The sequence below is a fragment of the Nitratidesulfovibrio sp. 1201_IL3209 genome (assembly GCF_036763125.1).
Lineage (GTDB): Bacteria > Desulfobacterota > Desulfovibrionia > Desulfovibrionales > Desulfovibrionaceae > Cupidesulfovibrio.
In genome coordinates this window covers 1-51,211 of sequence record NZ_JBAIYT010000029.1, presented here as the reverse complement: position 1 = coordinate 51,211, position 51,211 = coordinate 1, and the positions used below count along the sequence as shown (strand labels likewise).

Below are 51,211 nucleotides of genomic sequence, written 5' to 3'. Positions count from 1 at the left end.
CGAACAAAGGCTCTTTTCCGATGGCTCCACCGTTACAACAATCTCCGCCCCCATTCTGCCCTTGGGGGCAGAACTCCGGCAGAACGACTAGCGCAACGGGGAACAACCTGTTGACACTCTACACCTAGGAGAACCCATGGACCCCCGCCAACCGGCAGACCGCATTCCCGCCATCCTCGTGGTGGATGACGACCCGGTGGCCCGCGCCGCCATGTGCGGCTACCTGCGCGATACGGGCTATGCCGTGCGCGAGGCGGACGGCGGGGCCGATGCGCTGGCCCTGTTCGACGAGCGCGGGGCCGACGCGGTGCTGCTGGACTGGCGCATGCCCGGCAAGAGCGGGGCCGAAGTGCTGCCCCGCATCGCCGCGCAGGACCCCACGGTGCCGGTCATCGTGGTGTCCGGCATCAGCGAGGTGCGCGAACTGGCGCGGGCCCTGCGTCTGGGGGCGTGGGACTTCGTGATCAAGCCCATCGAGGACATGGCCGTGCTCGACCGGGCGCTGGTGCGCTGCCTGCTGCGCGCGGAACTGCTGCGCGAGCAGGGCCGACGCCGCGAAACCCTGGAAGACCTGGTGCGCCGCCGCACCGAGGACCTGGAGGAGGCCAACCGCCGCCTGCGCCGCGAGATCGCGGAGCGCGGCGAGTACCAGCGGGCCCTGGCCGAAAGCGAGGAACGCTTCCGCCAGCTGATGGAGAACACCAACGAGGTGTTCTGGGTGCGCGACCTGGCCGGCGACCGGCTGCTGTACCTTTCGCCTGCCTACGAAACGGTCTGGGGACGCCCGGTGGAAGAGGCCATGCGGGTGCGCGCCACCTCCCTGGACACGGTGCACCCCGAGGACCGCGACGGCCTGCGCGCCGCCATGGCCGACATCGCCGCGTCGGCCACCCCCGTGGACGCGGAGTTCCGTATCGTCCGGCCCGACGGCCAGGTGCGCTGGGTGCATGCCCGGGCCTTTCCGGTGCGCGACGGCGACGGCCGCGTGTACCGCGTGGCCGGGGTGGCCGAGGACGTCACCGCCCGCCGCCGGGCGGAGGAGAGCATCCGGGCCTCGCTGCGCGAAAAGGAAATCCTGCTGCGCGAGGTGCACCACCGGGTCAAGAACAACCTGCAACTCATCGTCAGCCTGCTGAACCTCCAGGCTGCCTACGCCGACGGGGCCGCCGACCGCGAGCGGTTCATCGAAAGCCGCAACCGCGTGGCCTCCATGGCCCTTGCGCACGAGGAACTCTACCGCGCCAACGACCTGGCCAGCGTCAACTTCGCCGACTACGTGGAACGGCTGGCGCGCAGGCTGGTGCTGGCGTCCGTGGATGCCGAGGTGGAACTGGCGCTGGACCTGCCGCCGCTGTTCCTGCCGGTGTCGGCGGCCATCCCCTGCGGGCTGATCCTCAACGAATTGGTCACCAACGCCATCAAGCACGCCTTTCCCGGCCGCGACGCGGGGCGCGTCGCCATCGGCGCCCGGCGGCACGGGCGGCTGGTGGAGGTGCGCGTCACCGACGACGGCGTGGGACTGCCGGAAGGCTTCGACCCCGCCGGGGGGGCCACGCTGGGCATGCAACTGGTGGGCAGCCTGGTGGCCCAACTGGGCGGACGGCTGGAGGTGGCCTCCGGCCTTGCGGGCGCCAGCTTCATCGTGCTGTTCGAGGAGAACGAGGCCGAGCCCGATGCGCCGAGCGTGGGCCACGGGTTGCCGGAGATCACGAGGTTGGCCGGGGAGTTCATTGCGCCGGACGAAGGATAGGGGGGCGACGGGGCGTTGTTCCGGCGCACGCGCGCCGGAGCCTGTGGCGGGTGCTCGCACGGGCGTTCGGACGTGGAAATGTCGCACCTCGCGTGCGGCGCGTCAGCTTAACGTCAATCCATGTACTTTTTTTCTCATTCGCCCGGTTTTGCCTTGACTTCGGGGGCTGGCGGGCGGAACATGTCCTTGCACCGACCGGACGCTCAATGAGCGCCATACGGCCGATGCATGCCGAAATCTCCGCTCTGCGCACCACCGCGCGGGAGGCCAGGCCATGCGTTCACGCCGTGTCCCGTCCGTCTTTTTCCTTCCCGCCCTCTACGCCCCCCGGACGCAGTCGCCTTCTCCCCTGTCCGCTTGTTGCGCGCCCGCCATGCGGGGCCAGCGTCGGCCGGGTCGCTTCGTTTCCCCGCCGAGCCTCGCTTGGCCGCCCCGCGCCCGCGTGTTTCGCGCGGCGCTCCGCTGGGCGGCCTCGTCCATTTTCCTCTTTCTTCCGTGCCCGCGCGCGGTGGCGGAGCCGTCTTGCGTTCAATCGACCGTTGACCAGAAGACATGCCGCCCAGGCGGCGCCCAGCAACGCGCCGTCACGTCCCCTTTCCGGGAGGGTGCGGCGCAAACCCGGTGGACGACGGAAGCCGCCTGCCGATCCTGTCGGGCCAGGCCCGAGGAGGCACCATGAGTTTCGCGGATATCGGTTCCATTGTCGTTGGCGTCATCGTGCTCGGAGTGATCGGATACTTCATGTATACGAAGATCGTGAAGCACTAGCGCAACACCGTCCGCATCGACCCGGCCCACCGGCCAGCCATGCTTGACCGACCGGCGCGATCCGCCCCGCCGATGCCCCTTACGGCGCCCTTCACGCAGTTGAAGGGCGCCGTCTTCATTTGCGTAAAGAGGACGGCATGTTGAAGTTGAACGTGATAATCAGGCACAAAATTGGAAAAAGATTGTCACGATCCGGTTACGGGTGCTAGCGTTGAGAACCCTCCTCCCCCGTCATACCGGGCGGAACTGGCGGAACTGGCAGAATTGGGGTGGACAAGGGGTGTTGACAGTGATTTTCGATATCAAATAAGGTGGCACTCCCGCACGGCACCGGGCTGGCGGGGGTGATTGCCTGACATGGCCGGACGCGTGACGGCGCACTCAGCACAAGGAGTCGGGAATGAACGAGAATCTCAAGTACGGGCTGTATTTCGTGGGCGGCGTGGCGCTGGGCGCCCTAGGCGCGGTGATGCTGGGCCGGGGCAAGTTCGACATCCGCCCGGCCATGGCCGACCTGCTGAGCCATGGCTTCGATCTGAAGGAAAAGGCCTCCGCCTACGCGGAAACCGTGCGCGAGCACGTGGAGGACATCGTGGCCGAAGCCGAACACGTGCACAAGCAGCGCAAGGACACCGCCGAAACGGCCACCCCCGAAGCGGCGGCCGAAGCCGCCAAGGCCTGATCGGGCCGAGCCCGGATCAAACCCGCACCAAACTCGTAACGGACGAGGCGCATGGACTATCGCATAGCACACGAACTGCCGGGGCGCATGCGCCTGCGTTGCGCCCCCGGTTCGTTTTCCCAGGACCGGGCGCACGACCTGGTGGCCCGCATCGTGGCCGTCGAAGGCGTGGCCGAGGCGCACGCCACCGCCAGTACCGGCAGCGTGCTGGTACGTTACGCCCGCCCCGCCGCGCGGGGCGAGGTGCTGGCCGTGGTGGACGGTTTCGTCGCCGGTGGCGCGCCGCGCCGTTTGCCGGCCAGGAAGGCCGAAGCGGCCAGACGTACGGACGGCGCGCGCGCGTCTGCGGGCAAGAAGGCTGCCGACAAGGCCTCGGGCAAGCCCGTGGCCGAGTCCCGGCGTCCCTCCGCCCGGCAGCACGCGCGTGGCGCGGCCCCGCATGATGGCGCGGCCCCGGGCGGCGCCGCCGGTGCGGCCCGCCAGGCGCGCGGCCCCATGGGCGCGCACCTGCCGCCGGGGGTTCCCGCCGCCGGGCTGCACGGCATGGGCGCCGTGGCAATGGACGGGGCCGCCGGTGCGGCTGGCGTCGCCGGGCTGGGCGGGCTGGCTATGGCCGGCGCCACGCCCGGCGCGAGCGGGCTGATCCGCTACCTGATCCTGCGTCCCTTCCTGCCGCGCATCGTGCGGATGATCTCCGCCTTCTTTCGTGCGTTGCCCTTCCTGCTCAAGGGGGGCCGCTCGCTGGCCTCCGGCCGTCTCAACGTGGACGTGCTGGACGCCGCGGCCCTGGGCATCTCGCTGGTGCGGGGCGACTTCCGCTCCGTGGGGCTGATCACCGCGCTGTTCGCCGTGGGCGAATTCCTGGAGGAATGGACCCGCAAGAAGTCGCGCGAAAGCCTGGCCGAAAGCCTGGCCGTGGACGTGGACACCGTGTGGGTGAAGCGCGGCGAGGCAGAGGTGCAGGTGCCCCTTTCCGCCTTGCTGGACGACGACCTGGTGGTCGTGCGCGCCGGTTCGTCCATCCCCGTGGACGGCGTGGTGGCCGAGGGCGAGGCCATGGTCAACCAGACCTCCATGACCGGCGAACCGCTGGCCGTGGCCCGGCGCGCCGGGGCCTCGGTCTACGCGGGCACCGTGGTGGAGGAAGGGCGGCTGGACATCCGGCCCACCGGCGTGGGGTCCGAGACGCGCATCAACCAGATCGTGGGCTTCATCGAGCGGTCGGAGGCGTTGAAGGCCAACGTGCAGGGCAAGGCGGAACGCCTGGCCGACGCCATCGTGCCGTACAGCTTCCTGCTGGCGGCGGGGGTGTGGGCCGTCACCCGCGACGTGGCCCGCGCCGCGTCGGTGCTGCTGGTGGACTACTCGTGCGCCATCCGCCTGGCCACGCCCCTGGCCATCCTTACCGGCATGCGCGAAGGCGCGCGCCACGGCGTGCTCATCAAGGGCGGCCGGTTCATCGAAGGGTTGGCCGGGGCCGACACCGTGGTCTTCGACAAGACCGGCACCCTCACCGAGGCGCGGCCCCGCGTGGCCGAGGTCATCCCGCTGAACGGGCACGGGCGCGACGACGTGCTGCGCCTGGCCGCGTGCCTGGAAGAGCATTTTCCCCACCCCGTGGCCCGCGCCGTGGTGCGCAAGGCCGAACAGGAATCGCTGGACCACCAGGAGGAACACGCAGAGGTGGAATACGTGGTGGCCCACGGCATCGCCTCGCGCCTGCGCGGCAAGCGCGTGCTGGTGGGCAGCCGCCACTTCGTCCATGAGGACGAGGGCGTGCCCCTGGACGAGTTCCTGCCGGTGGTCAACGAATGGGCCGCCAAGGGGTACTCCATCCTGCACCTGGCCATGGGCGGCAGACTGGCGGGCATCCTGTGCATCGAGGACCCGCTGCGCCCCGAGGCCGCCGACGTGGTCAAGGGCCTGCGCGGGCAGGGCGTGAAGCGCATCATCATGCTGACCGGCGACGGGCCGGTGACGGCCGCCGCAGTGGCCGACGCCGTGGGCGTGGACGAATGGCGCGCCCAGGTGCTGCCCGCCGACAAGGCCGACATCGTGCGGCAGTTGCAGGCCGATGGCGGCAAGGTGGTCATGGTGGGCGACGGCATCAACGATTCGCCCGCCCTGTCCGCCGCCGACGTGGGCGTATCCCTGCGCGACGGGGCGGACCTGGCCCGCGAGGTGGCCGACGTGGTGCTTTCCGGCAACGACCTTGCCGAACTGCTGACCGCGCGGCGGCTGGCCAAGGCCACCCTGCGGCGCATCCACGTGAACTTCGGGTCCATCATGGGGCTGAACTCGGCCTTCATGGCTTTGGGCTTGGTGGGCCGGGCGCAGCCGGGCCTGCTGGCCCTGCTGCACAACCTGACCACCGTGGGCGTGGCCCTGAACGCCATGCGGCCCATGCTGGGCAACGGTGACGTGGAAGGACGGCGCGGCGCGGACCGCAAGCCGGGCGTGATGGCCCTGCCCGCTGCGGCGGGTGCGGCGGGTGTGGCGAAGGCCGCCCCGGCGGTGGCCTCCGAGACCACGGGCGGAACTGCCGGTATGACGGGGGGCATGGCTGCGGGCGTGAGCGCCGGAGTGGCCGGAGCCGGCGCCGTGGTCAAGGCCGCGCTGAAGGCCACCGTCAACGCCGTCGGCAAGGCCACGGGCAAGGCGCGGGGCAAGACTTCCGGCAAGGCTGCGGGCGCGATGCCCGTGGAGGCACCGGCCAACCCCGCCAAGCCCGCCAGGACCGCACGGGCCAAGGCCGATTCCTCGCGTGTTCCGGCCAACCCCGCCAAGCCTGCCAAGTCCGCCAAGGCCACGCCCGCAAAGGGTACGGACAAGGGCGAGGCCAAGAGCGGGGGCAAAGGCGCGGGCAAGGCCACCAAAGGCCCCCGCAAGGCCAAGGATTCCGGCACGGCATAACGGACGTATCCGCAGCACGGCCGCGCCCGGCGCGGCAAGGAGGAGTGGATCATGATCAGCAGCTTCATCGACGGCAGGGTGCGCATCCGGTGTGATGCGCTGCGCAATCCGGAGGCGGCCGCCGCCATCGAAGGCACCCTGCGCGAAACGCCGGGCGTGCTTTCCGCCACGGCCAACCCGCGCACCGGCGGCCTGCTGGTGGAATACGACCCGGAGGCCGTGACCCGGGAGCAGTTGCTGGAAGCGGCCAAGATACTGGATGCCTTTGCCGCGCAGGAACAGGCGGCCCCGAAGAAGGCGTGCTGCTGCCGCCGCCTGACCAAGGCCGAGGCCATGCGCATCTCCAAGCGGGGCATGGCCGCGTCGCTGGCGGCGCTGGTCCTGTTCGGGCTGGCCGGGCGCGAGCGGGCGCACATCGTGGCGGGCGGGCTGTTCCTGGCCTTCAACGCCTACCATCTGTACGCGTACCGCAAGCGCATCATGGCCTAGCCTGATTTGTTCCCGTGCGTGGAGCGGCAGGCCCGCGACGGCCTGGGTGCGACTATGCGACGCAAGGGGTGCTCCGGTGGGGCGCCCCTTTTTGCGTGGGCGAGGGAAAGGCGGTGGGGGCCGACGTTACCGTTCCGACCGGTTCGTGTTGTCGGGCCGGTTTGTTGTTGCCCGCAGGATCAGGTCCAGCAGGGCGGGGCCGGAGGGGATGCGCAGGCCCGTGGCCGCGCAGGCGGCCTCGTCGAACCGGGCGGCCGGATGGGGGGAGACGCCCGGCCCGTGCAACAGGAAGGGCACGGGGTCGGGATGGTGGCGGCCGTCGCCGCAGTGGGTGACGTGATCGCAGGTGACGCAGAGCAGGGCGTCGGGCCGGGCCGCGCGCAGGGGGGCGACCAGTTCCGCGTCGATGCGGGCCAGCAGGGCCGATTTGGCGTGGGCGTCGCGGGCGTGGGCGCACATGTCCGGGCCTTCCACGTGCACGAAGACCACGGCGTGGTCCGCCAGCAGGGCGAGGGTGGCGGCGGCCTTGGCGGCAAGGTCGGTGTCCGCGCCGCCGGTGGCTCCGGGAACGACAGGCGCGGCGAGCCCGGCGGCCATGGCCAGTCCGCGCGCCAGCGGCACGGCGGCGACCATGGCGGCCCTCAAGGGAGCATGGGGCGCGGCTTCGGGGATGGCGGTGGCACCATGGGCGAAAAACGGCGGCAGATGGGGCCGGGGACCGCAGCCCCAGGGCCACAGGGCAAGACCGTGCGGGGTGTCCGGTCCCGTCAGTCGGGAAAGGTGTGCGTTGGCCGCCGTGATGCGCGCGTGCAGGGCCGGGTGGTGGCGGGCCAGATCGCGCAGCCCGTCGGCGGGGGCTTGGCCGGTGACGTCCTGCGGTCCAACGGGAGTGAAGGGCGCGAGCGTGGTGGAGGAGGCGGCGGAGTGCCCGTCACCCCGTTCCACCACCGTGAAGCGGAAGCCGCCGCCGTGGGCCGTGGCGTGGGCCGGGGCCGGGAAGGCGGCGCGCACGATGCGGGCCACCACCTGTTCCGTGGCGGGGTCCATAGTGGCGGCGGGGTCGGCGATGCGGCCGTGTGCATCCAGCGCCACCACGTTGCAGCGCCATGCGGTGTCGCCGGGGCCAAGGGGCAGCCCGGCGGCCAGGGCTTCCAGGGGGCCGCGCGCGGCGGGGTGGCGCAGCGGGTCGTAGCCGAGCAGGGCGGGGATGCCCGCGTCGGAACCTGCTTCCGCGCCGGGGGGGATGACCTGGCAGAGCCCGGCGGCTCCGGTGGCGGCAAGGCGGTCGAGGGTGGGCGTGCGGGCGGCGGCCAGCGGGGTGGGCTGTCCGTCGGCCTGCGGCAGGTCGGCCATGCCGTCGAGGATGCAGACGATGCGGGGCGTGTGCATGGCTGGGGAAGGGCGGCCGTGAGGCCAAGATGTCCGTCGCCGGTGGTTGCCCGCCGATTGAAAAGTTCTGGAGGGGATGGGGTGCGGGGAAGGGGAACCTCTTCCAAGAGGTTCCCCTTCCCCGCGAATTCCTTCCCTCTTTTTACTGCAACACCCGGTAACAGACGGGCGGCGCCAGCAACAACCCGGCTGCCTGCACCTGGGCGATGGCGCCCTGGATGGCGCTGGCCCTGGCTGCGTGGGTCATGAACACCAGGGGCACGCCGCGCTGATCCTGTCCCTTCTGGATGGCCTGGGCGATGCTGATGGAGTGGTCGGCCATGGCCCCGGCCAGGTCGCGCAGCACGCCGGGGTTGTCCGGCACCATGGCGCGCACGTAGTAGCTGCTTTCGGCGTCGGCCGGGGGCAGGATGTCGGCGCGGGGGGGCACCTGGCGCAGAAAGCCGGTGTTGTGCGGGGCCGCGCCGCGCGCCACGGTCATCAGGTCGGCCAGCACGGCGCTGGCGGTGGGCAGGCTGCCCGCGCCAAGGCCGTGCAGGAACACGGGGCCCACGGCGTTGCCTTCCAGGCGGATGGCGTTGTACGCGCCGCCCACCCGGGCGATGAGGAAGGTGTGCTTGACCAGGGTGGGGAACACCCCGGCTTCCAGCCTGCCGTCGACCTCGCGCACCTGGGCCAGCAGCTTGATGCGGAAGCCCAGTTCGCGCGCGAACTCGATGTCCATGCGGTCGATGCCCGCAATGCCCTGCACGGGCAGTTCGGCGTAGGGGTAGTCCAGCCCGTAGGCCAGGCGGATGAGCAGCACCAGCTTGTGGGCGGTGTCGTGCCCTTCGATGTCCAGCGTGGGGTCGGCCTCGGCGTAGCCCAGTTCCTGGGCCTGCGCGAGGGCGGTGGCGAAGTCCAGGCCGTTGCTGGTCATCTCGGACAGGATGTAGTTGGCCGTGCCGTTCAGGATGCCGACCAGCGAGCCGATGCGGTTGCCCGCCAGGCTTTCCTTCAGCGTCTGGACGATGGGGATGCCCCCGGCCACGCTGGCCTCGTGGTGCAGGCCCACGTTCTTCCGCTCGGCCAGGCGGTACAGGTCGTAGCCGTCCTCGGCCAGCAGGGCCTTGTTGGCGGTGACCACGTGCTTGCCCGCCTCCAGCGCCCGCTGGATGATGGCGTGGGGCGCGGCGATGCCGCCCATCAGTTCCACCAGCACGTCGATTTCCGGGTCGTCCGTCAGGGCGGCCGGGTCGGCGGTCAGGGTCGCGCCCTGCGGCACGGGCCAGGCGCGCGGCTTGGCCAGGTCGCGCACCAGGATGGTCTTGATGACCATCTCGCGGCCGGTGCGCTCGGTGATCCACTGGCGGTTCTCGTCCAGCACGCGGGCAAGGCCGCTGCCCACGGTGCCGAACCCGGCCATGCCGATGGTCAGGGGACTCTGGGGACTCCGGGGCATGGGGCGCTTGCCGCCCGGCTTGTCGCTTTCGCTATCCACACGACCTCCCGGAGAGCACCTTCTTGATGCCCTTCATGGCCTGCTTGGTACGGTGTTCGTTCTCGATGAGGGCGAAACGCACGTGGTCGTCGCCGTGCGCGCCGAAGCCGAGCCCCGGCGAAACGGCCACGTGGCCTTCCTTGAGCAGCAGCTTGGAGAATTCCACGGACCCCATGGACCGGAATTCCTCGGGAATCTGGGCCCATACGAACATGGTGCCCTTGGGCGGCGGCACGTCCCAGCCCGCGCGGCCAAGACCCTCGATGAGCACGTCGCGGCGCTTGCGGTAGGTGTCCACGATGTCGGTCACGCATTCCTGCGGTCCGTTCAGGGCCACGGTGGCCGCGATCTGGATGGGCTGGAAGATGCCGTAGTCCAGGTAGCTCTTGATGCGGGTGAGCGCGTAGACCAGGTCGCGGTTGCCCACGCAGAAGCCCACGCGCCACCCGGCCATGGAGTAGCTCTTGGACATGGAGAAGAATTCCACGCCCACGTCCTTGGCGCCTTCGGCCTGCATGAAGCTGGGGGGCATGTGCCCGTCGAAGGCAAGGTCCGCGTAGGCGAAGTCGTGGATGACGTAGATCTTGTGTTCCTTGGCGAAGTCCACGACCTTCTGGAAGAATTCCGGCGCGGCGATCTCGCAGGTAGGGTTGTGCGGGTAGCTGATGAACAGCAGCTTGGGCTGGGGCCAGGTCTGGCGGGTGGCCACCAGCAGGTCTTCGAAGAAGTCGCGCCCGCGCCCGATGGGAATGCGCCGCACGTCGGCCCCGGCGATGATGGGGGCATAGGTGTGGATGGGGTAGGTGGGGTCGGGCGCGAAGACCACGTCGCCGGGCGAGAGCATGGCCAGCGAGAGGTGCGAAAGCCCTTCCTTGGCGCCCATGGTGGCCACGGCCTCGGTGTCCGGGTCCAGGTACACGCCGAAGCGGCGCATGTACCAGTCGCAGATGGCCTTGCGCAGGTTGGGAATGCCGCGCGACACCGAGTAGCGGTGGTTCACGCCCTTGGACGACGCCTCCACCAGCTTGTCCACGATGTGCTGGGGCGTGGGCATGTCGGGGTTGCCCATGCCGAGGTCGACGATGTCCACGTTCTGGCGGCGCAGTTGCATCTTCAGTTCGTTCACCGTCGCGAAGACGTAGGGAGGCAGACGGTGCATGCGCGGAAACTGGTTCATGGCGAGGTTCTCCGTGGTTGAAACAAAAAGAGGCGGCAGCGCCGCCTCGAACCAACGGCGCAAGCCTGCGTCACCGGGCGGCGGTTGCCGCGGTGGCGGCCGCGGCGGTAGCGGCGGCGGTGGTAGCGATGGTAGCGGTCCGGTCGAGGTGGGACATGCCGATGACTCTTGTGGTGGAGAATGGCCGTGTGTAGATTGCGCGTGCGCCGCGTGCCGGTGCGCCGGGCGTCTGGTGGACGCCGCGCGCGGGGCGGAAGGCCCGGACAAGGAACCCGGACAAGGGGTCCGGACAGGCGGCGAGGCCACCGTGGGTTGCGGTGTCCGAGGTTTGTACTGCAAAAGAGAAATACCGGTCAATACGCCTAGCTGCGATGAAGATGGCCTGGCTGCGATGAACATGAATTGCTCGGCCGAACGGTGCCGGGGGGATGCATGAACGACGGGAAGCAGCGGGCACGGCGGGTGTACCTGGTGGGGCCGCGCGCCAGCGGCAAGACCACGGTGGGCAAGGCCCTGGCCGCCCGTGCCGGATGGAATTTCGAGGATACCGACGCCATGGTCGTCGCCACGGCGGGCATGACCGTGGAACAAATCGTGGAGCGCGAGGGCTGGGAAGGCTTCCGGCGGCGCGAAACGGAAGCCCTGCGCGCCACCCTTGGCCGGGACGGTCTGGTGGTGGCCACCGGCGGCGGCATGGTGCTGGCGGACGAAAACCGGCGCATGCTGCGCGAAGGGGGGCTTGTGGCCTACCTGAGCGGCAGCGTGGAACTGCTGGCGGGACGCCTTGCGCGCGACCCGCTGGCCGCGCAGCGCCCCTCGCTGACCGGGCGGCCCATCGTCGACGAGGTGGCCGGGGTGCTGGCCGCGCGCGAACCCCTGTACCGGGAATGCGCCCACGCGGTGCTGGACGCCGGGGACGGCGTGCAGGCGCTGGTGGACCGGCTGGTCCTGTTGCTGGAGGCGTAGCCCCCGGCGGCCCGGTCAACTCCGGCCCGTCCTCCGCGCCCTCTTGCCATGCCCGCCCCCACGGGGGCATAGTGGCGCACCCGCGCGCCGTGGCAGCGCGCGGCGGCCGTGCCCTTCGCCCGTGCTTCGCCCATGCTTCACCCATGCTTCGCCCTGTTCAGCCGTTGCCGCGTTCATCCGTGAGGTCGCCATGCAGATCCGCAAGATACTCGTTCCCGTGGACGGTTCCGAATACTCGCAGCGCGCGGCGGAATACGCCGCCGACTTCGCCAAACTGGTGGGGGCGGAGGTGGTGCTGCTCATCTGCCGCATGTCCATCCCGCCCATCCTCGGCCAGGCGGCCTACGACCAGGCCCGCAATTCACTGGTGGCCCAGGCCGAGGAAGTGCTGGAACCCTGCCGCCGCCTGCTGCGCGAGCGCGGCGTGCCCTTTGCCGACCGGGTGCTGGAAGGCAAGGTGGAGGTGGCCATCGTGGACGCCGCCGACTACGAGCGCTGCGACCTGATCATCATGGGCTCGCGCGGGCACTCGGAACTGGAGGGCTTGCTGCTGGGCAGCGTCACCCATCGGGTGCTTCAGATGGCGTCGTGCCCTGTGATGGTCATCAGATAGTCCGGAAACAGCCCCCAAGGCGAAACCCGCGCGCCCCGGCGGACAGGAGCTTTCATGAGCGGCAACACCTTCGGTCGCATCTTCCGGCTGACCACCTACGGCGAATCGCACGGCCCCGGCCTTGGCGGCGTGGTGGACGGCTGCCCCGCCGGGGTGCCGCTGGACGAAGCGGTCATCCAGCGCGAACTGGACCTGCGCCGCCCCGGCAGCGCCGCCGCCGGGCTCGCGGGCACGGCCCGCAAGGAACCGGACACCGTGCGCCTGCTCTCCGGCGTGTTCGAAGGGGTCACCACCGGCACCCCCATCGGTTTCCACATCGCCAACGAAGACCAGCGCTCGCGCGACTACGGCGACCTGGCCAGGCTGTACCGCCCCGGCCACGCGGACATCACCTACGACGTCAAGTACGGCCTGCGCGACCACCGCGGCGGCGGACGGGCATCGGGACGGGAGACCGTCTCGCGCGTGGCGGGCGGCGCCGTGGCCCAGGCCCTGCTGGCCATGCACGACATTTCGCTGCGCGCGTACACGGTGGAGATGGGCGGGGTGCCCGCCGACGTGGTGGACCCGGCCGGAGCGCAGGAGCGGATGTTCTTTTCGCCCGACCCGGACGTGGTGCCCGCCTGGGAATCGCTGGTCCACGACGTGCGCGCCGAGGGCGACACCCTGGGCGGCATCGTGCAGGTGGAGGCCACCGGCGTGCCCGCCGGACTCGGCGAGCCGGTGTTCGACAAACTGGACGCCTTGCTGGCCCACGCCCTGATGTCCGTGGGCGCGGTGAAGGCCGTGGAGGTGGGCGCGGGGCTGGAGGCGGCGCGCCTGCGCGGCAGCGAGAACAACGACCCCATCATCCCCGGCGGTTTCCACACCAACCATGCCGGGGGCATCCTGGGCGGCATCTCCAACGGGCAGCCCGTCGTGGTGCGCGCGGCGGTGAAGCCCATCCCCTCCATCGCGCAGGAGCAGATCACCATCGACACCAACGGCAGGCCCGCGCCGCTGCGCGTGGGCGGCCGCCACGACATCTGCGCCATCCCGCGCGTGGTGCCGGTGCTCAAGGCCATGGCGGCGCTGGTGCTGGCGGATGTGTTGCTCCTTCAGCGCCGCATGGGTTAAGCGAAGCCCCCAGATTGGTTCTTTTGCCTTCCGGCGTCGTCAAACGCGTTTTTTGCTCCGGTCGAGTACGAGAAGAGTACACTCCCTTCGCAAAAAACGCGTTTTCCTCGCCGGAAAGGCAAAACTCCTCAATCTGGGAACTTCGCAAAAGTCATCCGCTGTTGCGTACAGTAAAAAAAGAACACGGCGGACGTTCCGGAAGGAGCGTCCGCCGTGGGCGTTTTGCATCTCACTGCCTGGGGTCGCCCGGCTGCATCTCGGCGCCGGACAGCCCCGGCGCGGACACGGGCCTGGGCTCGGTGTCGCGGTAGGTTTCGGCGATGGTCTTGAATTCCTCTTCGGCCAGCAGGAAGGCGTCCACCACGGCGGGGTCGAAGTGGGTGCCCCGGCCTTGCAGGATCATCTCGCGCACCTTGGCGTGCGGGAAGGCGGGCTTGTACTGCCGGGCGCAGATCAGGGCGTCGTACACGTCGGCCAGGGCCATCAGGCGGCCGGACAGGGGAATGGTCTCGCCCGCAAGGCCCTCCATGTAGCCGCTGCCGTCCCATTTTTCGTGGTGGCTCCACGCGATTTCCGCCGCCAGGTGCAGGAAGGCGTCGTCCTCCATGCCCTGCGCCGCGTTGGCGATGATGTTCCGGCCGTGGCGCACGTGCTGGCGGATCACCACATATTCCTCGTCGGTGAGTTTGCCGGGCTTGAACAGCACGCTGTCGGGCACGGCCACTTTGCCCACGTCGTGCAGCGGCGCGGAGTGGAACAGCAGTTCGATGTAGTCCTCGGTCAGTTGGGGGTAGGTCTCCCTGCCGCCCCCCCGTCCGATGTCGCGCAGGGCCTCGGCCAGCGCCCGCACGTAGTGCTGGGTGCGCTTGATGTGCGCGCCGCTGATCTCGTCGCGGCTTTCGGCCACGGCGGTCATGGATTCCAGGGTCATCTGCCGGGCGTGGTTCAGCTGGAGCAGCCGCACATAGGCCATGCGCTGTTCCCGCGCGTACAGCGCCAGCGAAAGCAGCGCCCCCTGCGCCAGCGCGGCCATCACCGGCGCGGCCATGGGCATGGCGATGCCCCGCCACAGGAACAGCGCGGACCCCACGGCGGGCATGACCATGGCCACGGCCAGCGTGGCGCCGCCCGCCTGCAACGGCCCGGCCCGCAGGAACAGCAGCCCCGCCAGCACGGTGACCAGCGCCGCCGGAATGAACCGGTACGCCGCGGCGTGCTCGGGGGAGCGCAGGTGGTTGCCGTCGAACAGGTTGTCCAGGGCCACGGCGTGCACCTCGGTGCCGGGGTAGTTGGCCGACACCGGGGTGTGGTGCAGGTCGTTGAGCCGCGCGGCGCTGGACCCCACGATGACCATGCGCCCCTCGAACAGGGCCGGGTCGTGCGCGCCGCGCAGCACGTCGGCCGCCGACACGAACCGGTGCGCCCGCGCGCCCCCGTCGAAGCGCAGGCGCATGCGCGCCCCCCGGTCCACGGGTATGCGCGCGTCGCCCGCCACCAGCACCGGCCCCAGCGCATCCGTTTCCACGCGCAGTTGCCGCAGGTTGCGGGCCTGCATGAACAGGGCAAGCGCCAGGCTGGGGTAGTACTGCCCCTGAAAGCGGTGCAGCAGGGGCACGCGGCGGATGCTGCCGTCCTCGTCCTTTTCCACGTTGATGAACCCGGACGAGGCAAGCCCCGCCTGAATAGGCCCGGCGTTGCACAGGATGCCCGTGGCCTCGGCCGGGTCGATGGCCGTGGTCTCGCCGGTCACGTGCACCGGGCGGGGCAGGTTTTCCGGGTCGGGGATGACGAGGTCGAACAGGTGCATCACCGCGCCCACGGCCTCGGCTCCGGCCAGCACGCCGCCGAAGTAGGAGTCGTTGTCCTCCATGCCGCGCGGCACGCCGGTGATGGCGATGTCCAGCCCGAAGTCGCGCCGGAAGGCGCTGCGGATGGTGGCGATGGAGGTGCGGTCCGGCTCGGAGAACAGGATGTCCACGCCCACCCCCAGGGGGCGGGCGGCGGCCACGCGCCGCACGATGCCCCCGGTGAGGTAGCGCGGCCACGGCCACTGGCCCGCCGCGGACAGGCTTTCCTCGTCGATGTCCACGATGACCACCCGGTCCGGTGCGGGGCCCTGGGCCATATGGCTGGCCAGGCCATCGAGGATGCGGTTGTCCGCAAGCCGCACCAGGCCGGGCTCCGCCAGGCAGAACAGCGCGGTCAGCAGCAGCCCCGCCACGGTGACGGCGGCCACCAGCCGCCCGCGCGGGATGGCGGCCGGGCCGGACACGGGTTTGGCGGATGGGGACATGGGCGCTCCTTGTGCGTGCGCCGGAACGGGGCGGGGCGCGTCCGTGGACCAGCCCCTAGCGGACCAGGATTTCCACGCGCCGGTTCTTGGCCTCGGCCACGCCGGGGGCCGTGGGCACCAGCGGGTCGTTGGCGCCGTGGCCGGAAAGCGTCATGACGTCGCCGGACACGCCGCGCGCTTCGAGCATGCGGCGGATGGCGTCGGCCCGCGCCATGGACAGTTTCTGGTTGGCGGCGGGATCGCCCGCGCTGTCGCTGTGGCCGATGACCGAAACGTTGCGCACGGCGCGCCGCTTGATGTCGGCGGCGGCCTCGTCCAGCGCCGGCAGCGAGGCGGGGTCCGGCGCGGTGGAGCCGGTGGGGAAATACAGCAGGAAGCTCTTGGGCGGTTCCGGCATGACGGACACGGTGCGCCCGAACAGGCGGTCCACTTCTTGATGGGACATCACCCTGGGCGCGGCGGGCTTGTCGGCCACCTGGGTGGATTCGTTGGCGGCGGCCAGGGGCTGTTCGGCCCCGCCCGCCTGCACCACCACCCGGCCCACGCTGCCGTCGTCGTCGGGCACCAGCACCACGGTGGTCTTGGGCGCGCAGGCCCCCAGCATCAGACACAGCAGAAGGATGGAAAACAACGTGCGCATGGCGTCCCCCTATTCGGCGCGGATGAGGAAGCGGGTGCCGCGAACGCCCACGGCGGCCTGCGGCGTGCGGAAGCGGACGGCCTCGGGGGCCAGCTTGGCCAGCCTGCCGGAGGAATAGGCCGCCTCGCCGCGCTGCATGTACACGTCGAAGTCGTAGTCCTTTTCCAACGGCACGAAGCGGTAGGACTGCACCGTCAGCTCCGAGTCCGGCCCCACGGCGATGCGCGAGCCGTCCTGGAAGCTGACCCCGGCCTTGCCGTCCGGGCCGGTGCGCAGGATGTCGCCCACCTGCAACGGGTCGCCCGGAGCGGGCCGGACGAGGCTGCCCGCGCGCTCCACGGTGACGGCGCCGGATACGGAGCGGAAGTTGGCGGCGGGTGTTTCCGCCCATGTGACGGATGCCCGGAGGACAAGGCCCGGAACGAGGTTCAGGACAAGGACCAGGGCCAGCAGTGCCAGCGGCGAGCGAACGAGCAGGCGTGTGATGCGCATGGTATCCCCCCGATGTGGCGGTGAACCGCCCGCCATATGCGGCCGGTACGGGGAACGCCGTATCCGGCCAGTGTTGCGGAAGGCGGGCGCCGTCGCCGCAGACCCGTTCCGCATGCCGGTGCGCGTCGAACGCGGGCATTCCGTCCGGGGCCATGGCGGGCTTGTCCCGCTATAACTATTTTGACATTGATTTTTTTTGCATACAATTAGATTCCGGAGCAGGACGGAGCGGGGCGGGACCGATGACAGGGGAAACGGCAGCCGGGAGCGCCGCATGCCCCCGTCCTGCGCCCGTCCTGCGTCTGTCGGGCCAATGCCGGGCCAATGTCCCGACTGCCGCGCCGTCCTTGACGGGTGCGGCCCGAGCGGCTAGGGGCAGTTGCAGAACTTCCGGCATCCGGCGCCAGCCGCCGGTATCGGCCGCCCTTGCCGTACCGTATCGGCCAGGCCGTATCGGCCGTACCTTGCAGGACAGGCCGCATCGGCCACGCGCCGCCCACGCCCCGCGCATTCCGGCCCGCCCCCATCGCCCCCAACCGGACACCTCATGCAGCACGACCCGCGCAACCCGCGCTCCTCCAGAACTTCCCGCTCCGCCCCATCGTCCGGCCAGTCGTCCGGCCAGTCGTCCGGCCCTTCATCCGGCCCTTCATCCGGCACTGCGCCCTCCGCCCAGGCAGCGCCCATGCTGGCCGCCCTGCAAGAGGCGCAGGACGCCCCGGTGCAACTTTCCGGCGTGCTCGACCGCGTCATCTTCCACAACGAGGAAAACGGCTACACCGTGCTGCGCCTGCGCCCGCTGCCCAAGGGCGACATGCTCAGCGTGGTCGGCCACATGGTCTCGCCGCAGCCGGGAGCCTCGCTGAAGCTCGTGGGTCGCTGGGTGAACAACCCGCGCTTCGGGCGGCAGTTCTCCATGGAAAGCTACGAAAACCTGCTGCCCGCCTCCGTGGAGGGCATCCGCCACTATCTCGGGTCCGGCCTGATCAAGGGCGTGGGCGAATCCATGGCCGCGCGCATCGTGGACGCCTTCGGCGAGGACACCTTCCGCGTGCTGGACGAGGAGCCGGAACGGCTGCTGCGGGTCAGCGGCGTGGGCCGCAAGACCCTGGAGCGCATCAAGGCGGGCTGGTCCGACCATCAGGGCATCCGCGACCTGATCATGTTTTTGCAGCCGCACGGGGTCAGCACCGCCTACGCCGTGCGCATCTACCGCCACTACGGGCAGCAGGCCCTGGCCGTGGTTCGCGAGAATCCCTACCGCCTGGCCATGGACATCCACGGCATCGGCTTTCTTACCGCCGACACCGTGGCGGAAAAGCTGGGCTTCTCGCGCGACAGCGAACTGCGGGCGGAGGCGGGCGCCCTGTACACCCTGCAACGCCTGAACGACGACGGCCACGTCTACGTGCCGCACGACGCGCTCATCGCCCAGACCTCGGACCAACTGGACATCCGCGCCGACCTCGTGGAGGACGCCCTGCGCACCCTGGAAATCGAGGAGCGCATCGTCATCGAGGACATGGACGGCGAGCTCGGGGTGTTCCTTTCCCGTTACCATCATTACGAAACCAAGATCGCCTACTACCTGCAACGGGTGCTGCGTTCGCCCAAGGCCGTGCATTTCGAAGACCCGGAGGCCATCATCGCCGAAGTGCTGGGCAAGCTGTCCATCACCCTCGCCCCGGAACAGCTCGAAGCCGTGCGCACCGCCACCCGCTCCAAGGTCATGGTGCTCACCGGCGGTCCCGGCACCGGCAAGACCACCATCATCAACGCCATCATTCAGGTCTTCGCCGAGACGCGCGCCAAGATATTGCTGGCCGCGCCCACCGGCCGCGCCGCCAAGCGCATGTCCGAGACCAGCGGGCGCGAGGCCAGGACCATCCACCGCCTGCTGGAGTACAGCCCCAAGGAGGACGGCTTCGCCCGCAACGAGGACAACCCCCTGGCCTGCGGCCTGCTGGTGGTGGACGAGGCGTCCATGATGGACACCATGCTCATGTACCACCTGCTGAAGGCCGTGCCGCTGGGGGCCACGCTGCTCTTCGTGGGCGACGTGCACCAGTTGCCCTCGGTGGGGCCGGGCAACGTGCTGCGCGACGTCATCGCCTCGGGCGTGGTGCCGGTGGTGGAACTGGTGGAGGTGTTCCGCCAGGCCGCCGAAAGCGAGATCATCTGCAACGCCCACCGCATCAACCACGGCGAGGTGCCGCCGCTGGAATCCTCGCGCGACCGGCTGTCCGACTTCTACTTCATCCGCCAGGACGACCCCGAGAAGGTCGTGGAGATGATCGTGGAACTGGTGCGCGACCACATCCCGCGCCGCTTCGGCCTGCATCCTGTCAACGACATCCAGGTGCTTACCCCCATGCACAAGGGTGCGGCCGGGGCGGGCAACCTGAACGTGCGGTTGCAGCAGGCCCTGAACGGCCAGACCCTGTGCGTGCAGCGCGGCGAGCGGCAGTACCGCCTTGACGACAAGGTGATGCAGATCCGCAACAACTACGACAAGGACGTCTTCAACGGCGACATCGGCCGCATCTGCCTGGTGGACCCCAAGGAACGCCAGCTCACCGTGCGCTTCGACGAGCGCAACGTGCCCTACGCGTGGGAAGAACTGGACGAGATCGTCCCCGCCTACGCCATTTCGGTGCACAAGTCGCAGGGCTCCGAATACCCCGCCGTGGTCATCCCCGTGCTCACCCAGCACTACATGCTGTTGCAACGCAACCTCATCTACACCGGCGTCACGCGCGGCAAGCGCCTGGTGGTGCTGGTGGGCGAGCCGCGCGCCTTGGCTATGGCCGTCAAGAACAACCGCATGCACAAGCGCCATACCCGGCTGGCCCGGAGGCTGGCGCTGGGGTTGGGCGCGGGGTAGGCAGGGCGGAGAAGGAGAGAAATCTCTGAAGTTGCCTGTCCGCAACAGGGAGAGAAAGAAGATGCCTCAGGAAATCGTTGCCGTCGTGAATGTCCGCCGTCTGACGCCCCGCGCCGTGCGTTCCTTCGCCGCCGCGCTGGCGGTGCTGGTGCTGGCCGCCCTGATGCTGGCCGGGTGCGCCGGGCGCGGACCGCGCGAGACCGCGCCGCCGCGTTTCACCGAACTGGAACGCCATCCGCAGGATCTTTCCGTATACGCCGCCCGCGCGGGCGGTGACAGCCCGCTGCTGGACGCCGCCACCCAGGCCGCGCAGGACGAGCGCTGGAACACCCGTTTCTTCGCCCCGTGGTTGCAGACCCGCACCGGCGTCACCATCGCAGAGGTGGCCCGCACCGCGCCCTACCTGACCAAGGACGGCCGCCCGCGCGGCCACGCCGAAAACCTGCTGCCGTGGGACGCCAGCCGCTTCGCCACGCTGACCGCCAACTGCGACGCCGCGTCCTTCCCGGCCCTGGCAGAGCGCGGCATCATCGTGCGCAACACCGCCCTGCGCGAACTGCCCACCCTGCGCCCCTCGTTCACCAATCCCGACAAGGCCGGGCAGGGCTACCCCTTCGACGATCTGCAACGCTCCGCCGTGTGGACCGGCACGCCGGTGTTCATCTCGCACGTGTCGCTGGACCGGGCGTGGCTGTACTGCGAAACCGGCTTCGCCTCCGGCTGGGTGCCCGCCGAACACGTGGCCCTGGCCGACGCCACCTTCCGCGCCCTGTACCAGAACGGCCGCTACGCCGCCGTGCTGCGCGACGACGTGGCCCTGATGTCGGCGGCCGTGCAGTCGGGGACTGGCGGAACGGGGGCCTTCATCGCCACCGCGCACATCGGCGCGGTGTTCCCCGTGGCCGTGGAATCGCCGGGCGGGCTCACCGTGCTGGTGCCCCTGCGCGACGCCGACGGCCGCGCCGTGCTCGGCCAGTCCGTCCTGCCCGCCGGATACGCGGCCATGAAGCCGCTGACCATCAGCGCCGCGCGCATGGCCGAGGTCGGCAACCGCATGATGGGCCAGCCCTACGGCTGGGGCGGCATGTACGAGAACCGCGACTGCTCGGCCACCCTGCGCGACCTGTTCGCCCCCTTCGGCATCTGGCTGCCGCGCAATTCCGCGTCGCAAGCCAGGGCCGGGCGGTTCGTGGACTTCGGCAACGCCTCGCCCGACGGCAAGGAAGCCATCATCCGCGCCCAGGGCGTGCCCTTCCTGACCCTGCTGTGGCTCAAGGGGCACATCACCCTGTACCTTGGCGAATACGACGGCCATCCGGTGATGTTCCACAACATCTGGGGGTTGCGCGTGTTCAACAACGTCGGCGAGAACGGCGAACGCGGGCAGGAAGGCCGGTTCATCCTCGGGCGTGCGGTGGTGACCTCGCTGCGGCCCGGCACCGAACTGCCCAACCTGACCACCCCGGACGGGCTGGTGGCCCGCATGCTGGGCATGTCCATCCTGCCCGGCGGGGCTGGCCTGTCCGGCGTCCCGGCAGTGGGGCAGTAGCGTGGGCAGGGGGAAGGGCGCGGGTGCACACTCGGCGCGGGGAGCGGCCATGAGCGGCCATGCCTTTTTCGCGCTGACGCTGGGCTGCAAGATCAACCAGTACGAGACCGAGGCCGTACGCGAGGCATGGCTGGCACGTGGCTGGCGCGAGGCCGCCGACCCGGCCGGGGCCGACGTGCTGCTCATCAACTCGTGCGCGGTCACCGCGCGCGCCGTGGCCGACGTGCGCCAGGCCGTGGCCCGCCTGCACCGGGCCGCGCCGCACGGGCGCATCGTGGTCACCGGCTGCGCGGCGCAGGTGCTGCGCGAGGATATGGCGGCGCTGCCCGGCGTGGCCGACGTGGTGGGCCAGCAGGCCAAGGTTTCGCTGCTGCGCTACGACCCGGAAAAGGGCGCGGCGGGCGCTGGCGGGGACGAGGTGGACGGAAGCGAGGACGCTTCCGCACCCGACGCCGTCTTTCCGGCCTTCCGCATCGACGGCTTCACCCGGTCGCGTCCGGTGCTCAAGGTGCAGGACGGCTGTTCGCACCGCTGCACCTACTGCATCGTGCCGCTGGCGCGCGGCGCGGCCCGCAGCCGCGACCCGCGCGAGGCCTTGGCAGAGGCGCGCCGCCTGCTGGACGCGGGGTTCCGCGAACTCATCGTCTCCGGCGTGAACCTGCGCCAGTACGGGCGCGATTTGCCCGGCGGCGGGCCGGACTTCTGGGATCTGCTGGCCTTTCTGGAGCGGGAACTGGCCCCGCAATGGGCGGGCCGGGCCCGGCTGCGCATCAGTTCGCTGGAGCCGGGCCAGCTTGGCGGGCACGCGCTGGACGTGCTGGCCGAAAGCCGTCTGGTGGCCCCGCAGCTGCATCTTTCGTTGCAGAGCGGCAGCCCCGGCGTGCTGCGCCGCATGGGGCGGGCCCATTACCGGCCGGAACCGCTGCTGGATTTCGCGCGCGAACTGGCCGAAGTGTGGCCGCTGTTCGGCCTTGGGGCGGACATCCTGACCGGCTTCCCCGGCGAGACGGACGGGGAGTTCCGCGAAACGCTGGACTTCGTGGACGCGTTGCCGCTGACCTACGCCCATGTCTTTCCGTATTCGCGGCGGCCGGGCACCCCGGCGGCGGCGATGCAGGGGCAGTTGTCGCAGGAGGTGAAGAAGCGCCGGGCGGCGAAACTGCGCGGCGCGGTGGCGGCGAAGAAGTCCGCCTTCCTGCACCGCCTGCTGAACGAGCCGCAACTGCTGGTGGCCCCGGAGGGAGCGCGCGGGTTGAAGGGCGTGTGCGAGTATTACGCCGAGTGCAGGTTTGCCGGTGGACGGAGTCCTGCTGCGGGGCAGGGCGGGGACGGCGTCGGTTCCGGGGAACTGGTGGCCGTGCGTCCGTTGGCCGTGGAGCGTGACGGCCTGCTGGTGGAAACGGTGTAACTGCCAGGCTTGCTTGCGATTTTGAACGAATACGGCTGCCCGTCGTGCTTGTGCATGGTGGGCAGCCATTGTTGTTGAGGGGGACGTTGGGTGATGAACCCGGTGGATTCGTAGGGAATTTCGTGAGTGAGATCATCCGGGCAATTTTTCTGCCAGCGCACCCCGTCCACAATGAAAACGTTGAAAGGGGAGGGGTGCGGGGAGGGGAAAAATTTCAATGTTTCCCCTCCCCGTATTCTCTTCCGCCTTTCTCTTCCTTCCTTCTTTCCCCTACTTCCCCCGCAACTGCCGCAAGGCGTCGTAGGCGGCGCGGGCGTTGTAGCTGCTGCGCACGAGGGGGGCGGAGAACACGTGGGGGATGCCGAGGGCGTGGCCGTGGGCGGCGTAGCTTTCGAACACCTCGGGGTGGACGTAGCGCTGCACGGGCGGGTGGTTGCGGCTGGGGCGCATGTACTGGCCGATGGTGGCGATGTGGCAGCCCGTGGCGGCCAGGTCGGCCAGGGTGGCGCGCACCTCGTCGTCGGTTTCGCCAAGGCCCACCATCAGACCGCTTTTGGCGATGGCCCCGGCGGCGCGCACGCGGCCCAGCAGTTCCAGGCTCTGGGCGTAGTCGGCCTGCGGGCGGATGCGCGGGTAGTGCGCGGGCGGGGTTTCCACGTTGTGGTTGATGATGTCCGGCGCGGCGTCCAGCACGGCGTCCAGCGCGGCCCGGCTGCCCCGGAAGTCGGGGATGAGCACCTCGATGGTGGCGGGCTGGCCGTCCCGGGCGGCGGGCAGGGTTTCGCGCAGGGCGCGCACCGTGGCCGCGAAGTGGGCGGAGCCGCCGTCGGGCAGGTCGTCGCGGGTGACGGAGGTGACCACCACGTGCGAAAGGCCCAGGCGCGCGGCGGCCTCGGCCACGCGGTGGGGTTCGTCCGGGTCGGGCAGGGCGGCCTGGCCGGGGGTGATGTTGCAGAAGGCGCAGTTGCGCGTGCACACGTTGCCCAGGATGAGGAACGTGGCCGTGCCCGAAGAGAAGCATTCGAACATGTTCGGGCACTTGGCGCTCTGACACACGGTGTTCAGGCGCAGGTCGTCCACCAGCGAACGGGTGGCCCCGTAGGTGTGGCTACAAGGCAGCTTGACCCGCAGCCACGGCGGAATCCGCAAAGATGGCGCGGAATTGCCGGGCACAGACATCCTTAACCTCCTGCATGGCGGGGGAATCGCCGTCCAGTTCGCGGTGCAGCGACGTGGCCTGTGCGTCGGGCAGGCCGCACAGGGTGATCATGTCGAACAGCGACAGGTCGCGCCCCACGTTCAGGGCGAACCCGTGGTACGAGGTCCAGCGGCGCACGGCCATGCCGATGGAGCATATCTTGCGGTTTCCGATCCACACGCCGGGGCGGCCCTCCCATCGGGCGGCGGACAGCCCGAAGTGCCCCAGCGTGGAGATGACCACTTCTTCCAGGTCGTGGAACATCCGGCGCAGGCCGCCGGGCCGCCGGGCCACCCGGAACACCGGGTAGGCCACCAGTTGGCCGGGGAAATGGCAGGTGATGTTGCCCCCGCGCGACGACTGCACGAGGTCGATGGACTGCGCCGCCAGCCATTCGCGGCCCACGTGCAGGTTTTCGCCCCCGCCGTTGCGGCCAAGGGTGATCACCGGGTGGTGCTCCAGCAGGTACAGCGTTTCTTCCGCTCCCGCCGCCACTTCCTCCAACCGTGCCCGTTGCAGGGCGTCGGCCTCCGCGTAGCGGACGAGGCCCAGGTCGATGATGTTCATGCGCGTGAGGTTCCGGTTGGAATGGGCCGGGGGCGGGTGCGCCCCCGGCCCGGAAGTTTTCGTCGGGCCGGACTAGTCGTCGCGCCGGGGCTTGCGCCGCCGGGAGTGGTGCTGGCCCGCGTTGTCCGGGCGGTCGTCCCGCCGGTCATCTCGACGCTCATCCCGCCGATCGGGACGACGGTCCGTGCGCTGGTCGGCCTGCGGACCGGGGCGGCGGTCGCCGCGCTGGTCGCCGTTGCGTTTCCCACGTCCGGTTCGTTCGGACTGGTTGCCCGGACGGGCCTGCTGCGGGCGCTGCTGCCCCCCGTCACGACGGTCTGCGGGACGACGTTCCTCGGTGCGTCGGTCTTCGGCGCGGCGATCGTCGGCACGGCGCGGGGCGCGGCCGTCGCCGCCGGGCTTGCCTTCCCGGTCGAAGTGACGGCGCGGCTTGCCCTTGAGGCCTTCGTCGGGGCGCTGCCGGCCCCCGAAATCGCGCGGCGCGTCAGGCCGGGCGTCGGGGTGGCGTTGGCCGCCCCGTTCACCCCGTTCGCCCCGCTCCACCCTGTCCATCCGGTCGGGGCGGCGCTCGTGGCCGCGTTCCTGATTGCCGTCCTGCCGCGGGCCGCGCGGCTGCCGGTCATGATCGGCCCGGCCGTCCCGCCGTCCTGCCTGGTCGGCGTCGTGCCGCTGGCGGCGGGCATTGCCGAAGGGGCGCTGCGGGCGGCCCTGTGCGCGCTGCTGGCCGTCGCGTTCGCCCTGTGTCCGTCCCCGGCCTTGGCCATGTTGTCCCCGCCGTGCGGACGGCGCGGCCTCGGCCGCCTCGTCCCATGCATTCAGGGCGCGCCGGGCCGTGGCGTTGGGGCCGTGCCCCTCTTGCCCGGCAGCATCCTGCCCGCCGCGCCGTGGACGGCGGTTGGCCCATTGGCCGTGCTGGTTGTCCTGCTGGCCTTCCTTGCGGGAGGCGCGCTGCCCGTCAGGGTGATGTTCTCTCCGTGCAGCGCGCTGCCCGTCGGGCTGACGTTCTTTCCGGGCAGCCTGCTGTCCGTCGGGATGACCGGCGCCCCGTCCGGCCTTGCGCATGCCGGTGCTTCCCCCGCGCCCGGTGCGCCCGGCCCGCCTGTCACCCGGTTCCGCGCGGTTGCCGAAATCATCGGGCAGGCCGCCCTGGCGGCGGGAGCCGTAGCCCATTCCACCGGATTCACTCATGAAGCCGCCATCGAAATGCGCACCGGCTCCACCGTCGTGGGTGCGGCCGCGCCGCGCGGCGAAGCGGGGTACCCCGCGCCGTTGCGCGGCCCTGCCCCCGTGCGGCTGGTTTGGCTGGTTGGCGAACATCTGGCCGTAGGTCTGCCCGTGGTCCGGCCCGTCGGCACGGTTGCCGTCGGGTTCGGACGGGTCGTGCCCGTCATGCCCGTCATGCTTGCCGAAATCGCCGTCGTCTCCCGCCCCGGCCCCGGCTGCACCGGGCGTATCCCACTGCGGGGCTCCTTCCATCAGGAAGGCGGGCTGCATGTCGTCCTCGTCGCCCAAACCACCGGGCATTTGCGCCGCACGGCCCGCAACCTTGCCCCGCGCGGGCTTGCCTCTGGAGTCCTTGCCCGCCGCGCCCGCGTTCCCGGGTTCCCGGCCAGGCGGGGTCCATTCCAGTTCCAGCGCGCCGGACTTCCGGTCGCGGCGCTCCACCTCGGGCCAGGTAATCTCGATGGCCGTGCCGGAATGCACCTGGCGCGCGTCGTGCAGCAGGGCCAGCCCCCGCTCGGAGCAGGCGTAGCGCGCGGGTTCGCGGCGGCCTGGCAGCGGGAAGGCGTCGGAAATGATGCGGATGGTGTCGCGCGGCGGCGCCACCTTGTCCGCCTCGCCCAGCAGCACGAAGGACAGGCTGGCCGTGCCCTTTTCCAGCTTGGCCCGACGGCTCAAGTCTTCCAGCCACGCGGGCGCGCCCTGGATGGGGAAGGTGAAGTGGCACCAGCCGCCCGCGCCGCCCTGTTCCAGCAGGGGGCACTGGTCGTGGTGGGGGCAGGGGGCCAGCGGGGCCAGCCCCACCTCCATGGCCGCGCGGCGGAACTGGGTGACGTAGCGCGCCCCCAGCCGCGTGCCCGGCTCGATGACCAGTATGCGGCCGCCGTGGGCCAGCGCGGACCCGGCCATCTCGGCCAGTTCTTCCATGCGGTAGTCCAGCGGTTCGTCGCGGCGGGGCTTCAGTTCGTTCAGCACGTTGCCCGCCAGGATCAGCGCCGCGTCGCCGCGCGCCTCCTTCAGGGCCGCCTCCATGGGGGCGCGCAGGGTGCGCAGCGCCCAGGGCGATTCCTCGCCCGCGATGACCTGCAACAGATCGCGGCCCACCTCCAGCGGGTGGGGGGCGATGTCCGCGCACAGGAAGGTCAGCGGCAGGCCGCGCAGGTCGGGCCGGGCCAGCCACAGGGCCAGCGGCAGGGTCAGCGGGCCGCTGCCCAGGTCGAGGATCAGCGGGCGCTCCAGCAGGGCGTCGCGGTCCACCAGTTCCAGCGAGGGCAACAGGCGGCCAAGGCGCACCAGGTTCCACGGCATGAAGTAGCGCAGGTAGGCGGAAAGCAGGCGCGGGGCCGCCCAGTACGGCTCGGAGAGCGCGCCGCGCTCGCTGGTGAGCATTTGCGACAGGTCGCGGATGGCCATGGGCAGGTCGCGTCGGTGCGCGGTGCGCAGCGGGGCCACGGTGTCCAGCGCCGTGGGCAGGGATTCCAGGCGCTGCCGGTATTCCGGCGACAGGGCGGCGAAAAGATGGTGCATGCGAAGTCCGTTGGTTGGGTGCCGGCGTTGCCGGCGATGCATGGGCTGCCGCGCGTGCGGGGCGCGCGCGGGGTGCGGCCCTCGCCGGATCCGGGCGTGCCGGGGCGGGGCCGGTGTCGTGGCGCCCTGGATGATGGCCGGGCGCGGGTGCGGGCGGCTGTCGGCAACGTGCCGCCCGGTGCCGCCCGGATCGGGAAGTCGCGGAATCGGGGGAGCGGCGGGCGCGTGGCCGGCCGGGCTCCCGGTATTCAGGTGTCGCTCGTGGTCTCGCATGCCCGGAACATGTTCCGGGACATGCAGGGGGTACGCCGCCCGTGTGCCCGGCTCCCGCTCCCCCTGTCCGGAGACGCGGCATGGCCGGGGCGCGGGGAGAACGGTGCCGGTACGGGGCGCTCAGGCCCGCCGTGCGGGCATCGTTGCCGGGCCGTCAGCGAAAGCGCATGTGGCGCAGGAACGCGGCGGCGAAGTCGCTGGCGGCAGCCAGGTCCACCACGCGGCAACCCGCGCGCCAGGCGGCGATGCGCCCGCGCAGTTCCGGCCGGAGCAGCAGCAGTTCGGCCCCGCGCAGCGAGGCGTTGCCCACGGCCCGTGTGCGTCCGGCCACTCCGGCGGGCAGGAATCCCAGTGTTTCGAGGTCATCGGGGCGGGCGTGTTCGCCCAGCGCCCCGGCAAGGTACACGGCGTCCAGCGCCGTTCCGGGCATGCCGGCTTCCGCCAGCAGCCGTTCGTAGGCCAGGGAGAAGGCGGCCTTCACCTTCAGCACCTCTTCTACGTCGCCCGCCGAAAGATGCAAGCCCCCCGGCAGGGGCAGGCGCCGTTCGCCGCGCACCTCGACCAGCGAGGTGGCAAGGCGGCGCGCCAGCGGGGAATGCGGTTCCATCACGAAGCGGCCGTCTTCGTCAAGCAGCCCGGCGCGCAACAGCACCCGGAGCAGCGAAAGATACCCCGTGCCGCACAGGTGGGTGGGGGCGGCGGGCGTGGCGTCGTCCTCGGGCAGCACGGTGGGGGCGAGCCCGGCGGGGCCGAGGGTGAAGGCCGCAATGGCCCCCGGCTGGGCCACCCCGCCGCAGGACAGGCCGATGCCTTCCAGCGCCGGGCCAAGGGCCACGCTGGTCACCAGGGCGCTGTCCGGCCCGGTGGCCAGCACGAATTCGCCGTTGGTGCCCAGGTCCGCCAGCAGGAAGGGGAAGCGGGGAGGGGCGGATTCCGCTGGCGGGACCGGCGGGAGGACGCCCGGCGCGGACAATATCCCGCCATCCGGCTCAGACAATATCCCGCCACCCGGCGCGGCCGCGAGCCCGCCGTAGAGCAAGGCGGCCATGCCCGCCGCCACGTCGCCGCCCACGAAAGGCGCGGGCTGCGGGGGAATCCACACCTCGGGCACGGCGGCCATGTCGGCCAAGTCGGCCAAGTCGGCCGGTTCCGGCAGGGCTTCCGCCGTGCCGCCCGCGTAGTCCAGCCGGTAGGGGGCGGCGGCCAGGCCGGACACGTCGCGGCCCAGCAGGATGGCGGTCATGGCCGTGTTGCCCGCCACGCACAGCCCGCGCACCGGGCCGGGCAGCCCGGCGGCGATGCGGCCCACGGCGGCCAGGGTCAGGCGGCGCAGGGCGGCCAGCCCGGCGGGGGACGAGGCCACGGCCAGGCGGGACATGACCTCGCTGCCCGCGCCCATCTGGGGGTTCAGTTCCGCGCCGTGGGCCACGCGGCGGCCGTCCGGAGCCAGGGCCGACCAGTGCAGGGTGGTGGTGCCAAGGTCGATGGCCAGCAGCAGGGGGGTGCCGGTTGCGAGGCAGGGGGCTGCCCCGGCTGTCTGAGACATTCCGGGCGGGGGGGCGTCCGCCACCCGCGTGCGGCGTGGGGCCGCTCCGGCGGGCAGGGTGAAGGCCATGCCGCCATCGGGAGGGACGCCCGTATCCCTTGGGTGCGGCGGGGCGTGGCGGCACAACAGCCGCCAGCCGTCGGTCAGTTCCGGCCCGGAAAAATGGGCTTCGTCGGCGGGGAGGGGCGCCGGGGTCCCACGGGTGAAACGCGCCGCGCAACGCCCGCAGCGGCCCAGGCCGGAACACAGCGCGGGCGGGTCCACCTGGCCGCTCATCCACACCAGTTGGGCCAGGGTGGCGGCCGGGACCGCCGCGTCGCCATCCCGGCCGTCTCGAACAGCGGAGCCGCCCATGTCCTGGGAGCCGCCCGGACCCGCAGGCAGGGGCAGGCGCAGGGTGCGCCCGTCCGGCAGGGTCACCTCGGCCACGGCCCGCGGCGCGTCCGTTCCGGCGGGCGTCCCGGCCATGCGCGCGGCCGGGCGTGGGGGTGATTTCGGCGGGGATTGGGGGGACATGCGGCTCCCTGGCCTGGTTCCGGGAATGGCTTCTTGCCTGCAACTGCCTCAAGACGCTGCATATGGCAAGGGGCCACGGCCTTCCGGCCCCGGCGGGCCGGGTACCCCCGGTTTGGCATTCCGCGGGCGCGGAACGTGGCGCGTTGGCGGTTATCATTGCATATTCGATAACAGTCCTGTATGGTTAGATGGATATCTCGGATTTCTGCGAAAGGGGTTTCGGGCATGGAACTCGTGCTTGGCGCGGTGGTCGGTTTTCTGCTGCTGGTGATGGTGCTGGTTTCGACCCAGCGCTCCAAGGCCGCGCACGAGGAACGCCTGCGCCAACTGCACGCCCGGCGCCGCGCGCTGGCCGTGGACTTGCGCAAGTTGCAGGAAAACATGCAGCAGTTGAAGATCGTGGAGCACGAACTGCGCCGCAAGCTGGCCGAGGCCGACGAGCGCGCCAGCCGCGAGGTGGAGGTGCGCAGGCAGCGCGAGGCGCGCCAGCAGGCAATCCGGTTCGGCAGCATTCTCGACGTGCTGCTGCACGAGCGGCTTCTGTCCGCCGAACAGTTGGCCAAGGCCCGCAGCTACAAGGACCAGACCCGCTCGCACTACCCGCTGTCCGAAATCGTGACCATGTTGGACTACGTCAAGGCCGACGTGGTGCAACGCATGCGCCAGCGCTACCCCAAGCTGTCCGACGAATAGCCGGGGCGGCGGCCCGCCGGGTCGCCCGTGGCCCAGCGCCCCGGCCATTGGGGACGTCCGCTCCGCGCGCGCCCGTTCCGTCTCCCCGCGCGCTTGGCGCTCATCTTGCATGAAAAACGGTGACGGCAGGATTCTCCCTCTTCCGGCCAGATGTTCCCCAAACCGGCCAGATTCCCGCTGACCCGGCCAGGCCCATGCGGCCGCTTGACCCGGCCCGCCGTCGCTGCCACTATCCGGCCATTACGCACCCACGCGCGAGGAGCCCGCACCACATGAACAAGATTCTGGCGCAGGACGAGGTCGATGCACTGCTTCGCGGCCTTTCCGGCGGCGAGATAGAGAGCGAGACCGACATCCCCGAGGACGACTCGGGCATCGTTCCGTTCGACCTCGCCAACCAGGACCGCATCATTCGCGGCCGCATGCCGGTTCTTGAAATCGTCAACGACCGGTTCGCGCGGCTGTGCACCAACGCGCTGTCCAACACGGTGCGCAAGCGGGTGGAGCTGAACCCCATCTCCATCGACATGACCAAGTTCGGCGATTTCATGCGCTCGCTGCCGGTGCCCACCAGCATCAACATCTTCAAGATGGAGCCGCTGCGCGGCAACGCCATCATCGTGGTGGACTCGCGCCTGGTCTTCGCCCTGGTGGAGAACTTCTTCGGCGGCGCGGGCAGCCAGCCCAAGATCGAGGGCCGCGAATTCACGCGCATCGAGCAGGCCATCGTGGACCGGGTGATCAAGATCGCCCTGGACAACATGGAAGAATCGTGGCGGCCGGTGCACGACGTGAGCCTGGAACTGGTGCGCTCCGAGATCAACCCGCAGTTCGCGGCCATCGTGCCGCCCAGCGACGTGGTGGTGGTGATCACCTTCGAGGTGGAACTGGAAACGGCCATCGGCTCCATGGTCATCTGCCTGCCGTACGCCACCATCGAACCCATCCGTTCCAAGCTGCACGCCAGCTTCCAGACCGAACGCCTGGAAGTGGACCACGCCTGGGTCTCGCGCCTGAAGGAACGGCTGCTGGAAACCCCGGTGAACCTCAAGATACGCTTCGGCGAAACCAAGATCACCGGCAACCAGTTGCTGCGGTTGCAGGTGGGCGACGTGCTGCTGCTGGACACGGACACCGACGACCTGCTGGAGTGCACCGTGGAAGGTGTGACCAAGTTCTGGGGCATTTCCGGCACGGTGAAGGCCAACAAGGCCTTCCAGATCATCAACGAAGAGGAGCCGCGCTATACCTGACGCGCGGCGGCCCGCCACGCGCGGGACATGCAGGAAGAACGGCGGCGCGCCCGAAAGGGTGCGCCGTCTTGCGTCGCGGGAGAAGGCAGGAGCGGCGGATGCGGCCAAATCTGGCTGGACGCGGCCGGGTGCGGGAAGATGCGAGAGGACGCGCGTGGACGCGGGCGCCACGCCGTTTCCCGCGCATGCGCTCAATAGCGCACGCGGGTCAGGGTCAGTCCCTGCGCCGGGGCCGTGGCGGGGGCCGCCTTGCGGTCGCGGGCGGCCAGCACGGCGGGCACGTCGTCCGGGTGCAGCCTGCCGCGCCCCACGGCCACCAGCAGGCCCATCATGTTGCGCACCATCTGCTTGAGAAAGCCGTCAGCCTCGAAGTCCCAGGCGATGACGCGCGCCGCCTCCGGGGGGGCGGTGGCGTCGGGGTCCATGGCCGGCAGCGTCAATGGGAACGGGGGGAACGGGGGGAGCGGGGGCAGCGAGGGAGGGCCGGGCAGGGGATCGCCTTCGTACCGGCGGGCCACCGTGGTCACGGTGCGCACGGTGGTGGCGATGTCGGTGCCGGTGTTCTGGAAGCTGGCGAAATCATGCGTGCCGTGCAGGTGCGCGGCGGCGGCGTCCATAGCGCTCAGGGCGTCCGGGTCCAGCGGCCCCGTGGCCCAGACGAAGGGGGCCAGCCGGGGCGGCACCCAGCGCCGGGTGGGCCACAGGCGGTAGGTATAGGTCTTGCCGCGCGCGCTGAACCGGGCATGGAAGTCGTCGGGCACGCGGGTGACGGCGACCACGGCGATGTCGTCGGGCAGTCCGGCGTTGAAGGCGCGCTGCCAGTCCAGGTCCGCCTTGTGGTCGGGCACGTCCATGTGGGCTACCTGGGCTTCGGCGTGCACGCCCGAATCGGTGCGGCCCGCGCCGTGCACGCGCACTGGCGCGCCCACGACGCGCTCGGCGATGCGTTCCAGTTCGCCCTGCACGGTGCGCGGCCGGGACCGGCCGACACAGGCCTGGATCTGCCACCCCGCAAGGTGGGTGCCCACGTAGGACACGGTCAGCGCGAGACGGGCCATGCGCTATTCGAGGGGCAGTTGCATGCGGGTGAGCGCCTCGGACAGCTTGGCGGCCTTTTCCGCCTGCACGTAGGTCAGGATTTCGCCCGCCTGCCTGCCGCGCATGCCCGCCAGAATCCTGACGGCGATCTTCTCGTCCAGGGTTTCCAGCACGGCCGCCGCCTGCTTGGCCTTCATGTTGGTGTACACGTCCACCAGATGGCGCAGCTTCTCGTCCTTCATGCCCTGCGCGTCCTTGAGCATGGTCTGGATGCGCGCCTCAAGGTCCTGCATCTGGGCCAGCTTGGCGTCGATCTGCTGCTCCAGGCTCTTCAGTTCCTGCTCGCGGCGGTTCAGGTCTTCCTGGCGGCGGTTCAGGTCGTCGCGGGAAAGCTGGTTGGCGGCGGCGCCCGTGCCTGCGGAGGCGGGGATGGCCGGGGTGGCGGGCGGCACGGCGGCCGGAGCGGGCTGGGCTTCGGCGGCCCAGGCCGTGCCGTCGCGGGTCATGCGGTTGCGCACGTCGTTGACGGCGGGCGTGGCTGGGAAGAGGGACGGCGCGGGAGCGGCGGCGACAGCGGAGACGGCGGCGACGGTAGCGACGGGGGCCGCCGGATCGGCGGGTGCCTGCCTGGCCGCCGCCGGAGACGCCAGGCCCGTGATCCGGGCGATGTCCGCCGCCAGCGGCAGGTCCAGCGAGCCGCCGGACTGGCCACCGGCCTGGCTGGTGGTCTGGCCGGCGGCCTGACCGAGGGACGGAACCTGCGCGCCGGGCGCCGTGGCCACCACGGCGGGTGCGGCGCCCGTGGCGAACGGCCACGGCTGTTCCAGGGCAAAGCCCGCCAGCAGCGCCACCTTGAGGGCGGCGGCGGCGATGAGCCAGCGGCAGAGCCTAGAAAGACGGAGGCTCGAAGCGAAGCGTTGCGGTTTCGTCATAGGTACGCTGTTCGCGGAGGAGTTCGTCGTGCGCATGGCGGGCCGCCTGTTTTTCCTTGAGCTTTTCCAGCAGGTTGCGTTCCTGAGATTTCTTTACCAACTCGGCGCGGGCCTGTTCCGCCATCTGGGCCAGCATGCGCAGGCGCAGTTCGGCGTGGGTCAGGTCTTCGCGCAGGCCGCGCAGGAAGTTGCGTTGCAGCCAGAGTTCGTCGCGCGAGAGGCGCGCGTCTTCGTACAGTTTCCGCTCCGCTTCGGCAATGGCCGCGCGCACCGCGTCCACCTGGCGCTGCTGCGCCTCGTGGGCGGCCTTGGCGCGGGCGAAGGCCAGCTTGGCCTGTTCCTCCAACTGTTCCCGGTAGTCGAGAACCTGTTGCAGGCGGAAACGGAACGGGGGCATGGAGGGTCCCTTGGCGGTTGTTGCCGGTGCGGCGGCGTCGGAATGTCGCCGCGCCGCGACCGGTGCCTCCGGAATAGCAAATACCGGGCCGCATGCGCCGGGTGGCTGGCGCGGCGGCGTCGGCTAGGCCAGTATGGTGCCCAGCAAGGCCGAGAGTTCGCCCAGGATGATGCACGCCCCCAGGAAATCGCCGTTCAGGCCGCCCTCGCGCCGGGCCAGCGAGGCCAGCCAGGCCACGGTGCAGGCGCAGGGCAGGGCGGCGGCCAGCACGGCGGGCGGCCCGGCCAGGGCCACGCCGGTGGCGGCGGCCACTCCGGCGCAGAACAGCACGGCCGTGTGGGTGGCCCCGGCCGAGGTCAGGCGGCCCAGGGTGGAACGGGTTCCGGCGGGCACGCAGGCCGCCAGCACCACGCAGGAGGCGCGGCCCAGCACGGGAGCCCATACCAGCGCCCCGGCCCGGTCCATGGCGATGACCTCGTGGGCCAGCACCACCTGCCCCAGCACCCCGAAGACGATGCCCAGCACCCCGAAGGCCCCGATGCGGCTGTCCTTCAGGATGTCCCAGAACCGGTCGCCGGTGGCGGAACTGCCCCAGGCGTCCATGAGGTCGGCCCAGCCGTCCCAGTGCAGCCCGCGCGTGGCCCACAGCAGCAGGGCCGCGTAGCCCAGGGCCTGCACCCATGGGTGCCCGCCGAGCAGCCCCAGCAGGAACGGCCCGGCGCAGACCAGCCCGGCCAGCAGCCCCACCAGCGGGTAGTGGGCCACCCCGGCGGCCATTTCCGCGTCGGTGGCGGCACGGGCCGGGGCAAGGCGGGTCAGGAAGCCCGTGGACAGGGCAAAGGCGCGCCACTGGGCGGCCAGCAGGGGGGCCAGCCTCACCGGCAGTCCTCCAGCAGCACTTCCATGCCCGGTTGCAGCCAATGCCGCTCGGCGGCGGAGGCCTTGTCCGCCGCCAGTTCCATGTAGCCCTGGCTGCCCGCCACCAGGCCGGTGCGGCCGGAAGGGATGTCCGCATAGGTTGCGGCGCGGGCGATGTCGATCAGGGTGCCGTCGGGCAGGTGCAGGCGGCAGGCGGCCAGCCAGTCCCATTCGCGCAGGGAGAGGTTCAGCACCACGTTGCCGAAGCGGTCCACGTGCAGCACGGCGGCGTGCACGCCGTCCGCCTCGCGCCGGGGCATGGCCCACGGCGGGCGAGCGAGGTCGGTGGGCAGCACGGGGTCGCCGAAGGCGGCCGGGGATTCGCCCCCCGCCAGGCGCGCGGCCAGCGGGGCCAGCACGTCGCGGCCGTGAAAGGTGGCGCTTTGCGGTTCCGGCAGGCGGGCCGGGTCCAGTCTGCGCAGCACGGCGTCGATCCGGGCTTCCGCGGCCAGGTGCAGCAGGCCGTTGTCCGGGGCCAGCATCACCTGTCCGCCCGTCTCCATGGAAACGAGGCCGCGCGGCGTGCCCACGCCGGGGTCCACCACGCAGATGAAGATGGCTCCGGGCGGAAAGTGCGGATGGCTGGCGGCCAGGAAGAAGGCGGCGGTCTCCACCCGGTGGGGCGGCACGCCGTGCGAGATGTCGATGACCGGCACGGCCGGGGCCAGCCGGTGCAGTACGCCCTTGAGCTGGCCCACGTACGGGTCGTCCAGCCCGAAGTCGGTCAGCAGGGCGAAGCAGCGGGCATGGGCGCGGGGTCTGGCCGACGCGGCGGAGGACGGGACCGTTGCGGCAGGCGGGCAGGACGGGCCAGATGAGGCGGACGGGCGATGTGGGGTGTCCATGGGCGCTCCGTGGTTGTGGAGGGAGGCGGGACGGTCCGCGCGCGGTGTGGGGCATGGCGCGGTATCGGACGCCGCGCCAGGGCACGCCCGGCGGGCGGCATGGTTGTACCCTAGCGCGGGCGCGGCGCGACCACAAGCGGGGCGGGGCTGGCCGGGGTCTCCGCTTGGGTGCGTTTTTCCGCCTTGCCGTGGCGGTCCTTCAAACCACGGAACCCGCTGTGGGGCTGCGATGGCTCACAACCACGGAACCCGCCTTGCGGCGGGTTCCATGGCGCAGCGGTGAACGGCTGCGGAGCGTGAGCGGGGTACGAGCGGATCAGCGGTTGGCGCGGTCGAAGGTGATGTTGAACGACAGCGCGTAGAGGTGGTGGAAGAAGTCCACGTATTCCACGAACACGTCGTCCGGCACCGTGATGCGCGCGGGCGCGAAGTTGAGGATGCCCTTGATGCCCGCGTCCACCAGGTGGTTGGCGGCGCGCTGGGCGCGTTCCGGCGGCGTGGTGATGATGCCGATCTCCACGTCGAGGTCGGCCACCTTTTCCTTCAGCCGCTTGGTGCACACCACTTCAAGGCCGGAGACTTCCTCGCCGATCTTGAAGGGGTCGCAGTCGAAGGCGCCCACGATGTGGAAGCCCCGCAGCTTGAATTCCTTGTGGTTCAGCAGCGCGCGGCCAAGGTTGCCCACCCCGACGAGCACGGTGCGCCATTCGCGGTTCACCCCGAGAACGCTGGTGATGGATTCGATGAGGCTCTTGACGTAATACCCCACGCCACGCACGCCGAATTCGCCGAAGTAGGCGAGGTCCTTGCGGATTTGCGAGGCGTTGACGTTGCACGCCTTGGCCAGCGGTTCGGAGGATATGACGTCGGTCCCTTCGCGCAGCAGGTTTTCCAGCACCTGCACGTAGACGGCAAGGCGCTGGATGGTGGCGCGGGGAATGTGTTCGCTCTTGGGGGTCTGCATGGCTTGATTCGTCTCTCGTTTGGCGGATGTCGTACGGCGAGCCGCCATAATGCTGAAAAAGGAGGCCGTTTGCAACGGCCTCCTTCCGTACTGTCGAAACGAGGCTCGCGAACTAGCCCACGAAGGGGTTGGCGACGAGCAGGATCAGGTTGACGACGAGGGCGTAGATGGCGAGAGATTCGATGAAGGCCAGGCCCAGGATCAGGGTAACCATGATCTTGCCGCCCGCTTCGGGGTTGCGCGCGGTGCCTTCGCAGGCAGCCTTGAGGCCCATGCCCTGGCCGAGGCCGCAACCGGCGGCGGCGATGGCCATGCCGAGGGCGGCGGCGAGGCAGGTCAGGCCCAGCGCGCCGGCGTCCATCTTGCCATCGGCGGCGAAGGCAAGGGCGGCAAAGGACATCAGGGCCACGGTGTTCAGGGCGATCATCAGAAACTTGCGCATGACAAACTCCTCTTAGCGTATGGTTGTTTTGGTCGGTTGACCATTCCCTTCGAGATTAATGGGCGTGTTCGAACGCGCCCTTCAGGTAGATCATCGTCAGCATGAAGAAGATGAACGCCTGGAGAACCTTGGCGATCATGAACAGGAAGTAGACCGGGATGGTGCCCACGAGGGGGGCCATCAGGAAGAAGAGGACGAGAACGATTTCCTCGCCGCGGATGTTCCCGAACAGACGCAGCGTCAGCGAAAGCGGGCGCGCGGTGTGCGAGATGAGTTCCAGCGGCAGCATCAGCGGCGAAAGCCACCACATGGGACCCATGAAATGCTTGATGTAGCCCGGGCCCCAGCGTTTGACGCCCTGATAGTTGTAGTACAGGAACACGAAGACGGCCATGGCAGCGTTGGTATTCACGTTGGCCGTGGGCGCGTCGCAGCCGGGCACCAGGCCCAGCAGGTTCTGGAACAGGATGAACAGGAAGATGCCGCCGAGCAGCGGGAACACCTTGCGTCCATCCTCGCCGATGTTGGTCACGACGAAGTCTTCAAGACCTCCTATGACCACCTCGAAAACGTTCTGTATGCCGCCGGGCACCAGTTTCAGCCCGCCACGGACCAGAAGGCCCAGGCTGAACAGGACGGCCATGGCACACCACGTGTAGAAGACATGCTTGAACTCGACGGTCGCTCCACCGATGGTCACCTCGTCCACATGCAGCAGCGTGGACCAGAGTACCGGATGCGGCAATCCACCAGCCATTCCCTTACGCCTCCTTCACTTTTTGTCCTGCGCCCCTGGCTATTCCCCACGCGGCGATGCTGAGAACGCACGTGGACAGCCCCGCCAGCAGCGCGGAGACAGAGACCTTTAGCCATACGATCAGGCCGAAGAGGACCAGACCGGTAAGCAGCAGCCGACCGTAGAATCTGAACATGAGCCCGGCCGCCATGGCGCGCGTGTAGGGCATGAAGACGATGCCCTGCACGAACCTGGCCAAGGCGTAGAAATTGAAGGTCGATAGCGCGGCCCCCACGCCGAACCACAACCCCCAGTCCCAGAGAGGCGCGCACGCGACCCCGGCAAGCAACGACGCCCCCGAAACCAGGATCTGGCAGCGCAGCAGCAAGCGGATTTCCGCAGCGCGGAATCCCTTGTGCCACAGCCATTCATCCGTCTTTCGGGCCAAACTTTTCAGCATCTTCCTTGTCCTGGGCCTTGAGGAGCCTCCGCGAGTCAAGCCAGACGTTCTTGAACCCGGCGACGATGCCGAGAATCAGGAACACCCCGGTGAGCCACGGCTTCGTTCCCAACCAACGATCAAGATACCAGCCCATCGCAAGGCCCACCACCGTGGCCGACACCATGTGCAGGCCGATGACCCCGGCGGTGGAAATGGCGTCGAGGTATTTCTTGTCGTTGATTTTGAACCAATCTTTGAAGAACATAGGCACCGTCCCGTGGCTGCCGCGCCCGTTCCGGAGCGGGCGGCCGCATGGGGCACTTCGTGCAAACGTTCACAAGTCGGCACGTGTCTACCACAGCCGCCGGTGGGCGTCAACGCGCGGGGACGGAGTTCGTGAAAAAATTCCCCATCGAAGTGCCGGACATGTTTGCTGATTGCCTGAACAATTCAACAGCGGAAGGGCGGTGCCGCGAGGTTCGCGGGCACGCGGCCGCATCCGGAGGAATCATGCGCCACAAGGACAGGGAAGTGACCGATGCGGGTGAGATCTGGGCGGCCGTGGCCGCCAGCCCGTGGATGACCGTGGCGCTGTGCGACGGCGACGAGCCCTACGCGGTGCCGCTGTCGTTCGGGGTGGCGGACGGCGCCATCTATTTCCACTCCTCGCGCAAGGGGCACAAGGTGGAGTTGCTGCGGCGCGGCGGCACGGCCTGCTGTTCGTTCGTGCCGTACGCCGAGGTGGTGCGGCCGCCGGACGGCACGGGGTGCAGGTATTCCATGCGCTTCACGAGCGTGCTGGCCTGGGGGCGGCCCCAGGAACTGCACGACCCGGCCGACGTGGCCGTGGCGGTGCGCGCCCTGCTGAGCGCGGTTCGCGACCCGGATGCCCCGGTCAATGAGGCGGCGGTTGCGAAGACGGCCTTCTTCCGGCTGGTGCCGGAACGGATGACCGGTGCGCGTTACGAGAAGCCGGGCGCGTCCGGAGGATAGGGCGCGCCGGGCGAATCGGCGGCAGGGGGGCGCGTCGCGGCCGCCGGTCGGCGCGCCTTCCTGCCCGGCGACGAAGCCACGCGAAACCATTCAAGAAGGCTGGACTGTGCGGTTGTAACGCGATACCAATGCGCAACGCCGTATCGAACGTGCCGTCGTGCCGAACCGCCGGAACCGATTCTGGGGGATGCCATGCGCCTGACCGAGCCTGCCGTTGCGTGCCGCCATCTGCCTGCCGTCCTGCCCATCCTGCTGCCGGTCTTTCTGCTTCTGCTGTTGACCACCCCGGTCTTGACCACCCCGGCCCTGGCCGCCGGGGAACGCACCTACGTGGGCACCGACGCCTGCGCCCCCTGCCACGCCGACCAGCACGCCACCTTCCGCAAGTACGCCAAGAAGTCCAAGTCCGCCCACAGCGTGAAGGTCATGTCCTCCAAGCTGACCCGCGAGGAAGTGCAGGGCTGCTACGCCTGCCACACCACCGGCTACGGCAGGCCGGGCGGATTCGTCAGCTTCGAGGCCACCCCCCATCTGGCCGACGCGGGCTGCGAGGTCTGTCACGGCCCCGGCTCCGCCCACGTGGATTCGGGGGGCGACGTTGCGCTCATCGACAAGCCCACCATGGAGGGCTGCGTGGTCTGCCACAACGAGCAGCGGGTGCGCAGTTTCAATTTCAAGCCGCTGTTGCATGGGGGCGCGCACTAGGCGTCTCTATTCAGCGAATGAAAACGCCCGCCGCATGGTCAGCACCATGGGCGGGCGTTACTTTTTGGGGGGCTGGAGGGAGGGGGGCGGAACGGTTACCGCCGTCCCCGTTCCTGCGCGGCCCTACGCTTCCGCGCGGATCAGCAGGGCCACGCATTCCACGTGGGGCGAATGGGGGAACAGGTCCACGGGGCGCGCCTCTTGCAGCGCATACCCGCGCGCGGCGAACAGGGCCACGTCGCGGGCCAGGGTGGCCGGGTTGCACGAAACGTACACGATGCGCTCGGGCCGGTGGGCGGCCACGGCCTCCACCACGTCCTCGTGCAGGCCCGCGCGGGGCGGGTCCACCACCACGATGCGCGGGGATGCGCCCTCGCCCGGCCGTTCGCGGCGCAGGCTGGCGCGCACGTCGCCGGAAACGAAGGAACAGTTCAGGATGTTGTTGCGCGCGGCGTTGGCGCGGGCGTCGTTGACCGCCTCCGGCGTGATCTCGAAGCCGCGCACCGCTCCGGCCGTGCGGGCCAGGTGCAGGGCGATGGCCCCCACGCCGGAGTACAGATCCCACACCGTGTCGTCGGGACCGGCGGCGGCCATGCGGCGCGCTTCGTCGTACAGCAGGTTGGCGGCGGCGGTGTTGGTCTGGAAGAAGGAGTCCGGCCCCAGCAGCAGGTCGTTGCCGCCCAGGCGTTCGGTCAGCACGGCGTCGCCGTCCACGGCCAGCACCCGTTCGCCGTAGGCCACCTGTTCCGGGTCCAGGCGCAGCGAATGCACCACGCCGGTCACCTCGGGAAAGCGGGCGCGCAGCGCTTCGGCCAGGCGGGACACGGCCTGCGCCGCGCCGGGGTGTCGCCCGGTGATGCACTGGACCATGCACTGGCGTCCCTGACGGCCCGGCCCGGCGCCTCCCGTGGATTCGTTCCCGGACGGGGTTCCGGTTGCGGCCTCGCGGCCCAGTTCCGGCTCGCGCACCACCAGGAAGCGCCAGAAGCCGTCCTGCCTGCGGTCGTCCCAGCCGGGCAGGCCGCTTTCGCGGGCCAGGTCGCGCACGGCGGCCACGACGGCCACCGTGAGCGGGGTCTGCAGGTGGCATTCGGCGATGTCCACCACCGCGCGCGAGGCGCGGCGGCGCAGGCCCAGGCGCAACTGCCCGTCGCGGTCCTGGCTGAAGGCGAATTCCATCTTGTTGCGGAAGCCGCGCTGGGCGGGCGAGGCCAGGATGGGCAGCACGTTGGCGTCGCGCAGGCCGCCGATGCGCCCCAGCGCGTCGACCACGAAGCGTTCCTTCCAGCGCAACTGCTCGGCGTAGGGCAGATCCTGCCAGGCGCAGCCGCCGCAATCGCCGAAGTGGGCGCAGAACGGGGCGCACTGGATGGGCGAAGGTTCGAGCACGGCGTCCAGCGTGGCCTCGGCGAAGCGGCGCTTCACCGTGGTCAACTTCGCCCGGACGCGCTGGCCGGGCAGGCCGCCCGCCACGAACACGACGCGGCCCTCGTGGCGGCACACGGCGCGGCCGCCCGCGGCAAGGCCGTCCACGGTCAGTTCCAGAAGGTCGCCGGGGCGGAGGGTGGTATCGGACATGGTGTCTCCATGAATATGTTGTGGATGTGGGGGCCCGGCCATGTACAGCGGGACGGCGCGCGAGGCAAGTTTCCGCCCCTTGTGCGGGAATTCACGACACGCTTGACATTTGCCGGAAAAGCGGCAAGTAATCTGCGGACCTGGAGTGTTCACGTCAATCCCCGCCCGAAACGCCGTGGCGGCCGTCTTGCGCGGCCGCGTACCGCCGCCGGGCCGCACAAGGAGTCCGGACATGCTGAACGAGCTGATTCAGAATGCGATGCACTCGACCCCGCAGGGCTTCGTGGGCGTCAGCCTGATCGCTATCTACTTCTGTGTCATCGTGGCCGCCGCGTTCTACCGCATCGGCAAGGGCGACCACATGCATCATTAGGGGGGGCCGGGCGGCCTTGTCCGCCGGGCATCCTTCGCCGCCGCGCCGCTTCCCCTCGCCGGGGTGTTGCGGGGTTTCAGGCGCGCCGGTGCGCGCAACGCCAGTTTTCCGCAAGGGCCGTCCGTAGGGGCGGCCCTTGTCGTTTCCGCCGTTCGTTTCCGCCTTCCGGAGCCTGCCCGGCGGTGGCCCAATCCGGCCCAATCCGGCGGTCACGCCCGCAGGCGGTCCTCCATGATGTCCATCAGGTAGCGGCCGTAGTCGTTCTTCAGCATGGGGGCGGCCAGGGCGCGCAACGCGTCGTCGCCGATGTAGCCCTTGCGCCAGGCGATTTCCTCTATGCAGGCGATCTTCAGCCCCTGGCGGTCCTGCACGGCGCGCACGAACGAGGCGGCCTGGTGCAGCGATTCGAAGGTGCCGGTATCCAGCCAGGCCACCCCGCGTCCCAGGAATTCCACCGACAGGCTGCCCTCGCTCAGGTACAGGTTGTTCAGGTCGGTGATCTCCAGTTCGCCGCGCGCCGAGGGGGTGAGCCGCGCGGCCAGTTCCGGGGCGCGTCCGTCATAGAAATAGAGGCCGGTGACGGCAAAGCGCGACTTGGGCGCGGCGGGCTTTTCCTCGATGCTGACGACCTTGCACGCCGCGTCGAACTCCACCACGCCGTAGCGTTCCGGGTCGCGCACCTTGTAGCCGAACACGATGCCGCCGTGTTCCAGGGCGGAGCACTGCTCCAGCAGCGAGGACAGCCGGTCGCCGTAGAACAGGTTGTCGCCGAGGATCAGGCAGCTGGGTTCCCCGGCCAGGAAGTCGCGCGCCAGCAGGAAGGCCTGGGCCAGCCCTTCCGGGCGGGGCTGCTCTATGTAGGTGAACGAAAGGCCAAGCTGCGCGCCGTCGCCCAGCAGTTCGCGAAAGCGCGGCTGGTCCGCCGGGGTGGTGATGATGCAGATATCCCGGATGCCCGCCAGCATCAGCACCGACAGCGGGTAATAGATCATCGGCTTGTCGTACACGGGCATGAGCTGCTTGGAGACGCCCATGGTGATGGGATAGAGCCGCGTGCCGGACCCCCCGGCGAGGATGATGCCTTTCATGCCGACCTCTTCTGGTGACGTTGCCACGCGGGGCATGGCGGTGTGCATGGTAGCCGGGATGGTGCGGGAAGGGAAGGGGCGCGCGCGCCGGGGCGGACCACTCTGGAAAGGCTTGGGCGGGAGGGCAATAAAAAAGACGGCCTGCGCCGTCTGGTTGGCCCCGCGTGCGGGGCTTGCCGGTGTGCTCGCGTTTTTGGTGGTCCGGGGGGAACAGCCTTGGGGGAGGGCCTTGGTGCGGGGTTCCCCCCGGACGCGAGACGAGACACACTCGAGAAGTGATATACCTCCGGAACCATGGGGCGTCTGTTAGAAATTTCGCGGCGTGCGGGCAGGTGGGGCGGTGAGTGGTTGCTGCCAGGCAGCATCGTTGGAAAAAGCGGAAAATCCGGCAAGGGCGTGGTGCGCGGCCCGAATGCGGAAGGGGGGAATCCCGACCTTGCGGGACGGATGGGCGTGTGCTATCGACTTCGGCCCCGCATGCCGGGGGCTCGCGCGCCGGGTATGCACGCCCCGGGACGCGGCGCGCACGGCCGTCCGCGCGGATTTTTCCGAACGTTGCCGGGGTCCGGCGGCGCATGATGCCATTCCGGGGTTGACTTCCTGCCCCGAATGAGGATAAGTCAGCCCTCTCTCGTCATGGAGGTTACGAATGTACGCGATTATCGAAACGGGTGGCAAACAGTTCCGCGTCGAGGAAGGCGCCAAGATCTTCGTCGAGAAGCTCGAGGCCGAAGCCGGCAGCGAAATTGTCATCGATAAGGTTCTGATGCTGGGCGGCGGCGCGTTTTCCGTCGGCGCTCCCTATGTGGAAGGCGCGAAGGTCACCGCCGAGGTGGTCGAGCACGGTCGCGGCGAAAAGCTCATCGTGTTCAAGAAGTGGCGCCGCAACGACTCCCGCAAGAAGCAGGGCCACCGCCAGGATTTCACGGCCCTGAAGATCAAGGCCATCCAGGCCTAGCGCCAAGGAGAACACGTCATGGCACATAAGAAAGCAGGCGGCAGTTCCCGCAACGGTCGCGACAGCGCCGGACAACGCCGCGGCGTGAAGCGCTTCGGCGGCGAGCAGGTCCTGGCCGGCAACATCCTCGTCCGCCAACTGGGCACCCGCGTGCACCCCGGCGACAACGTGGGCATGGGCAGGGACTACACCCTGTTCGCCACCGTCGAGGGCACCGTGAAGTACGAAAAGTACACCCGCAAGAAGAAGGTCCAGACCCGCGTGCACGTGGTGCCCGCCCAGGCGTAGGCCCGGCCGCACATACACGTCCACGGCTTGCATTTCCGGGGCGGAAGTCGCGCAGCGTTCTTCCGCCCCTTTCGTGTTTGCCCCGCGCCCCGGCCTCGCCCCGGTTCCCTATGGTCCCGTGCGGCGCACGGGCATGCCCGATTCGCCGGGCGGGGCGGGCGGGGCGCGCCGGGACACCCCGGCGCCGCATCCAGCGCACATCCACAGCATTCAAGGCAGGCATCATCATGCGCTTCGTCGACGAAGCCACCATCACGGTTCGCGCGGGCAACGGCGGCAACGGCTGCGTCTCGTTCCGCCGCGAAAAGTTCGTGCCGCGCGGCGGCCCCGACGGGGGCGACGGTGGCGACGGCGGCAGCGTCATCCTGCGCGCCTCCTCCCGGCTGCTGTCGCTCTACGATTTCCGCCTGCAACGCACCTACGAGGCGCCGAACGGCCAAGGCGGCATGGGCAGCCAGTGCCACGGCCGCAAGGGCGACGACCTGACCGTGGAACTGCCCGTGGGCACCCAGATCTACGAGCTGACCGACGACGGCGAAACCCTGCTGGCCGACCTTTCCGATCCCGAAACGGTATTCGTGGTGGCCCAGGGCGGTCGCGGCGGCAAGGGCAACGAGCACTTCAAGTCGTCCACCAACCGCGCCCCGCGCTTCGCCCAGAAGGGCGAGGCGGGCCAGGAGCGCTCGCTGCGCCTGGAGCTGAAGATCCTGGCCGACGCGGGCCTGCTGGGCCTGCCCAACGCGGGCAAGTCCACGTTCATTTCCAAGGTGTCCGCGGCGCGGCCTAAGATCGCGGCCTATCCCTTCACCACGCTGACCCCGAACCTCGGCGTGATGATCGACGACGCCGACCCGGAACAGCGGCTGGTCATCGCAGACATTCCCGGCCTCATCGAGGGGGCGCACGCGGGGCAGGGCCTTGGCCACCGCTTCCTGAAGCACGTGGAGCGCACCCGGTTCCTGGTGCACATCCTGAGCGTGGAGGACGTGTCCCTCGAAAGTCCCGCCGGGTCCGACGGTCCTTGGAGCGGCTTCGACCTCATCAACGAGGAATTGGTGCGCTTCGACGCCGACCTTGGCGGGCGGGTGCAGTTGCAGGTGGTGAACAAGATCGACCTGCGCACCCCGGAAGAAGTGCAGGCCCTGCGTGAACGCGCCGCCGCCGACGGCCGCACGGTGTTCTTCATGTCCGCGCTTACCGGCGAAGGGCTGGAGGACGTGGTGGCCGAGATGTGGCGCATGCGCGATGCGCTGGACACCCACGAGGCTCTGGTGCGCCTGCGCGAGACCGAGGAATTCGACGAGGAAGAAAGCGACATCGAGGTGATCTGGGTGCGCGAATAGGCCCGGCGCGAGCCGGCCGCGCGCCCGCATCCCAACGGAGCGACGGCATGTCCGGACGAAACGAGGCGAAGCAGGATCAGGCGGATACGGCGGGCGACTGGCGCGCCGAGCGGCGCAGGTCGCTGACGGACGCGCGCTGCGTCGTGGTCAAGGTGGGCAGCGCCGTGCTGACCACCGGCGAAGGGCTGGACCTGGCCATGGTGGAATCGCTGGCGGCCCAGCTTTCCGCCTTGCAGGAAGGCGGGCGGCGCGTGGTGCTGGTGTCTTCCGGCGCGGTGGCGGCCGGGCGCGGCGTGCTGCGCAGCCGCTGCGAGATTTCGGGCATGCCCCACCGGCAGGCGGCGTCGGCCATCGGGCAGAGCCGCCTGATGCATTATTATGATGAAGCCTTTGCCCGGCGCGGCCGCATTTCGGCCCAGGTGCTGCTGACCCGCGACGACCTGAAGAGCCGCAACCGCTTCCTCAACGCCCGCAACACCTTTGCCGCGCTGCTCGACTGGGGGGCCATCCCCGTGGTCAACGAGAACGACACCGTGGCCGTGCACGACCTGAAGTTCGGCGACAACGACTGTCTGGCCAGCCTGTTGCTGAACATCGTGGAAGCCGACCTGTTCGTGAACCTGACCTCGGCGGGCGGCGTGTTTGTCGAAAACCCGCAGGACAACCCCGCCGCCTGCGTCATGGACTGCATCGACGACGTGCACGGGCTGGACCTTGACGGGCTGTGCGGCGGCAAGACCTCGGTGGGCACCGGCGGCATGTATTCCAAGCTGCTGTCCGCGCGGCGCGCCGCGCAGATCGGCGTGGCCACGCTCATCGTGCCCGGCCGCGAACCGGACGTGCTGACCCGCGCCTTCGCGGGCGAAGAGATCGGCACCTGGGTGCGCGCCGACGCCAGGACCGTCTCGCGCCGCAAGTACTGGCTGGCCTACCAGTCGGACCCGGCGGGCACCGTCACCGTGGACGAGGGCGCGGCCCGCGCCCTGCTGCAAGGCGGCAAAAGCCTGCTGCCCGGCGGGGTGTGCGCGGTGGAGGGGGGCTTCGGCTCCGGCGCGCTGGTGCGCGTGGCCGCGCAGGACGGCACGGTCATCGGGGTGGGGCTGTCCAACTACGCGGCGGCGGAACTGCGGCGCATCATGGGCCACAAGCGCCACGAGGTGGCGGCCATCCTGGGCGACGCGCACTATCCGGAAGTTATCCATAGGGACAACCTGCTGCTTGACGCCGTGGTCTAGCCGCGCGCAAGGCCGCGAGGATTTCACCGCACCGTTTCCCCAGACAGGATGGAACCCCGCATGACCGCACACGCTGCGCACGCCACGCCCCCCTGCATCCTGACCATCGCCGGATCCGACTCCGGCGGCGGCGCGGGCATCCAGGCCGACCTCAAGACCATGATCGCCCTCGGCGGCTTCGGCATGAGCGTCATCACCGCGCTCACGGCCCAGAACGGCCTTGGCGTCACCGGCATCCACGCCCCGGACGCGGAGTTCGTGGCGCTGCAACTGACCACCGTGCTGGACGGCTTTCCCGTGGCCGGGGCCAAGACGGGCATGCTGTTTTCCGCGCCCATCATCGAGGCCGTGGCCGACGTGCTGGACGCGCGCAAGAACTTTCCGCTGGTGGTGGACCCGGTGTCCGTGAGCCAGAGCGGCCACCGCCTGCTGCGCGAGGACGCCGTGGACGCCCTGGTGCGGCGCGTGCTGCCCCTGGCCGACCTGTTGACCCCCAACCGGCCCGAGGCGGAAATGCTGGCGGGCATGGACATCGCCACCGAAGGCGACGCCCGCGAGGCGGTGCGCCGCATCCTGTCCATGGGGCCCAAGGCGGTGCTGCTCAAGGGCGGGCACTTCGAGGGCAGCGGCGACCTGGTGGACTGGCTGGGCCTGCCCGGCGGGGATGGCGGCGAACCGGCCGTCATCGCCCTCGCCCAGCCCCGCGTGGACACCCCCAACAACCATGGCACCGGCTGCACCCTGTCCGCCGCCATCGCCACCTGCCTCGGCCTCGGCATGGAACTGATTCCGGCCGTGCAGTGCGCCCAGCGCTACCTGAACCTGTGCCTGCGCGAAAGCTACACGCCGGGCCGGGGCTTCGGCCCGCCCAACCATGCCGCGCCCCTGAGCCTGCGCGATTTCTAGGGGCTGTTTCTAAATTGTCCTTTCGCCCATTGGCTGCGTCAAACTTCGCCTGCCATATCGGTCGAATACGATAAGAGTATACTCCCTCATGGCAGGCTTGTTTTCCTTGCCAACGAACGAAAATCCTAATTTAGAAACAGCCCCTGGCGGATTGCCGTGCAGCTTTCGTCAGCGCACAGCGCCCCTCCCGCATCCTTTCTCCGTCCGCCGCCATCCCGTCCCCCCGGCTTGGAAATCTCATGGACCTGGGGTAGGCTCTGCCCGGTGCTTCCGGCACCCCGCACGGCCCGCAAGTCTTGTCCGGCATCTTCGCGTTTTTCGCGCCCGTTCCCGGCGCCACCCCGAACGCCACCACAGGACGACCATGACCCCGCCCCTGCCCACGTTCCACGCCCCCGCAGAGCGCTCGGCCGACGCCGACCTGCTGCGCCAGGCCGGTCTGTTCCGGGACCCCACCCTGGTCAGCCTGCTCGATTCGGTGACGGACATCGTGCTGATCCTGAACCGGCACCGCCAGATCGTTTTCGTCAACCGCAACCTGCTGGAACTGCTGTCCCTTGCCGACGGCGCCCACCTGCTGGGCCTGCGCCCCGGCGAACTGTTCCGTTGCGAGAACGCCTGCGACGGCCCCGGCGGCTGCGGCACGGCCGACGGCTGCCGCGAATGCGGCGCGGTAAAGGCGGTGCTGTGCGCCCTGGGCGACCAGCGCAGGGTGGAGGAATGCCGCATCACCCAGCGCAAGGGCGACGACGTGCTGGCCTACGACCTGAAGGTCTGCGCCACGCCGTTCACGCGGGACGGCGAGCGCTTCGTCATCTTCGCCATCAACGACATCAGCCATGAGAAGCGGCGGCGCGCGCTGGAGCGCATCTTCTTCCACGACATCCTGAACACGGCCGGGGGGCTGCGCAACCTGGCCCAGATGATCCTGGAAGAGGTGCCCCTGGACCTGCGCGGCGACACCATGCTCCTGCACCGCTTCTCCAACGCGCTGGTGGAAGAGATCATGACCCAGAAGCTGCTGCTGGCCGCCGAGACCGACGAGTTGCCCGTGGACCCGCAGCCGGTTGACGGGGGGGAACTGCTGCGCGACGTGGCCAACCTGTACGCGGGGCACGAGACGGCCCGGAACCGCGCCCTCAGCGTGCTGGCCTGCGCGGGCGACGCGGCCATGGTCACCGACCCCACGCTGCTCGGCCGGGTGCTGGGCAACATGGTCAAGAACGCGCTGGAGGCCACCCCCGAACAGGGCGAGGTGGTGCTCGGCTGCGACTGCGACGGGGCGTGCGTCACCTTCCGGGTGCGCAACCCCGGCTACATCCGGCCTGACGTGCAGCGCCAGATATTCCAGCGTTCCTTTTCCACCAAGGGGGCGGGGCGCGGCCTCGGCACCTACAGCATCCGCCTGCTGGCGCAGAACTACCTGAAGGGCCGGGTAGGCTTCGAGACCTCGCCCGCGGGCTGGACCGAATTCCGCGTCTGCCTGCCGCGCAACGCCTTCACCGGCGCGGCGGACGACGTGCCCGCCCCGGAGCCCGCGTGGGCGCGGGAACAGGGGCAGGCCCCCGGCGAAGGCCCGCTGTGGAAGGACAACGGCGAAGCGCACGGGCGTGACGCAACCGCATGGGGGAGCGATGACGCAGCCGCTGCGCGTACTGATCGCTGAGGACGACCCCGTCGGTGCGGCCCTGCTGAAGGGGCTGCTGGTCCGCGAGGGGCACGTGGTGCTCGGCCCCGCCGCCATGGGCGAGGACGCCGTGCGCCTGGCTCGCGACGAGCGGCCCGACGCCGTGCTCATGGACATCTGGCTGGCCGGGCGGATGAACGGCGTGGAGGCCACCCGCGCCGTCACCGCAGACTTCGACATCCCGGTCATTCTGGTCACCGGGGCCACGGAGGCCACGGACCGCGACCTCATGGATCAGGTGGCGGGCAGCGGGGCCCTCGGCTTCATGTCCAAGCCGGTCACCGGCGACGCCCTGCGCATGAACCTGCGCATCGTGCGCCGCCACACCCGCCTGCTGGCCCGCCTGCGCGACAGCGAGCAGCGCTACCGGTCCATCTTCGACAACGCCGTGGTGGGCATCTACATGGCCGACCCGGAAGGGCGCTATCTGGTGTCCAACCGGGCCTTCGCCGCAATGCTGGGCTGGTCCGGGCCGGGCGAACTGGTGTCCGGCGTGCGTTCCATGGACGAGCAGGTCTACGAGGCTCCGGGGCGGCGGCAGGAATTGCTGGCCCGCCTGCGCGCCGAAGGCACGGTGACGGGCTTCGTCTCGCAGGTGTACGGCCGCGACGGCGACCTGCTGTGGGTGTCCGAGCACTGCACCGCCGTGCACGACTGGGCCGGGGAACTGCTGCACTACGAGGGCATCGTGGTCAACGTCACCGCCCGCATCGAGGCGGAGCAGCGCTGGCGCACCACCCTCGGCATCCTGCGCAACACCATCGACGCCATGCCCGACCATGTGGTGCTGCTGGACCTGGACCGCAACGTGATCATGGCCAACGCCTCGTGGGTGCGCCACGTGTGCGGGCCGGGGGAAGCAGGGGCGGCGTCCGGCGCCACGGACCTGCCGGGAACGGCGGATGCCGCACCGGGCGCGGTCGTGGTGCGCTGCCCCGACTGCGTGGCCGAGGACGGCGGGCCCACGCCCCTGGACCGCTTCCTGCGCGAGGGCGGGCACCAGTCCGGCCCCGTGCGCCTGCTGCCCGGCGGCGAGGCGTGCACGTGCAGCGTCTCTCCCTATCGCGCGCCGGACGGCACGGTCATCGGCGCCGTGCTGGTGCTGCACCGCGACGGTGAAGGAGGCTTCGCCGGTTCCGGCCGCCTTGCCGCGCGGGCGGGCATGGCGGATCGCCAGGGGGCATGATGCGCAAGCATCAGTTCGCCAAGGTGGATTGCAACTGCACCCGCCGGGCCACCCACCTCAAGTGCATCCATTGCGGGGTGATGGAATACCGCAGCCTGGACGAGGCGCGCCGCATGTCCCAGGGCCAGGCCGAATGCCCGCATCCGGACGCGCCGCAGGTGCCGCCGCAGGAACGGTTCCGGGCCATGATGGGCGGTACCCTGGACTGCCTGGCCCCGGACTACGACACCCATTTCAAGGCCGACTGATCCGTATCGGGCCGGACTGGACCGGACTGGACCGGACTGGGCCGTATCGGGCCGAGCCGTTCTCCCCGCCCCGGTGGCCTCTGCCCGCCCGCCGGAACATCATCTCCAGACGCCTCCCGCTCTTTACGGATGCCTTGGCGCATTCCCGTCCCGCATGCCGGGCATGTCCCGGCGAGACCGTGCATGGCGCGGCTCCGTCCCGGCGGCGGCCGGCGGCGCGGCGCCACGGCGTGCGCCGCCGCACGGACTATAATGCTGGCTCATGCCATGGACGCGGCGGCTGCATGATGCCGGACTTGCGGTCATGGTGCGGAAGGCTTGCGATTCCTTGGGGGGCAACACCTTGGCCGGGATCGATAGGTCCGGAGCGATAGTTCTTATGGCTCTAGACCATCAGGTCTTTGTTTTTTGCTACCAGCCGTTTCATTTCGGCAATGAGTTGGGGCAGGGGCTTGTTGTAGCGCCATTCACATTCTTTGAGGTGTAATTCGAAGTTCCTCTTCACC

46 protein-coding genes and 1 pseudogene are annotated in these 51,211 nt (G+C 70.0%); 24 read left to right on the top strand and 23 right to left on the bottom strand.

Annotated features, from left to right (window positions below; genetic code table 11):
* The 5 genes from V6B97_RS17450 to V6B97_RS13215 all read left to right on the top strand — a co-directional run.
* Positions 1-114: integrase core domain-containing protein (locus V6B97_RS17450; RefSeq protein WP_442935490.1), on the top strand; the 114-nt coding region annotated here is incomplete at its 5' end.
* A 22-nt stretch (positions 115-136) separates the two neighbouring features.
* Positions 137-1,750: a sensor histidine kinase gene (locus V6B97_RS13230; RefSeq protein ID WP_333506972.1), complete on the top strand. Its 1,614-nt coding sequence runs from the start codon at positions 137-139 to the stop codon at positions 1,748-1,750.
* A gap of 1,168 nt (positions 1,751-2,918) precedes the next feature.
* Positions 2,919-3,200, top strand: coding sequence for a hypothetical protein (locus V6B97_RS13225; RefSeq protein ID WP_333506971.1), 282 nt, complete (start codon positions 2,919-2,921; stop codon positions 3,198-3,200).
* A gap of 51 nt (positions 3,201-3,251) precedes the next feature.
* Positions 3,252-6,113 carry a heavy metal translocating P-type ATPase gene (locus V6B97_RS13220; protein WP_333506970.1) on the top strand — a complete coding sequence of 954 codons (2,862 nt, stop codon included), beginning with the start codon at positions 3,252-3,254 and terminating at the stop codon, positions 6,111-6,113.
* 51 nt (positions 6,114-6,164) lie between these two features.
* Positions 6,165-6,602 (top strand): HMA2 domain-containing protein, encoded by a 438-nt coding sequence (locus tag V6B97_RS13215; RefSeq protein ID WP_333506969.1) that lies wholly within the window; start codon positions 6,165-6,167, stop codon positions 6,600-6,602.
* A gap of 126 nt (positions 6,603-6,728) precedes the next feature.
* Here V6B97_RS13215 and V6B97_RS13210 read toward each other — a convergent pair whose 3' ends face one another.
* The 3 genes from V6B97_RS13210 to V6B97_RS13200 form a co-directional block, all read right to left on the bottom strand.
* Positions 6,729-7,991 carry a phosphoglycerate mutase gene (locus V6B97_RS13210; protein WP_333506968.1) on the bottom strand — a complete coding sequence of 421 codons (1,263 nt, stop codon included), beginning with the start codon at positions 7,989-7,991 and terminating at the stop codon, positions 6,729-6,731.
* Between the two features lie 142 nt (positions 7,992-8,133).
* Positions 8,134-9,432, bottom strand: coding sequence for a homoserine dehydrogenase (locus V6B97_RS13205; protein ID WP_333506975.1), 1,299 nt, complete (start codon positions 9,430-9,432; stop codon positions 8,134-8,136).
* Positions 9,433-9,463: 31 nt separating this feature from the next.
* On the bottom strand, positions 9,464-10,648 hold the full coding sequence (locus V6B97_RS13200; protein ID WP_333506967.1) for an aminotransferase class I/II-fold pyridoxal phosphate-dependent enzyme: 1,185 nt from the start codon (positions 10,646-10,648) through the stop codon (positions 9,464-9,466).
* 432 nt (positions 10,649-11,080) lie between these two features.
* Between V6B97_RS13200 and aroL the strand changes: the two genes are divergently transcribed.
* From aroL to aroC, 3 genes are all read left to right on the top strand, one after another.
* The gene (gene aroL / locus V6B97_RS13195; protein ID WP_333506966.1) at positions 11,081-11,614 is read left to right on the top strand and encodes a shikimate kinase AroL; all 534 of its coding nucleotides are present in this window, start codon (positions 11,081-11,083) and stop codon (positions 11,612-11,614) included.
* Positions 11,615-11,804: 190 nt separating this feature from the next.
* Positions 11,805-12,227, top strand: a complete 423-nt coding sequence (locus tag V6B97_RS13190; protein WP_333506965.1) for a universal stress protein — start codon at positions 11,805-11,807, stop codon at positions 12,225-12,227.
* Between the two features lie 54 nt (positions 12,228-12,281).
* Positions 12,282-13,343, top strand: coding sequence for a chorismate synthase (gene aroC, locus V6B97_RS13185; RefSeq protein ID WP_333506964.1), 1,062 nt, complete (start codon positions 12,282-12,284; stop codon positions 13,341-13,343).
* Between the two features lie 229 nt (positions 13,344-13,572).
* Here aroC and V6B97_RS13180 read toward each other — a convergent pair whose 3' ends face one another.
* Genes V6B97_RS13180 through V6B97_RS13170 form a run of 3 tightly spaced genes read right to left on the bottom strand, consistent with a single transcriptional unit; the run spans position 13,573 to position 16,768 of the window.
* Positions 13,573-15,636, bottom strand: coding sequence for a CHASE2 domain-containing protein (locus tag V6B97_RS13180; protein WP_333506963.1), 2,064 nt, complete (start codon positions 15,634-15,636; stop codon positions 13,573-13,575).
* Positions 15,637-15,691: 55 nt separating this feature from the next.
* Positions 15,692-16,276: an OmpA family protein gene (locus tag V6B97_RS13175; protein WP_333506962.1), complete on the bottom strand. Its 585-nt coding sequence runs from the start codon at positions 16,274-16,276 to the stop codon at positions 15,692-15,694.
* 9 nt (positions 16,277-16,285) lie between these two features.
* On the bottom strand, positions 16,286-16,768 hold the full coding sequence (locus V6B97_RS13170; protein WP_333506961.1) for a FecR family protein: 483 nt from the start codon (positions 16,766-16,768) through the stop codon (positions 16,286-16,288).
* A gap of 685 nt (positions 16,769-17,453) precedes the next feature.
* Between V6B97_RS13170 and recD2 the strand changes: the two genes are divergently transcribed.
* From recD2 to V6B97_RS13155, 3 genes are all read left to right on the top strand, one after another.
* Complete coding sequence (recD2, locus tag V6B97_RS13165) at positions 17,454-19,652, top strand: SF1B family DNA helicase RecD2 (RefSeq protein ID WP_333506974.1); 2,199 nt, start codon at positions 17,454-17,456, stop codon at positions 19,650-19,652.
* 85 nt (positions 19,653-19,737) lie between these two features.
* Positions 19,738-21,201 (top strand): SH3 domain-containing protein, encoded by a 1,464-nt coding sequence (locus tag V6B97_RS13160; RefSeq protein WP_333506960.1) that lies wholly within the window; start codon positions 19,738-19,740, stop codon positions 21,199-21,201.
* A 49-nt stretch (positions 21,202-21,250) separates the two neighbouring features.
* Positions 21,251-22,609, top strand: a complete 1,359-nt coding sequence (locus tag V6B97_RS13155; RefSeq protein WP_333506959.1) for a MiaB/RimO family radical SAM methylthiotransferase — start codon at positions 21,251-21,253, stop codon at positions 22,607-22,609.
* Positions 22,610-22,879: 270 nt separating this feature from the next.
* On the opposite strand, the gene lipA is transcribed toward V6B97_RS13155, so the two are convergent.
* From lipA to V6B97_RS13135, 4 genes are all read right to left on the bottom strand, one after another.
* Positions 22,880-23,788, bottom strand: a complete 909-nt coding sequence (gene lipA, locus V6B97_RS13150) for a lipoyl synthase (protein ID WP_333506958.1) — start codon at positions 23,786-23,788, stop codon at positions 22,880-22,882.
* Positions 23,718-24,374: a lipoyl(octanoyl) transferase LipB gene (gene lipB, locus V6B97_RS13145; RefSeq protein ID WP_333506957.1), complete on the bottom strand. Its 657-nt coding sequence runs from the start codon at positions 24,372-24,374 to the stop codon at positions 23,718-23,720. The genes lipA and lipB overlap by 71 nt, the downstream gene beginning before the upstream one ends.
* A 72-nt stretch (positions 24,375-24,446) precedes the next feature.
* Positions 24,447-27,122: a small ribosomal subunit Rsm22 family protein gene (locus V6B97_RS13140; RefSeq protein ID WP_333506956.1), complete on the bottom strand. Its 2,676-nt coding sequence runs from the start codon at positions 27,120-27,122 to the stop codon at positions 24,447-24,449.
* Positions 27,123-27,549: 427 nt separating this feature from the next.
* Positions 27,550-29,457 (bottom strand): ASKHA domain-containing protein, encoded by a 1,908-nt coding sequence (locus V6B97_RS13135; RefSeq protein ID WP_333506955.1) that lies wholly within the window; start codon positions 29,455-29,457, stop codon positions 27,550-27,552.
* A 225-nt stretch (positions 29,458-29,682) separates the two neighbouring features.
* Between V6B97_RS13135 and V6B97_RS13130 the strand changes: the two genes are divergently transcribed.
* Both V6B97_RS13130 and fliM read left to right on the top strand, forming a co-directional pair.
* A complete protein-coding gene (locus tag V6B97_RS13130; protein ID WP_333506954.1) occupies positions 29,683-30,150 on the top strand; it encodes a hypothetical protein in 468 nt (155 codons plus the stop codon).
* A 272-nt stretch (positions 30,151-30,422) separates the two neighbouring features.
* Positions 30,423-31,403 (top strand): flagellar motor switch protein FliM, encoded by a 981-nt coding sequence (fliM, locus tag V6B97_RS13125; protein ID WP_333506953.1) that lies wholly within the window; start codon positions 30,423-30,425, stop codon positions 31,401-31,403.
* A gap of 191 nt (positions 31,404-31,594) precedes the next feature.
* On the opposite strand, the gene V6B97_RS13120 is transcribed toward fliM, so the two are convergent.
* The 10 genes from V6B97_RS13120 to V6B97_RS13075 form a co-directional block, all read right to left on the bottom strand.
* A complete protein-coding gene (locus V6B97_RS13120; RefSeq protein WP_333506952.1) occupies positions 31,595-32,461 on the bottom strand; it encodes a tRNA pseudouridine synthase A in 867 nt (288 codons plus the stop codon).
* A 3-nt stretch (positions 32,462-32,464) separates the two neighbouring features.
* On the bottom strand, positions 32,465-33,373 hold the full coding sequence (locus V6B97_RS13115; RefSeq protein WP_333506951.1) for a MotE family protein: 909 nt from the start codon (positions 33,371-33,373) through the stop codon (positions 32,465-32,467).
* A complete protein-coding gene (gene fliJ / locus V6B97_RS13110) occupies positions 33,330-33,770 on the bottom strand; it encodes a flagellar export protein FliJ (protein ID WP_333506950.1) in 441 nt (146 codons plus the stop codon). The genes V6B97_RS13115 and fliJ overlap by 44 nt, the downstream gene beginning before the upstream one ends.
* 123 nt (positions 33,771-33,893) lie before the next feature.
* Positions 33,894-34,649 carry an adenosylcobinamide-GDP ribazoletransferase gene (locus tag V6B97_RS13105; RefSeq protein ID WP_333506949.1) on the bottom strand — a complete coding sequence of 252 codons (756 nt, stop codon included), beginning with the start codon at positions 34,647-34,649 and terminating at the stop codon, positions 33,894-33,896.
* Positions 34,646-35,533 (bottom strand): SAM hydrolase/SAM-dependent halogenase family protein, encoded by an 888-nt coding sequence (locus V6B97_RS13100; protein ID WP_333506948.1) that lies wholly within the window; start codon positions 35,531-35,533, stop codon positions 34,646-34,648. The genes V6B97_RS13105 and V6B97_RS13100 overlap by 4 nt, the downstream gene beginning before the upstream one ends.
* A 316-nt stretch (positions 35,534-35,849) precedes the next feature.
* Positions 35,850-36,545, bottom strand: a complete 696-nt coding sequence (locus V6B97_RS13095) for a redox-sensing transcriptional repressor Rex (protein WP_083818067.1) — start codon at positions 36,543-36,545, stop codon at positions 35,850-35,852.
* 64 nt (positions 36,546-36,609) lie between these two features.
* A complete protein-coding gene (locus V6B97_RS13090; protein WP_333506947.1) occupies positions 36,610-36,939 on the bottom strand; it encodes an ATP synthase F0 subunit C in 330 nt (109 codons plus the stop codon).
* A gap of 55 nt (positions 36,940-36,994) precedes the next feature.
* Entirely contained in the window at positions 36,995-37,696 is a 702-nt protein-coding gene (atpB, locus tag V6B97_RS13085) for a F0F1 ATP synthase subunit A (protein ID WP_333506946.1), read from the bottom strand.
* A 4-nt stretch (positions 37,697-37,700) separates the two neighbouring features.
* Positions 37,701-38,135 carry an ATP synthase subunit I gene (locus V6B97_RS13080; protein WP_333506945.1) on the bottom strand — a complete coding sequence of 145 codons (435 nt, stop codon included), beginning with the start codon at positions 38,133-38,135 and terminating at the stop codon, positions 37,701-37,703.
* Positions 38,104-38,382 carry an AtpZ/AtpI family protein gene (locus V6B97_RS13075; protein WP_333506944.1) on the bottom strand — a complete coding sequence of 93 codons (279 nt, stop codon included), beginning with the start codon at positions 38,380-38,382 and terminating at the stop codon, positions 38,104-38,106. The genes V6B97_RS13080 and V6B97_RS13075 overlap by 32 nt, the downstream gene beginning before the upstream one ends.
* Positions 38,383-38,627: 245 nt before the next feature.
* Between V6B97_RS13075 and V6B97_RS13070 the strand changes: the two genes are divergently transcribed.
* A complete protein-coding gene (locus tag V6B97_RS13070) occupies positions 38,628-39,110 on the top strand; it encodes a pyridoxamine 5'-phosphate oxidase family protein (protein ID WP_333506943.1) in 483 nt (160 codons plus the stop codon).
* 192 nt (positions 39,111-39,302) lie between these two features.
* Complete coding sequence (locus tag V6B97_RS13065) at positions 39,303-39,815, top strand: cytochrome c family protein (RefSeq protein ID WP_333506942.1); 513 nt, start codon at positions 39,303-39,305, stop codon at positions 39,813-39,815.
* 123 nt (positions 39,816-39,938) lie between these two features.
* Here V6B97_RS13065 and rlmD read toward each other — a convergent pair whose 3' ends face one another.
* The gene (gene rlmD, locus V6B97_RS13060; RefSeq protein ID WP_333506941.1) at positions 39,939-41,393 is read right to left on the bottom strand and encodes a 23S rRNA (uracil(1939)-C(5))-methyltransferase RlmD; all 1,455 of its coding nucleotides are present in this window, start codon (positions 41,391-41,393) and stop codon (positions 39,939-39,941) included.
* 232 nt (positions 41,394-41,625) lie between these two features.
* On the opposite strand from rlmD, the gene V6B97_RS13055 reads away from it, so the two are divergent.
* Positions 41,626-41,766 (top strand): hypothetical protein, encoded by a 141-nt coding sequence (locus tag V6B97_RS13055; RefSeq protein ID WP_333506940.1) that lies wholly within the window; start codon positions 41,626-41,628, stop codon positions 41,764-41,766.
* Between the two features lie 209 nt (positions 41,767-41,975).
* Here V6B97_RS13055 and rfbA read toward each other — a convergent pair whose 3' ends face one another.
* Complete coding sequence (gene rfbA / locus V6B97_RS13050) at positions 41,976-42,854, bottom strand: glucose-1-phosphate thymidylyltransferase RfbA (RefSeq protein ID WP_333506939.1); 879 nt, start codon at positions 42,852-42,854, stop codon at positions 41,976-41,978.
* Positions 42,855-43,503: 649 nt separating this feature from the next.
* On the opposite strand from rfbA, the gene rplU reads away from it, so the two are divergent.
* From rplU to V6B97_RS13010, 8 genes are all read left to right on the top strand, one after another.
* Positions 43,504-43,812, top strand: coding sequence for a 50S ribosomal protein L21 (gene rplU, locus V6B97_RS13045; RefSeq protein WP_007523828.1), 309 nt, complete (start codon positions 43,504-43,506; stop codon positions 43,810-43,812).
* An 18-nt stretch (positions 43,813-43,830) separates the two neighbouring features.
* The gene (rpmA, locus tag V6B97_RS13040) at positions 43,831-44,100 is read left to right on the top strand and encodes a 50S ribosomal protein L27 (RefSeq protein WP_035066468.1); all 270 of its coding nucleotides are present in this window, start codon (positions 43,831-43,833) and stop codon (positions 44,098-44,100) included.
* 227 nt (positions 44,101-44,327) lie between these two features.
* Entirely contained in the window at positions 44,328-45,443 is a 1,116-nt protein-coding gene (gene obgE / locus V6B97_RS13035; protein ID WP_333506938.1) for a GTPase ObgE, read from the top strand.
* 47 nt (positions 45,444-45,490) lie between these two features.
* The gene (proB, locus tag V6B97_RS13030) at positions 45,491-46,678 is read left to right on the top strand and encodes a glutamate 5-kinase (RefSeq protein WP_333506937.1); all 1,188 of its coding nucleotides are present in this window, start codon (positions 45,491-45,493) and stop codon (positions 46,676-46,678) included.
* 60 nt (positions 46,679-46,738) lie between these two features.
* Positions 46,739-47,584, top strand: a complete 846-nt coding sequence (gene thiD / locus V6B97_RS13025) for a bifunctional hydroxymethylpyrimidine kinase/phosphomethylpyrimidine kinase (RefSeq protein ID WP_333506936.1) — start codon at positions 46,739-46,741, stop codon at positions 47,582-47,584.
* Between the two features lie 364 nt (positions 47,585-47,948).
* Positions 47,949-49,250, top strand: coding sequence for a HAMP domain-containing sensor histidine kinase (locus tag V6B97_RS13020; RefSeq protein WP_333506935.1), 1,302 nt, complete (start codon positions 47,949-47,951; stop codon positions 49,248-49,250).
* The gene (locus V6B97_RS13015; RefSeq protein ID WP_333506934.1) at positions 49,219-50,457 is read left to right on the top strand and encodes a PAS domain S-box protein; all 1,239 of its coding nucleotides are present in this window, start codon (positions 49,219-49,221) and stop codon (positions 50,455-50,457) included. Before V6B97_RS13020 ends, V6B97_RS13015 begins: the two co-directional genes overlap by 32 nt.
* A complete protein-coding gene (locus V6B97_RS13010) occupies positions 50,454-50,705 on the top strand; it encodes a hypothetical protein (protein ID WP_442935489.1) in 252 nt (83 codons plus the stop codon). The genes V6B97_RS13015 and V6B97_RS13010 overlap by 4 nt, the downstream gene beginning before the upstream one ends.
* A 385-nt stretch (positions 50,706-51,090) precedes the next feature.
* On the opposite strand, the pseudogene V6B97_RS13005 reads toward V6B97_RS13010, so the two are convergent.
* Positions 51,091-51,211, bottom strand: a pseudogene (locus tag V6B97_RS13005) (IS1595 family transposase); the annotation flags it as partial.

Bases quoted from the DNA above. Each gene is read 5' to 3' on its own strand.
- V6B97_RS13230 (WP_333506972.1), top strand. From the start codon at position 137: ATGGACCCCCGCCAACCGGCAGACCGCATTCCCGCCATCCTCGTGGTG.
- V6B97_RS13225 (WP_333506971.1), top strand. From the start codon at position 2,919: ATGAACGAGAATCTCAAGTACGGGCTGTATTTCGTGGGCGGCGTGGCG.
- V6B97_RS13220 (WP_333506970.1), top strand. From the start codon at position 3,252: ATGGACTATCGCATAGCACACGAACTGCCGGGGCGCATGCGCCTGCGT.
- V6B97_RS13215 (WP_333506969.1), top strand. From the start codon at position 6,165: ATGATCAGCAGCTTCATCGACGGCAGGGTGCGCATCCGGTGTGATGCG.
- V6B97_RS13210 (WP_333506968.1), bottom strand. From the start codon at position 7,991: ATGCACACGCCCCGCATCGTCTGCATCCTCGACGGCATGGCCGACCTG.
- V6B97_RS13205 (WP_333506975.1), bottom strand. From the start codon at position 9,432: ATGCCCCGGAGTCCCCAGAGTCCCCTGACCATCGGCATGGCCGGGTTC.
- V6B97_RS13200 (WP_333506967.1), bottom strand. From the start codon at position 10,648: ATGAACCAGTTTCCGCGCATGCACCGTCTGCCTCCCTACGTCTTCGCG.
- aroL (WP_333506966.1), top strand. From the start codon at position 11,081: ATGAACGACGGGAAGCAGCGGGCACGGCGGGTGTACCTGGTGGGGCCG.
- V6B97_RS13190 (WP_333506965.1), top strand. From the start codon at position 11,805: ATGCAGATCCGCAAGATACTCGTTCCCGTGGACGGTTCCGAATACTCG.
- aroC (WP_333506964.1), top strand. From the start codon at position 12,282: ATGAGCGGCAACACCTTCGGTCGCATCTTCCGGCTGACCACCTACGGC.
- V6B97_RS13180 (WP_333506963.1), bottom strand. From the start codon at position 15,636: ATGTCCCCATCCGCCAAACCCGTGTCCGGCCCGGCCGCCATCCCGCGC.
- V6B97_RS13175 (WP_333506962.1), bottom strand. From the start codon at position 16,276: ATGCGCACGTTGTTTTCCATCCTTCTGCTGTGTCTGATGCTGGGGGCC.
- V6B97_RS13170 (WP_333506961.1), bottom strand. From the start codon at position 16,768: ATGCGCATCACACGCCTGCTCGTTCGCTCGCCGCTGGCACTGCTGGCC.
- recD2 (WP_333506974.1), top strand. From the start codon at position 17,454: ATGCTGGCCGCCCTGCAAGAGGCGCAGGACGCCCCGGTGCAACTTTCC.
- V6B97_RS13155 (WP_333506959.1), top strand. From the start codon at position 21,251: ATGAGCGGCCATGCCTTTTTCGCGCTGACGCTGGGCTGCAAGATCAAC.
- lipA (WP_333506958.1), bottom strand. From the start codon at position 23,788: ATGTCTGTGCCCGGCAATTCCGCGCCATCTTTGCGGATTCCGCCGTGG.
- lipB (WP_333506957.1), bottom strand. From the start codon at position 24,374: ATGAACATCATCGACCTGGGCCTCGTCCGCTACGCGGAGGCCGACGCC.
- V6B97_RS13140 (WP_333506956.1), bottom strand. From the start codon at position 27,122: ATGCACCATCTTTTCGCCGCCCTGTCGCCGGAATACCGGCAGCGCCTG.
- V6B97_RS13135 (WP_333506955.1), bottom strand. From the start codon at position 29,457: ATGTCCCCCCAATCCCCGCCGAAATCACCCCCACGCCCGGCCGCGCGC.
- V6B97_RS13130 (WP_333506954.1), top strand. From the start codon at position 29,683: ATGGAACTCGTGCTTGGCGCGGTGGTCGGTTTTCTGCTGCTGGTGATG.
- fliM (WP_333506953.1), top strand. From the start codon at position 30,423: ATGAACAAGATTCTGGCGCAGGACGAGGTCGATGCACTGCTTCGCGGC.
- V6B97_RS13120 (WP_333506952.1), bottom strand. From the start codon at position 32,461: ATGGCCCGTCTCGCGCTGACCGTGTCCTACGTGGGCACCCACCTTGCG.
- V6B97_RS13115 (WP_333506951.1), bottom strand. From the start codon at position 33,373: ATGACGAAACCGCAACGCTTCGCTTCGAGCCTCCGTCTTTCTAGGCTC.
- fliJ (WP_333506950.1), bottom strand. From the start codon at position 33,770: ATGCCCCCGTTCCGTTTCCGCCTGCAACAGGTTCTCGACTACCGGGAA.
- V6B97_RS13100 (WP_333506948.1), bottom strand. From the start codon at position 35,533: ATGGACACCCCACATCGCCCGTCCGCCTCATCTGGCCCGTCCTGCCCG.
- V6B97_RS13095 (WP_083818067.1), bottom strand. From the start codon at position 36,545: ATGGCGGCTCGCCGTACGACATCCGCCAAACGAGAGACGAATCAAGCC.
- V6B97_RS13090 (WP_333506947.1), bottom strand. From the start codon at position 36,939: ATGCGCAAGTTTCTGATGATCGCCCTGAACACCGTGGCCCTGATGTCC.
- atpB (WP_333506946.1), bottom strand. From the start codon at position 37,696: ATGGCTGGTGGATTGCCGCATCCGGTACTCTGGTCCACGCTGCTGCAT.
- V6B97_RS13080 (WP_333506945.1), bottom strand. From the start codon at position 38,135: ATGCTGAAAAGTTTGGCCCGAAAGACGGATGAATGGCTGTGGCACAAG.
- V6B97_RS13075 (WP_333506944.1), bottom strand. From the start codon at position 38,382: ATGTTCTTCAAAGATTGGTTCAAAATCAACGACAAGAAATACCTCGAC.
- V6B97_RS13070 (WP_333506943.1), top strand. From the start codon at position 38,628: ATGCGCCACAAGGACAGGGAAGTGACCGATGCGGGTGAGATCTGGGCG.
- V6B97_RS13065 (WP_333506942.1), top strand. From the start codon at position 39,303: ATGCGCCTGACCGAGCCTGCCGTTGCGTGCCGCCATCTGCCTGCCGTC.
- rlmD (WP_333506941.1), bottom strand. From the start codon at position 41,393: ATGTCCGATACCACCCTCCGCCCCGGCGACCTTCTGGAACTGACCGTG.
- V6B97_RS13055 (WP_333506940.1), top strand. From the start codon at position 41,626: ATGCTGAACGAGCTGATTCAGAATGCGATGCACTCGACCCCGCAGGGC.
- rfbA (WP_333506939.1), bottom strand. From the start codon at position 42,854: ATGAAAGGCATCATCCTCGCCGGGGGGTCCGGCACGCGGCTCTATCCC.
- rplU (WP_007523828.1), top strand. From the start codon at position 43,504: ATGTACGCGATTATCGAAACGGGTGGCAAACAGTTCCGCGTCGAGGAA.
- rpmA (WP_035066468.1), top strand. From the start codon at position 43,831: ATGGCACATAAGAAAGCAGGCGGCAGTTCCCGCAACGGTCGCGACAGC.
- obgE (WP_333506938.1), top strand. From the start codon at position 44,328: ATGCGCTTCGTCGACGAAGCCACCATCACGGTTCGCGCGGGCAACGGC.
- proB (WP_333506937.1), top strand. From the start codon at position 45,491: ATGTCCGGACGAAACGAGGCGAAGCAGGATCAGGCGGATACGGCGGGC.
- thiD (WP_333506936.1), top strand. From the start codon at position 46,739: ATGACCGCACACGCTGCGCACGCCACGCCCCCCTGCATCCTGACCATC.
- V6B97_RS13020 (WP_333506935.1), top strand. From the start codon at position 47,949: ATGACCCCGCCCCTGCCCACGTTCCACGCCCCCGCAGAGCGCTCGGCC.
- V6B97_RS13015 (WP_333506934.1), top strand. From the start codon at position 49,219: ATGACGCAGCCGCTGCGCGTACTGATCGCTGAGGACGACCCCGTCGGT.
- V6B97_RS13010 (WP_442935489.1), top strand. From the start codon at position 50,454: ATGATGCGCAAGCATCAGTTCGCCAAGGTGGATTGCAACTGCACCCGC.